The organism is Arcobacter sp. LA11, from assembly GCF_001895145.1.
Lineage (GTDB): Bacteria > Campylobacterota > Campylobacteria > Campylobacterales > Arcobacteraceae > Halarcobacter.
Genome location: NZ_BDIR01000008.1, coordinates 1 through 57671, shown reverse-complemented (window position 1 = coordinate 57671; position 57671 = coordinate 1). Strand labels below are relative to the sequence as shown.

Below are 57671 nucleotides of genomic sequence, written 5' to 3'. Positions count from 1 at the left end.
AGAGTTATATAGCTTAATAAGAAAAAATGTCAGTAGTGCAAATAGTGGTGCAACTATTTTTAATTTACCAGGAGAGGAAAATCAATAATGAATGCAAATAAAATAATGTCAATTTCACCAGTTGTTCCTGTAATTGCAATTGAAAACATAAAAGATTGTTTACCTCTTGCAAAAGCCTTAAGTGAAGGAGGTATTAATATAATGGAAATAACTCTTAGAACACCTCAAGCTTTTGATGCTATAAAACTAATAAGTGAAAAATTACCATCTATGAATATTGGAGCAGGAACTGTTTGTAATAAAGAAGATTTAATAAAAGCAAAACAATCAGGAGCTAAGTTTATTTTTTCTCCAGGAATAAGCCAAGAGCTAATTGATATTGCAAAAAAAGAAAATATAACTTTAATCCCAGGTGTCTCAACATCAAGTGAAGTAATGTTAGCTCAAAACAATAATATATATCATTGTAAACTTTTCCCTGCCACACTTAGTGGAGGAATTGAAATATTAAAAGCCTTTAATGGACCTTTTTCAAAAATGTTTTTCTGTCCAACAGGAGGAATAAATAAAAAAAACTTGAATAGCTTCTTAAATTTAAAAAATGTTTTATGCGTAGGAGGAACATGGATAGTTCCCAAAGAAATGATACAAAAAGGTAATTTTGATAAAATTACAGATTTATGTAAAGAAGCAATAAAAATAGCAAAAGGATAGATATGATTAATAAATTAGCAGGTAAAAAAGCCCCTAAAGAAACTCTTGTAAATGTAAAAGAATTAATAAATGCATATTATAAAAATAAGCCAGAAGTCAAAGAACAAACTCAGAAAGTAAGTTTTGGAACTTCAGGGCATAGAGGTAATTCTTTTAAATCAAGTTTTAATGAAAATCATATTCTAGCTATCACACAAGCACTTTGTGAATACAGAAAAAATGCAGGTATCAATGGTATTATGCATATAGGTATAGATACCCATGCACTATCAGAACCTGCACAAATCACTGCATTAAAAGTCTTTTTAGCAAATAAAATAAAATGTAAAATAGCAAATAAATACAAATTTACTCCCACTCCAGTATTATCCTTCACTATTTTAGAATCAAATAAAAATAGTGAATTTTTAAATGACGGAATAGTTATAACACCATCGCACAACCCTCCAAGTGATGGCGGATATAAATATAATATGCCAAATGGAGGACCAGCAGATACAGATGTTACTTCTATTATAGAAAATAGAGCAAATGAAATATTAAAAAATGATTTAAAAGATATAAAAGTAATAGATGAAGACAAAATAATGCAATCAGAATATTTAGAAGTTATTGATTTTATAACACCCTACGTAGAATCTTTAGAGACTATTATTGATATGAACATTATAAAAGAAGCAAAACTTAAAATAGGAGTAGACCCATTAGGTGGTTCTGGACTAGAAGTATATAAAAAAATAAATGAAATTTATGGTTTAGAACTAGATATTGTAAATCAAAAAATTGACCCAACGTTCTCTTTTATGAGTTGTGACCATGATGGAAAAATAAGGATGGATTGTTCTTCTAAATATGCAATGTCTTCACTTATTGATTTATCAAAAAAATATGATATTGCATTTGCAAATGACCCAGATTTTGATAGACATGGAATAGTTACAAAAAGTATGGGACTGATGAATCCAAATCATTATCTTGCTGTTGCTATTTGGTACTTGTTTTCAAATAGAACTTGGAAAGATGAACTCTACGTTGGTAAAACTTTAGTTTCAAGTTCAATGATTGATAAAGTAGTAAACTCTTTAAACAAAAAATTATTTGAAGTACCTGTTGGATTTAAGTGGTTTGTTGAAGGCTTACATAAAGGAACTTTAGCATTTGGAGGAGAAGAAAGTGCAGGAGCCTCATTTTTAAGAAAAGATGGCACTGCTTGGTCAACGGATAAAGATGGAGTCATTTTAAATCTTTTAGCAGCAGAAATTACTGCAAATCTAAAAAGAGACCCAGGAGAAATTTATAAAGAATTTGAAGAAGAATTTGGAAAAGCTTATTATAAAAGAGTTGACGCTCCAGCAAATTTTGAACAAAAAGCAAAACTAAAAAAATTAAGTGTAGAAGATATCACTTCAAAAACATTAGCAAAAGAAGAAATAGAAGCTATTTATACAAATGCAAGTGGAAATAAAGCAAGTATTGGAGGTCTTAAAGTTACAACAAAAAGTGGCTGGTTTGCAGCAAGACCATCGGGAACTGAAGATATCTATAAAATTTATGCAGAAAGTTTTATTAGTGAAGAGCATTTAGAGTTAATAGTAAAAGAAGCCCAAGACTTAGTAATAAAAAGTATAGAAGGATAAGACATGGAATACAACTCAAATTTTAATCCAAGGCTTTCAGACACTGAAATTTTTGAGATACTTAAAGAAGAGAAAAGAACAATAGGTTATTATGATTTACCTTTTCAAGATACAACTTCAATAAAAAAATATGCAAAAACTGTAAAACAAAAACATATTGCAATCATTGGTATTGGAGGGAGTACTCTTGGAACCTTTGCTATATATAATTTTCTAATTCGTTCAAATAATTATGATAAAAAATTACATTTTTTTGAATCAACTGATCCTATTGATATAAATAGTCGAATCGAAAAACTTGATTTAAACAACACTCTTTTTATAATTGTTAGTAAATCAGGAACAACAATTGAAACAATCAGTGTATTTAAATATCTTTACTCAAAAACAAAAATAGATAAATCAAACTGTATCACTATTACAGAAACAGATAGTAAGCTAAATACCTTTGCAAAAGCAAATGAAATGAAAAGTTTTGAAATACCTAAAAATGTAGGAGGAAGATTCTCTGTATTTTCAAATGTAGGATTAGTTCCTCTTGCTATCATTGGCGTTGATATTGATGAATTATTACTTGGTTGTAAGGATATATATAAAGAATTTTTTGAACAAGAAAATTTATACAAAGAGCTTATGACAAAAGCAAGATTTATGTCTGAACTAAAACATAAATTCAATAATAATATCGTTTTCTCATATGCAAGTGAACTTGAAGGTTTTAACAAATGGTATGTACAGTTATGGGGAGAGAGTTTAGGGAAAATCGATAATGACAATACAAACCAAGGTTTAACTCCAATTGGTCTATTAGGGCCTGTTGACCAACATAGTTTTTTACAGCTTATAGTAGAGGGGAAAAGAGATAAAACAGTTACTTTTATAAAAATAAAAAACTTTTTAGACAATTCTAAAATTCCTGATGTAAAATTAAAAGGATTAGAAGAGTTAGATTATATTAATAACCTTAAGTTCTCAGAGCTTATAAACCACCAAGCAGATGCTACAATAAAGGCTGTGCAAGATTTAAAAGATATACCATGTGATACTATAACTATTGAAAAAGTCGATGAATATAATCTAGCAAGATTAATGTTTTCTTACGAACTTTTAACTTCCATTGTAGGAAGATTTTTATATATTAATACTTATGACCAACCAGGTGTTGAAGCAGGTAAAATTATCTTAAAAAGTAAATTAAAATCTTAACAGTACATAAAAATTATTTAGCTAATAACATTCTTGAATAAAGCCCAGCTGTAGAGGTATATCCTACTTCACTAAATTTTAAATTACGATTTTTGTCATATATTAGAGTTGTAGGAAAAACTTTTATATTAAACTTACGTGAATAAAAACCATCTTTGTCATTTACTACTTTAAATGATAAATCACGTTCATCTAAATACCTTTGAATTTCTTCTTTATCACCTGATTGAACTGCAATAGTTATCACTTCATAATCTTTTGATATTTTTTCTATATTTGGTGCTTCTACTTTACAAACAGGACACCAAGTAGCCCAAAAATGAACAAGAATAGGTTTATCTTTAGGAATATTGTAAATAGTTGTATCATCAAGAAGCTTAACACTTTCAAAATCTAATTTGTCTTTATTTAAATCTAAAGACCGATAATAACTCATTGCATTAAGTGCAATTGTCAAAACTACAATAAATATAATACCTTCTTTAATATATTTTTTAATTTTTTCTTTCATTTATCACCCTATTTAATATTCATGTGTGAGTATATTATAATTTTGTGTATTTGAAGTTTAGTTTAAAAACTTTATAATAGTAATAAAATATGGTATAATTCTATATTATGAGAAAGTTATATATAGTAATCTATATTCTACTAATGAATATTAATTACCTTTATGCTTTTACTTGGGATGATTGTATTGAGAAATATAAAAAAGCCAAACAATTTAGTGAGAATACCAGATTGTCATATATCTATTTAAAATCCACTAAGAATTGTTTGATAAAATTCAAAAAAATTCTAATACAAGACCCTGACCCAGAGTTTACGATAAAAGCAATGAGTAATAATATTCTTAAGCTTGATAAATATATAAATAACTTAGTGCCTAAATATATTTTTCCTAAAAATAGTTTAGAAGAGATTCCTAAATATTTGGATATCAATTCTCACAAACCCACTTTTAACAAAGAATATAACTACTTCATAAGATTCAAAAACTGCAATGGTATTCATGCTGATAATAAAATATATACTGCAAAGCATTGTAATATTCAAAAATCTAAAAACATACAATTTGATTTAAATTATATAAAAACAGATGCTGTTTCTAAACTAAAAGTATCAAAACTAAACCTAAATAAACCTGGAACATTTAAATACTATTCTATGTCAAAAATTGGAATGTTTTACAATACACTTTTGCAAGAAAAGAACTGTAAGTTTTATAAAGCTAAAAATACTCCTACAGGACTTAATACTTCTCTAGATTTATCTGATTTAACAAAAAAAAATGAAATAAGAAGTAGTTGTTTAGCTATTCCTTCAAATAGTGGTGGTGGCGTATTTCAAGATAAGCAATTAGTAGGAATTATTTCAAAAACTGTTTTTGATAACAATAAGTTTTTATACAGTGTAGTTGAACCTATATTACCACTTCATAATACTGAGATATTAGATGCTAAAAATCAATTCTAGTTTTTTCTTTTTATCCTGCAATAAATTTCAGTTTCAGAAGGTAACTCTTTTTTAATCATTGAATAACTCAATTAAAAGCTTGTTTAACAATTACAGGCAATTTATAAACACTTTGTTAATATCATTTTATAAAAGTATTTAAAAAAGATACATAGAATAAATATATATGGAAATAAAAATGCAAGAAAAAAAACCATTAAGCCCTTTACAATTAAATGAGTTAAAAAACTTTATGAAAGAGAACTCTTCTTTTGTATATGAATATATTAATTCAGAAGTATTAAAAGATATTGGGATAATGAACAAAGATTATTTTTCAAAAGTTATTCAGAATATATTTAATGAAGAAACAGATATAGAAAAAATAAATCCAAATATATTACCTTATTTTATTTTTACATTATTATTTGATAAAGGAAAGGTTGATTATACTTCTTTAAGAGTTGAAACTATAAACTTTAAGCAAATAAATAAAGAAGCTTCAACATACTACAACTATGTACAATTCTCTTTAAAAAACGACTCTTTACATATTGAATTGATACAAAGTAAAATAGGAGGAATGCCTATTGACAAAGATATAGTAAAGTTCACAAAAATAGTTCCTATTAAAAATACTGGATTAGAAGAATTTATTAATAAAGAACTAAACTAAAACTTCATTACTTGGTAATCTTAGAATAAATTTTGCACCTATATATTCAATATCATCAAAGATAAACTCTTCATTGCTAACACTTATAAATCCACTCATGTGTTTTTCAATCATATCTCTTGACATATGTAGTCCTATACCAGTGCCGTCAGTAAAGTCTTTAGTTGTAAAATAAGCTTCAAATACTTTATTTAATATCTCGTGAGGAATCCCTCCTCCATTATCATGAATAGACAATTCAGTATATTTATCAGTTTGATTTGTTTCAATTAAGATTATTTTTTCACTAATATTTTTTTCATCAAGGACGTCAATTGCATTATTTATTATATTCATAATAATTTGAATAAATTCATTTTCTAAACCAAATGCATTTAATGGTTGAGCATTTTTAACAACCTTTATTGATCTATTTTTTATTCTTGAATCAGATATAAACAGAGCTTTGTCTAAAGATTTAGTTATAGTAAATTCTTTTATCTCTTTATCTTCTTTAAAATAATTCCTGAAATCTTCAATTGTTTGATTTAAAAAACTAGTTGATTCCATTATATGATGGATGGCTTCTTTAAAATACTCTTCATCTAAGGTATCAAATTCTTTTTTTACTTCCATCCCACTAGCTGTACTTGATATCATTGAAAGTGGTTGTCTCCACTGATGTGCAATATTTTCAAGCATCTCACCCATAGCTGCCATTTTAGATTGTTGAGCTAAAAGTTTATCTTTTTGATTTAGCTCGTTATACATTATTTTAGTTTGAGTTATATCTATAGATACTCCTAAAACTCCAATAATCTCATTCTGTATATTTTTTAAAGGCACTTTTGATTTCAATAAAAAAGATTCATCACCATTATCTCTGACATAGGTTTCTTCTATTTGAAGTTTTGATTCACCACTATTAATAACTTCAAAGTCAATTCTTCTATAATGTTTTGCCTTAATATTTTTCCATGGCAAATCAAAATCAGTTTTACCTAAAATATCATCTACAGAATCTAATTTACACTCTTGAAGAAATGTTTTATTTAATCCCATATATTCACCATCTATATTTTTCCAAAATATAGAAACAGGAACTGTATCAATTATATTTTTTAAAAGCAATTTGGAATCTTCTAATTTTATTACATTATCATGTAGTTCTTTTTTAGAATCTACTAATTCTTGTTCAATTTTTAATATCTTTTTATTTAGTATAAATATCGCAATAAGCATTAAACCAACAGTTATAATAATAAAAAGCACCGTGTTTATTATCGTTTTTGAAATTTGTTGATTAATATTATCTCTTTCCATACTATCTAATTTAGATAAATCGTTAAAAATAAACTCTTCATATTGTATTAAAAACTCAATTTTTTTAATCAATGAAAGGATTAATGTATAAAATTTTGTTTTTTCATTCAATGCAAACATTTCGCCTTTTAACATAGAAATTGATTTTTTCTCTAAATTATAAGGTTTTAATATATCATTATTTAAATCTTTTATAATTTTTTCTATCTCTTTTTTTGATATATACCAAGAATTATTAAAAACTTCTTGATGTTTAGGTTTTAGAAACTTACTATCTTCATCAAATTTTTTAATAGATTCAATCCATTCGATTTTAGATTTAGCTAAGTCTTTAGTAATTAGTAGTTGCTCTGTTTGTAACTTTACATTTAAAAAGCTATTTTTTGTATCACTAATAAGTATCATTTCTTTATTTAAAGAAGATAGATTATTTAATGAAAGGTATAAAATAGTACCACTTAGGGCAATGCCTATACCTATTACAAGGAATATATATAGTATGAGATTTCTTATTTTTATATTACTCATTTATTGATTCCTTATAAAACTGTAATTGTTTTTTAGCATCAAGTTTTTGTGTAATATCATTCCACTTACTTGCTGTAATTTCTAAGGCATCCTTTGCGGACAATTCTTTTCTAATAGCTTTATCAATATATTCTTCTAAAACATCATAATATAGATTAGAACCAGGTATTCTAATATCATTCATTACATTTTTCATTGAAAGAGATTCATTTATTGCTGTTAAATATTTTTTGGCAAAATCTTTGCTAAATCCACTTGCTGTCCAAGCTTCTATATTTTTATCTAAAATTAGATGTGAATATCTTGATGGATTTATGCCACTCCAACCTTGCACTACATATTTACTAGTAATAGCTTTTGATGTCATATGTGCAGCAAAATCAAATGCTAGTTTTTTATTTTTTGAATTTTTATTTACTACAATAATCCAATTCCCAACTATTGAGGAAGGAGCATTATATCTTTTTTCCCATTTATCTGTTTTTGAATTATAAACTTCATTTGAACCTGGAAGTTTAGCTATGCCGATTTTATCTTTTATTTGTGATTCTAAAGAGTTTTGAGACATTGTACCAATATTTGCCCAATCTATTGCCATCAAAACATTTCCTGTGATAAGACTTTGTCTTACTTCTAGTGGCGAAAAATTCATTACTTGTTTTGGTGCATATTTCATAATATCAATATACTCTTCAAGTGCTTTAACAAAACCAGGATTATCAATCTTTGCTTTCATATTATTTATATCAAAATAGTATGCTTTATCATCTGGATGTTTTGCATAAGCAGCAGCTTTAGTTAAAAACAATAGTGCAGTAGCATAATCTTTTACCCTACTTCCAGCAAAACCATATTCAACCTCTCCATCTTTATCCCAATCCCAGTTATTAAAAAAGCTTGCTATATCATTGAACTCTTTCCAAGTTTTGGGAACTTCTAATTCATATCCATACTCTTTTTTAAATCTTTTTTTATATTCATCATTTTCTATAATATCTTTTCTATAATATAAATTTATATTATCACCATCATATGGTAAAAAATATGCTTTATTATTAAGAGCTAATACATTATTTTTATATATAGGAAGAACATCATCCCAATCAATTTTTTCTTTTATATTTTGAGGAATTGAAGCAGCTGTATTTTGTAAGATTGAACCACCCCAAGATGCCAATACTACAAAGATATCATAATTTATGTTTTTATCATTTAAGGATTCTTCTATTCTTTGGGTCATACTTTCCCAACCAGAAGCAACTATTCGTACTGTAGAATTTGTTTTTTTCTCAAAAGCTTCTACTTCCATTTTTATAGGACCACTAATAGCTTCATCAAAATTAGGAGTAAATACTGTTATCGTTTGTTTTTGTTCTTTTGTAGTTTTTTCTATATCTTTATTATCACAACCTAGAAAAAAAATCATTAAAAAAGATAAAGCTAACACAAGCTTACTCATAATAATATCCTACTTAGAATTTGTTATCATTCTACTATCATCAAACTTAAAAGATTTGAGAAGATGATATTTAATTATAAAAGTTCAAAATGTTTTATAAATTTACCTTAAATATAGGCACTACATAAATATAAATGATATATTTAATTATCAATAATATTTCACTTATTTTGATTATATTATAAAATCATCTATCCTATATCAATTTTTATATGACTAATAATACCTCTAAAATAACTTCTTTATCTAAGATGATATAAGCACAAATTAGATAAAATATAACCCTTATAAAAGTTTCAAAATCAAAAGGTTTAATAATAATGAGTGAGAGTAAAGATTTTTTACGGTCTATAGTAGAAGAGGACTTAAAGTCAGGGAAATATGAAGAGGTTATTACTAGATTTCCTCCAGAGCCAAATGGTTTCCCACATATTGGACATGCTAAATCTATCTGTATAAATTTTGGTATTGCTAGTGACTATAAAGGTCATTGTAACCTTAGAATGGATGATACAAATCCAACTAAAGAAGATACAAAATACGTTGAGGCTCTAAAAGATGCTGTACAATGGCTTGGATTCAACTGGGGAGAAAATGTATATTTTACTTCTGATTACTTTCCAAAGATATATGATTACGCTATACAACTTATCAAAATGGGTAAAGCATATGTAGATAGTATCGATGAAGAGCAAATGAGAGAATTCCGTGGAACTGTTACAGAAGCAGGAAAACGAAGTGAATATGCTTCTCGTTCAATAGAAGAAAACCTTGAGCTTTTTGAAAAAATGAAAAATGGTGAATTTAAAGATGGAGAGCATGTATTAAGAGCTAAAATTGATATGAGCGCTGCTAATATGAAACTAAGAGATCCGCTATTATATAGAATCCGACATGCCCATCACTTTAGAACAGAAGATGAGTGGTCTATTTATCCTATGTATGATTTTGCTCATTGTTTATCTGATTATATTGAAGGCGTATCTCACTCTATTTGTACCTTAGAATTTGAAAACAATAGAGATATTTATGATTGGGTTTTAGATACCTTAGGATTAGAAGCTCCAAGACCTTACCAACACGAATTTGCAAGACTTGGTATCAATTATACAGTTATGAGTAAAAGAAAACTACTTGAACTTGTAGATGGGAACTATGTAAGTGGTTGGGATGACCCAAGAATGCCTACAATTGCTGGATATAAAAGAAGAGGATATACAAAAGAATCTATTCTAAACTTCTGTGACCAAATAGGTATTGCAAAAGCAAACTCTATGGTAGATGTAGCACAACTAGAGTTTTGTATCAGAGATGATTTGAATACTAAAGTACCAAGAGTATTAACTGTACTTGACCCACTAAAAGTTACAATTGTAAACTATGAAGGCACAGAAGAGATTGATGCTCCATATTATCCTCATGATGTTCCAAAAGAAGGAACAAGAGAGATACCTTTCTCAAATGAATTATATATAGAAAGAGATGATTTTAATGAAAATCCTCCAAAAGGATACTTTAGACTTACCCCTACTCAACCAGTACGTCTAAGACATGGATTTATCATTACTTGCAAAGAAGTTATCAAAGATGAAAATGGAAAAGTAGTTGAACTAAAAGTAGAATATCATCCAGATTCAAAAAGTGGTAATGATACTAGTGGTATCAAAGTAAAAAGTGCAATCCAATGGGTAAGTGCAAAAGAGGCTATCAAAGCAGAAGTAAGAGTATATGATAGATTATATGCTAGTGAAGCTCCAGAAGGATTAGAAGACTTAAACCCTAACTCTCTTACAATTATCAAAGATGCTTTAATAGAACCTGCAATTGTTACTGAAAAGATAGATGAAAGATTCCAATTTGAAAGACAAGGTTACTTCTATGCTGACCCAGTTGATTATACAGATGAAAAACCAGTATTTAATAAAATCGTAGGATTAAAAGACTCTTGGGCTAAAAAAACATCTGATAAACCAGTTGAAAAAGTAGAACAAAAGAAACAAGCTAAAAATGAACAAATAGTTGGAACTGAAGTATCTATGAATAGTGAACAACAAATACTATTTGATAAATATACAAACGAACTAGGACTAAATGCAGAAGTAGGAAATATTTTAGCAAGAGATGAAAAGCTCTCATCATTTTACAAAGAGGGATTATCTGAACTTAACAGTCCTATTAACTTAGCAAATATTATAGTAACAGAAGTAGCTAGAGAACTAAAAGAATCAAATGAATTAAAATTTGATGCTAAACAAATAGCCCAACTTGTTAAAATGATAGATGATGAAATTATTTCAAGTAAAATTGCAAAACAAGTATTTGAAGATATGGCAAAAACAGGAGAAAATCCAGCACAAATAGTTGAAAACAAAGGACTTATACAAATAAGCGATCCATCTATAATTTTACCAATTATAGATGAAATCATGGAGAAAAACCCAGACAATGTATCTAAGTTTAAAGAAGGCAATACAAAACTATTAGGCTTTTTTGTAGGACAAGTCCTTAAATCTACACAAGGAAAAGCAAATCCAAAAGTTGTAAATCAACTTGTAGCACAAAAATTGAAATAATATATTTCATCACTATTATATAAATCTAATAAGAAGTAACTATCTAGTTACTTCTTAAATCAATAATAATTCATATTTCAAAATTGTCAACTAATTGTCAAGAACTATACGCTTTTTAACTTTGCAAAGATTTTTTATAATTAGATTATAAAAAAATAATTTAAAGGAGTTATTATGAAATTCTTAAAAAATTTAATATTAATAGTGACAGCTTTATTTGTAAGTTTAGGTTTGTTATCTTATACCTTAGGATAAGACTTAAATAAGATACTTTAACTTATTACTTATTAACACAGTATGTTTTAGTTTTATATAAATTGAAACATACTGTTTTTAAATTCATATTATTTATTAAAAATAAACTCTTTAGCATATTATCTTATTATCAAACAAGTTTTATTAACTAATTAAACATTATATTTAAGTTTAAAATAGCCAATTCAAAACTGTCAAGAGACTGTCAATCAATATATACTTTTTAACTTTACAAAAATATTTTAAAATTGAAAATATAAAACTATTAAGAAGAAGCTATTATGGATTTTTTTTAACTTAATACTTGTGGTTGTTATGTTATTTTTAAGTTTAGGTCTATTATCTTCTAGTTTGTCTGGTTAAACTCTAGATTATATCAATAGCTTTTAATATTTTATATTTATTAATGTTTATTTATTATAATATATCTCCTTGCTTCCTCCACCGCGACGTATTATTTTAAATTTACATTATTAACTTAAAACAAATAAAGTAATCTGATTTATTTAAATGATACTATAAATATATTATATGAATTTTTATATTTATATTTCAAATCAAATTTATGAAGTTCTAAAATTTTACTTACAATATTTAGTCCTAATCCATGTCCTTGCTGCTGATTTGGTTCTCTTGTAAAGGGTTGAATATAATATATCAAATCATTTGAAAGTTCATCTGCAATATTTTTTATATAAACCTGATCATTTTTACTCTCTATTACAATAGGAAATTCTTTAGCATATTTCATAGCATTGTCAATCAAGTTCTTAAGTACAATCGTTAAGTAGTAAAAATCTCCATCTATATTAAAATCATCTTTTATATTTACAGTAACTTTGGATTCATCTTCAATAGAAAGTTTTGATAAAGATTCTAATATCAAACTACTAGATTTAAATTTTTTCATTTTTAAAACTGCGAAGTTTAATTTCTCTCTTTCAAGAAGTTTATTTGTAAGTTTTTCAATATCATAAAAAATTGTATTTATATCTTTTATTATTTGGCTATTATCTTTTTTTTCAATTTTTTGAACCATAAATTTTCCTTTTGCAATAGGAGTTTTTAATTCGTGGCTAATATTTCGCAAAAGTTCTTCTCTTGAGTGTATAATATCTGATTGCTTTTCCAAATATGAGTTTAGATTTTTGGTTATTTCCCTAAGCTCATTGTTCTCCCCAATATTAACTTTAATAGTTTCTTCATCATTTTTAAATAGTTGTAAAACACCTTGGTTAAGCCTATGAAGTTTCTCTTTTATCTCAGTTATAATTTTTGAAGAGATTACAAAACTAAGTAAAAATAAGACAATAAATAAAACAACTAACTCAAGTTTTATAGTATCTAAGAAATCTTCTCTTTTATTTTGAGTTTGATTTAGTTTATCTTGTAAATATTTTATCTCTTCTTCAAGTAGTTTTTGAGTATCTACATTTATTTGTTCAAAACTTACATTAAATACCGTAAAGTCACCACTTTTATTAAGTACTAGATTATATAATTTTTCTTTTATAAGTTTTTGCATAATCTCAAAGTCTCTAAAAATCAAAATTAGATTCTTTTTTTCTTTTTCTGATTCTGAATTATCTATAATTTCGTTTTTCTGTTTACTTAAATTTTCAAAAAGTTTATCTGCTTTTTTAATTCTTTCATTTACTATCTCTATCTTGTCAAAATCAGTTATAATATTAAAAACTATCCAAGAATAAGAGTTATTAAACTCTTTTAGCTTTTCCACTCTTATTAGTTGATCATACCTATGATTTTGTTGAGAGTTAATACTATTTAGGTTATAAATAGTATAAAAAAATACTCCTATGATAAATGCAACAATCAATAGGATTAAAGAGAATGATATAAAGAGTCGTTTTCTAATTGTCATAAAAAAACTTATAGCCAATACCCCAAATAGCTTTTATGTATCTAGGTTCTTTTGAATCATCATCAATCTTATATCTAATATTACTTACATGCATATCAACTGTTCTGTTTTTTGTATCATCTTTAAGTGAAGTTTGATTTACTATATCTTCTCTTGATATGATTTTATTTAAATTATTTATAAATAGTAAAAAAATCTCTTTTTCAATTTTAGTAAACTCTATTTCAATACCACTTAAAAAAACCCTTGATTCATTTATATCAATACTTAATTCATGTATTTTAAGGGAATCAGACTTATTATACTTTTTTAAAGTAGCTTCTATTCTAAGAACTAATTCTCTAGGTTCATAAGGTTTTGAAAGATAATCATCAGTACCAAGCTCAAAACCATATATTTTATTCCCAATATCATCCCTTGCAGTTGAAATAATAATAGGTATATCTTTTATCTCTTTTAGTTTCTTAAATAAATCAAAACCATCCATATTTGGTAAGCCAAGATCGAGTATAGCTATAGTGAAATCATCTGGGTTTTCTTTAAAAGACTCTAAAGCATCTGTTGGATTTGAAAAAGCACTACAGAGATAATTGTATTCTTCCAAATACTCATTTATCAATTTTTGTAGAACTAAGTCATCTTCAACAAGTAACACTTTCTTCATACTTCACCTTTTTATTTAGTCTAGCTTCTTTGCAACATATTTTAACCAAAAAAATCCAAATAATCCAGCAAATAAAGAAGCACAAAGTATACCAACCTTTGCTTGAAAAATAAGCTCAGAAAATGTCAAAAATGCTAAATCAGCTACAAAAATAGACATAGTAAAACAAATACCACCTAAAAATAATACACCAAATATTTAACTCATTGTACTTCATGCATCATATAGTTTTCTTCAACAGGATAGTTTATTGACAACTACATAAGACTTTTTAATATCAAAACTAAAGAACCTAGTGTTGCCATAAAAAGTATCACCGTTTTACTATATTTGGGATTAAAATATTTAGAAAAAATAGGTGCAATAAAAAAGCCAATAATAAACCCTGGCATCATGTAAATCCCTGATATAAATTGAGTATAAGAAAACTCACCAAAAACATAGAACATAATTAACATCAGTGTTGAAAATAGAGTATATAAAAAAGCTAAAGTTGATTTTAAGGACTCTAAAGAATGGTTTTGAAATAAAAGAGCTAGGATTTGACCTCCCACAGCTGCCATGGAACCCATAACCCCAGCTATAAAACCACCTGAATAGTTTATACCTTTATTTAAAGTAAATGTTTTTATTCTAATACTTATAAAAATAGAGATCAAAATAAATACTCCAAATACAAGTCCTAAGTATTCAAATTTAATATTCTTTAAAATAAAAATTGAAAGTAAAATACCAGCTATCATTCCTAGACTAATTTGAAATATATTTTTTGTATCTATATGTTCTCTACCTTTATATGCCATCATAACTGTCAAAGCTAAAGAAGCAAAAGCTATAGGTACGGGAATAAGTGTATAACTAATCATTGCTAAAAAAGGTACAATTATAATACCAACCGTAACACCAGTTGCCATTTGTAAAATAGAGCTAAGTACTAAAATAAAATTAATAAGTATATATGTTTCTATAGTAAGTTCCATAATTTATCCTATAAAATATATGAAATGTTTGTAAAAAATTACGTCAAATGTAATATGAAAAAAGTGATAAAAATATCAGTAAAAAAAGTAAGTGGCTAGAGCCAGACAATAAGAAGCTTTGTTGTAGTTTGAATATATTTAAATATTTTCATAATTTGCTCCTCGATGATTTTAGAAAGAAGAAGTTTAAAGCTTTTTAGCTTTGAATAGTATTAAACTATTTAATACTATTCTTTTAGAATCTATTTTTTTAAGTCTTTAATAACTTGATAAGCTTGGTTTATTTCCTGCGTTTTAGCAGTCGCTTCTTCGATATAAGATTCATCTTTTTCCTGTGAACTAATAATATCAGGATGATACTCACGAATCAATTTTCGATATGTCTTTTTAACAGTATTCATATCATCATCTTCTTTTACACCTAAGATTTTATAAGCCTCTGATGCACTCATAGTTTGTTGATTATTTTTCATTTTGTTTTCAAAATTCTTTACAATAGCATCATACACCTCAGGAGAAATATTTAATTCTTTTGCAATTTCAAGTAAAACTTTCTCTTCATCAGAACTAATACCCTTATCTATAAATGCAAGTTGAATTAAAAAACTTATAAACTGCCTACGTTTAAGTATACTTCTACCAAGTAGATTATTTAAAGATTTAGCTATCTCTTTCACGTCATCGATTTTCTCTTTTTCCTCATTGAAAATCTCTTTCATGATAGCTCTTGTTTTATCTTTCTCATCAAACAGTTTAGAAATGTCATCAAACATCATACCAATAAGCTGAGCTTCTAATTCATCTACTCTTCCATCAGCTTTAGCAACCTTAGCAACAAGAGCAATAAAATGTCCTAAATGACTCTGCCTAAACAACTCTTTTGAAGCTGATAACTTATTTAGTTTTCTTCTTGCATAAAATTTATATAATCTAAATACTACAAACAAAGAAGCAATAATTGATAGTGTTACAAAAAAGTTAACAATAAAAGCATAATAAAATATCGTTAGTAGTATTGCTATAAATATCCATTTTTTTAATTTCATTTTTTAATCCATTTTTTTAGTTGGAAAATTATATCTTCTTAAACTTATATTGTATATATATACTAAATTAAACTTTAACAACTATGTCCATATCTTCTTAACTTACTTATAATTTCATTTTTTACACTATTTCTTTTTAATTCATATTTCTTACCATTCATTTTAGAGGCTGAATAAGATAAATTATTTCCATTTGAATGAAAACAGCAATTATTCATTTTTTTTCTTCCACCTACGTTAATAATTTCTAATAAAGAACATAGTTGTTCTTTTGTAAATTCATTAGTAAAACTTCTATTTTCACCAAAATCAAATTCAAATTTTATTTCTATTTTACTCATATAATTCCTTTAAAATAATAATTGAAACAATATCTAGTTAATATCAATATATTTCATTTTATTTAATATTTAAAAAGATTATATCTAATAATTATTAAAAATATTTTTTAAGTTTAAATCTGAAGTTCAAAGAAGAATCAATATAAATATTTTATAAAGAAAGGCAAAAAAAAAGCTTCTAGATAAAAGAACTAATGTTCAAATATCTAAAAGCTTTTAATGGCTCCGGCACCTGGATTCGAACCAGGGACCAAATGATTAACAGTCATCTACTCTACCACTGAGCTATGCCGGAATGTATAAAAATAAATTGATTTAAAATTGAAGTTAAATGGCTCCGGCACCTGGATTCGAACCAGGGACCAAATGATTAACAGTCATCTACTCTACCACTGAGCTATGCCGGAATCTGACTTCATTTTTAAATGGAGTGGAATTATATTTAAAAATTCTTTTTTTGTCAAGATATTTTTAGTCTTTTTTACAAAAATTTATAAAAATTTACACCACTACTATCAATAATAGAAATAAGACCTTTTTCAACTAAGTTTTTAAGTAAATCTTTACTTTTCTCATCGAATAAATTATCAATATCATCACTTGTCAAAGGTCTTCTTTTCAACATAGATACTATTTCATCTTCAGAAAAACTATTTGTCTGTTTTGGGCGATTTTTATAAGCAATATTTACATTTATACCCTCAAATTTATTCGCTACATTTTCAAGTTGTTCAAAAGAAACTGGCTTTACATCATATGCAGGAGGTCTATCTATTGTCCCTATATCTACCCTACTTGGATTTATCTTCTTAACTGCTTCATATAAAAGATTTATCTCTTCTTTTTTATCATTCAAATCTTTTACAAAAAGAATTTCTAAGACAAATTGATTTTTTGTAATTTTTGAGAAACTTATCATAGATTCTACTATCTTTTTTACATCTATATTATTATGAATTCTATCAAGCTTTTTAAAACATTTTTCACTTACACAATCAAGTGATAACTTCACTGTATCAAATTTTAGTAAAGTTACAAAAATCTTTTCATCATATATTGTACTTCCATTAGAAAGAATAAGGGTTTTTGCATTTTGTTTTATCTTATTTATTTCATCAACTAATTTATCAAGATATGGATATAAAGTAGGCTCACCATTTGCAGTTATAGTTATTACATCAATACTTGGATGTTTTGCAAAAGATTCTTTAATTGCATTCACAACTCCTAATACACTAGGATAAGAAGTCATAGAATCAACTGTTTTAGCTTTTTCAAGCTCACAATATAAACAATCAAAATTACACTGCTTAGAAGAAGGAGAAAGGTCAACACCTAAAGATATGCCAAACCTTCGTGAAGGGATTGGACCAAAAATAATAGAATTTGAATATGACATGATTTACTTTTTAGAAAATAAGTAGGTAAAAACCTACTTATTATGAGATTTAAGATTTATTTTTTTGAAACTCTTTGACATTCTGATACAAAGTGTTTTGCATTTTCAACCGGAACATCTGGTAAAATACCATGTCCTAAGTTAAATATATGACCAACCCCCTGCATAGTTTCTTGGATTTTTTCTACACATTTAGTAGTCTCTTCTTTTGAGTATAATCTACAAGGTTCCATATTTCCTTGAAGAACATATTTATCTCCAAGTTTTGCTTTAGCCATAGACATAGGAGTTCCCCAATCTACACCAAATACATCAAAGTTTCCATATACACCACCCATGTTAATAAAAGCAGAAACACCTTTAGGGAACATGATAACTGGGATATCAGGGTATCTTTCTTTAATATACTCAGCAATTTCTACCATATATTTCCATGAGAACTCATCATATCTTCCTGGCTCAATAGCAGCTGCCCATGAATCAAAGATTTGAACAACATCAGCACCAGCTTCAATTTGTTTAATCATATAAAATTTAACTACTTCAGTTACTTTTCTAAGAATCTTATGAAGTAATTCAGGATTTGAATACATCATCTTCTTACAAATATTATATGTTTTAGTTCCTTGGCCTTCAATCATATATGTTGCAAGTGTCCAAGGAGCCCCTGTAAATCCAATAAGAGCTTTATCTTCTGGTAATTTTTGTTTTAATAGTTTAATTGTTTCATATACATAAGTGAGTTTATCAGCTGCTGCTTCACCACCAAGTAAATCATCAACATCTTCTTCTGTTACGATAGGATCTTTAAAAATTGGTCCTTCACCTTTGATAAAATCTAAGTGCATTCCCATTTCATTTGGAATTACTAAAATATCAGAAAATAAAATTGCTGCATCAACACCAACTATATCAAGTGGTTGAATAGTAACTTCGCAAGCTTTTTCTGGGTCATGACAAAGATTTAAAAAGTTTCCTGCTTGCGCTCTTACTTCCATATATTCTGGTAAGTATCTTCCAGCTTGTCTCATCATCCACACTGGAGTATAAGGAGTCTCTTTTCTTAAACACGCATCTACAAATATTTTTGACATTTTCTATTAACCTTTAATCTCTTTTTTTTCTTCTTTTTTACCAACTTTTCCTAAAAAGAAAAGTCCTATTGCAAGTACCATAATAGACATTGCAAAATATAACATTTCTAAAGCACCATTATATTCTGTATGTAAAACTCTTTGAAAGAATCCTACTACTAAAACCATAACAATAACTTTTGCAATTTTATCTTTTAATTGGTCTAAAGAACTAATAGCTAGGATATTTTGTCCTGTCTCTTTATTCTCAGCAGCTTCGATTTTTGAAATAAAAAGTTCATATATTCCAAATGCAAAAATTAACATAACAATTGCAATTAGGTATAAATCTACTGCACCAATTATTTGACTAACAATAACTTGATGAAAATCTTCTGGATGTAAACCATTTGCGTATACATTTACTGTATATGCAAGTACTCCATAGATATCTACTGAAGCAACGATAAATAAAATCACTGCTCCAATAAGACCAAATACAACAGCAAAGATTATAAATAATCTTGCCTTCCACATTGTATTTTCAAAAAGTCTTTCGATCATTAGATATCATTTTCCATTTCTATCCATTTAAGAGCAATTCTAACAGAGTTTGTAGCTGCTCCTACTCTTACTTGATCTGCAACATTAAAGAAATGAACTACATTTTCATCATAGATATCTTTTCTAATTCTCCCTACAAAAGTAGTATCAGTATCAGTAGAGATAATAGGCATTGGGTATGCACTATTTTCTAAATCATCGATTACTTCAACATTTTCAAACTTTTCTAATGCTTCTCTAACCTCAGCAACATCAACATCAATACCATCTTCAAAAGTAACAGTAATAGACTCAGAATGAGATCTTAAAACTGGAACTCTAACACAAGTTGCAGCTACTGCAATATTTTTGTGTAAGATTTTTTGAGTTTCATTAACCATTTTCATCTCTTCTTTTGTGAAATAGTTAGGTTGTTTAACATCAATTTGAGGAATAACATTATTTACAATTTGATGTGCGAAAGCTTCAATTTTAGAATCATCTAATTTAAAAGTTAACATATCTTGCATTTGTTTAACAAGTTCTTCCATACCAGCTTTTCCAGCTCCTGAAACTGCTTGGTAAGTTGAAACATCAACTCTTTTGATTCCATACAATTCATCAAGTGGTTTTAAAGATAATACCATTTGAATTGTAGAACAATTTGGATTTGCAATAATTCCAGTCTCTTTCCATAAAGCAATATCTTCTGGATTTACTTCAGGAACTACTAATGGTACATTTGGATCCATTCTAAAGTGGCTAGTATTATCAATAACTACGGCTCCACCTTCAACTGCATATTTTGCAAATTTTTCAGAAATAGAACCACCTGCACTAAAAAATGCAATATCAACTTCATTTTCTTCAAAAACAGTTTCTGCTAATTCTAAAACTGTATGTTCTTTTCCTGCAAATTCTATTTTTTCACCAGCACTTCTTGCACTTGCAAGAGGTACTAAGTTATTAATTGGAAAGTCATATGCTTCCATTACTCTAAAAAGTTCTTCGCCAACTGCACCAGTTGCACCTACAACTGCAACATTAAATTTTGCCTGATTCTCAGGATTACATCTCATTTTTCTAATTATCCTCTTTATTTTCTATATCATTAATTAAAGATGGTGTTTCTGAAGAAGCAGACTCTTCTGAGTTATCATTAGCTTCAACAGTTTTATTTTCTAATCTTTCTCCATCTTCGTTATATCTTATTATATTTCCATTTTCGTCAAGTTCTATCTCTTCATCTTCTTTTGGACATTTTGCAATAGATACAACTTTATCACCCTTATCTACATTTACAATAATTACACCAGAAGTATTTCTTCCAGCTTTTCTAATTGTTTGCATATCAACTCTAATCATCTTACCAATAGAAGTAAGTGCCATTAAGTCTTGTGTTTCATCCACTAAAACTTCACCAACTACATTACCAGTTTTATTAGATAACTTCATTGATATAACACCAGAACCAGCTCTGTTTGTTAATCTATATTCAGAAACTGTTGTTCTTTTTCCAATACCTTTTTCAGAAATTGGTAATAATTCTTGTTCGTCACTTGATATAACATCAGCATCAACTACAAAGTCCGTTTCATGTTTAAACTTAATACCTCTAACACCCCTAGTACTTCTACCTTGTTCTCTTGTTTTATCTATATCAAATCTAATACATTGACCAAGACTTGTAAATATCATCAAGTATTGAGACTCTACATCTGTAATCTTAGCTGTAACAATCTCATCCATCTCATCAAGAACAATAGCTCTTACACCATTTGATCTGATATTTGAGAACTCAGATAATGATGTTCTTTTTACAATACCATTTCTAGTAAAGAAGGCTAAAGATTTAGACTCATCAAAATCAGAAGTTGGAATAATTTCCATAATTTTTTCATCAGGTCTTAAATTAATTAAATTAACAACCGCTTTACCTTTTGCAGTTCTAGAACCTTCTGGTATTCTATATACTTTCAACCAGTACAGTTGTCCCATATTGGTAACAAACATCAAGGTATCATGGGTATTAGATACAAAGAATCTTTCAATAAAGTCATCATCGTGTGTTGTTACGGCTATTTTACCTTTTCCTCCACGTCTTTGTTTTTCATATGATTTAATTGGAACTCTTTTTACATATCCATTATGAGTAATAGTAACTACCATTGGCTCATTTGGAATTAAATCTTCCATATCAATTTCATCGTATGAATCTTCAATTTCTGTTAATCTAGGAGTCGCATACTTTTCTTTTATTTCAAGTAATTCTTCTTTTATAATTTCATTTAATCTATCTTCAGACTTTAAAATCTCTTCAAGTTCAGCAATAAGTGCTAATAACTCTTGATATTCAGCTTCTAATTTATCTCTTTGAAGACCTGTTAATCTTCCTAATCTCATATCTAAAATAGCTTGAGATTGGATAGTACTTAATCCAAATCTTTGTTGTAAACTCTCTTTAGCTTCAGCATCATTTGAAGACGCTCTAATAATCTTAACAACTTCATCAATATTATCAAGGGCAATTTTTAGACCTTCTAAGATATGTGCTCTTGCTTTTGCTTTTTCTAAATCAAATATTGTTCTTCTAATAATTACAGTTTTTCTATGTGATAGGAAAACATTTAAAATCTCTGGTAACTTAAATACTTTTGGCTCTTTATTATATACTGCTAAAAGAATGATTCCAAATGTAGTTTCCATTGGAGTTGACTTATAAAGATTGTTTAATACAATCTCAGACATTGCATCTTTTTTAAGTTCAATTACAACTCTAATACCTTCTCTATCTGACTCATCTCTAACTTCTGAAATTCCTTCAATAGCTTTATCTTTTGCTAAATTAGCAATTTGTTCAATAAGTCTTGACTTATTAACTTGGTATGGAAGTTCATCTAAAACAATAACTTCTTTTTTACCTTTAGTTTCAATATGATGTTTAGCTCTAATCTTAACTCTACCACGACCTGTGTTATACGCATCAATTATTCCACGTCTACCAAAGATTGTTCCACCAGTTGGGAAATCTGGACCTTGGATAAATTGCATTAACTCATCAGCAGTTGCTTCAGGATTATCAATTGTATGTAAAATAGCATCTAATAACTCACCTAAGTTATGTGGTGGGATTTTTGTTGCCATACCAACTGCAATACCTTCTGAACCATTCATAAGTAATGTAGGAACTCTAGTTGGAAGAACCGCTGGTTCTTTTAAAGTATCATCATAGTTTGGAGTAAAGTTTACTGTATCTTTATCAATATCTCTTAAAATATCTTCAGAAATTTTAGTAAATCTTGACTCTGTATATCTCATCGCTGCTGCATTATCACCATCAACAGAACCAAAGTTTCCTTGTCCATCAATTAAAGGTTCTCTCATAGAGAAGTCCTGTGCCATTCTAACTAATGCATCATAAACAGAAGTATCACCATGTGGATGGTACTTACCAATAACATCACCAACAATTCTTGCTGACTTCTTATATGGAGCACGTGCACTCATATTTAAATCATGCATTGCATAAAGAATTCTTCTGTGTACAGGTTTTAAACCATCTTTTGCATCAGGTAGTGCCCTACCAATAATTACACTCATAGAATAATCTAAGTATGAAGCTTTAATACTGTCTTCAATATTTATATCAATAATATCTTGATTTTCGAAAAGGTTTTCCATTAAAAAATGCCTTTATATATAAAATTTAGATATTTTATCTAAAAAAGGCTTAGTATAAGGCTTATGATTAAGATTTTAAGCAAAAAAAAAGGGATGAAAGTCAAAAAACTTTCACCCCTTTTACAAAACAATTATAAATCTTATAAATTGTTCTCTTTTTTATGTTTAATAATTAGATTATAAACTTCATCTTTAAGCTTTAGCTTCTCTTTTTTCTTTACTTCAACTTCAAATTGATCAGCATGGTTTTTTTCCATTTCAATAATCTCTTCATCTAAGTCATTATGTTTGTCAAACACTTTTACAAAGTGTCCATCATTTTGTTTTAAGTCTGTGATAATATCTCTATATTCGTGAAACATTGGCTTTTCCTCTTAGTAAAATTTATATTAAAATTATAACAATTACTCACTTAATATTTTGTAATAATATGACTCAAGAGATAACTATTCTTTATATTTAAATTATGTACGATAATCTGCATTTATCTTTACATATTCATAACCTAAGTCACAACCATATGCAGTAAATTTACCTTCACCTATTCCTATATCACATATAACTTTATATTTATCATTTTCAAGCACCTTTGAAGCTTTAGCTTCTTGTACTTCATCAAAACAAATTTCACCTTTGTTAAATACAATAACATCATTATAAGAGATAACTAAACTACTTTCATCACAAGTAATTCTACTAGCACCTATAGTTGAAGCTATACGACCAAAATTTGGATCTTCTCCATAAAGTGCAGTTTTTACTAATAGTGAGTTTGAAAGAGCTTTTGCAGCTATTTCTGCCTCATCATTTGTTTTAGCTCCAATTACTTCAAAAGCAACCGCTTTTTTTGCACCTTCACCATCTGCAACCATTAACATGGCCATATCATGCATTACTAAACGTAAAGCTTCTTTGAAAGCCTCTTTATCATATGAATTTGATTTTTTATTTGCTAATAATAAAATTGTATCATTTGTAGATGTATCACCATCTACTGATATTGCATTAAAAGTTGTATGAGAACTTAATTTTAATAATTCTAACATATCCTCTTTAGGAATATTTGCATCAGTACATATAAAACAAAGCATCGTTGCAAGATTTGGATTTATCATTCCTGCACCTTTTGCAACTGAACCAATTTTAAAAGAACTTCCATCCTCTAATTTAACTTCATACATAGAAGTTTTTGCATATGCATCTGTTGTCATTATTGCATGAGATAAATTTTCACCACTCTTTGAATTTAAATCAAAAGAGTTAGCTGCATCAATTATCTTTTGTATTGGTAAAGGATTCCCAATAACCCCTGTGCTACTCATAATAGGATTTATAGTTTCAAAGTTTAATGAAGAAAAAATTGTATTAATATCATCAATACCTTTTTGTCCTGTCATTGCATTTGCATTTTTTGAATTAATAAGTACAAAATTTGTTTGAAAATTTTTATCATATATTTGATAATGTTTAAGTGGTGCTGCTTGAAATTTGTTTAAAGTAAATACAGCTTCAACATCACATAATACATCACTATAAATAAATCCTAAGTCTTTATTTCCATTTGGTTTTAATCCTGCATGAATACCATCACAGTAAAACCCATCTATTTGGTCTATAAAACCTTTTATAGGTAAAATTGTAAACATTAAAAATATCCTTAAAATTGCCTCTCTATTAAGAGGTCTTTTCTTTTATAAATCTTCAGGTTTCTCTTGTAAAGCAATTATTCTTTTTGCTTTTGAGATACCTCTTTGGTTTCCTACTAGTAATAATTTACATCCAGGAGTAATAACCGCAGTTCCTTTAGGCATCTGAATAAATCTTCCCTTTTTTTCAGTAATACCAATGACAGATACTTTCATTCTATCTCTTAAATGTAAATCTTTAATTTCCCTATTAACTGTCCATGAATCTTCATCAACAAAAGCTTCTTCCATATCAATAGGAGTATCTGGTTTATACAAAAATTCATCTAGTACATTTTCCATATCTGGTCTTATTGCCATTGCTGAAACTCTTTTTGCCATTAAAGATGGTGTTGCAACAACCTTATCTGCACCAAGTTTTTTAAGCCTAATCTTTTCATTTTGTGTTTCTGCATTTGAAATAATCAAAAAAGGACTTCTTCCAAGTTCTTTTTCATACAGTCTTACTGATGCAATTAAAGTAATATTGTCTGAAATATTTTTTGATAATGAAATTGCACCCTTTGCAGAAGATAGATGTGACTTTAAAAATGCTAATTCTTTGTAAGGTTCTTCTTTTACAAAATATGGATAATTATACTCTTTTGCGATATCTTCAATATCTTCACTTGGGTCAACTACAACAAAAGGAATATGATTATCGTTAAATTGTTTAGCTAATTGCGCTGTATATTCATTATGATAAAAAATTACAAAATGTTGTCTAAGTCTTGCTATCTTATAAAGCATATTTCTTTCCTTATAAAGTTCAAATAATTTACCTTTAATAACTGCATCAATAAGTACTGCAGTTGAAAGAGTAAACAATGCGAACCCAAATATAATAAGTGTTACTGTAAAAAATCTTCCAGCTGGTGATATAGGAGCAATCTCTCCAAAACCAACAGTAGTAAAAGTAATACCTGTTTGATAAATTGCATCTAAAATTGGGAAGTCATCGATTAATATATAACCCATTGTTCCAACAATCATAATAACTTGTACGAGAACTAATGGTAACCTAAATGGTTTAAGTTGAGAGTATATGATTGGATTTAAATCATATTCTGGTTTGGCTGTACGTATCTCCCAGCCTAGAGCTTTCTTTACTCTTCTAAAGATGCTCATGAAAGCACTTTTCTAAGCGCCTTCTATGAGTGTTTTTTAAGAGTTCTTAACTCTTTTGCAGAAATTCTGATTTTTTTAGTAGTACCATCTTCTAAAGTAACTCTAACTGTTCTTAAATTTGGTAAAAATCTTCTTTTAGTTCTGTTTTTTGCGTGACTTACGTTGTGTCCTGACATTGGACCTTTTCCTGATATTGCACATCTTCTTGACATTTTCGTTTCCTTAACTTTTTTTAGTGAAAAATATTCGCGTATTATATCTTATATTTCTTAAGTTAAATTTAAATTTTTGACAAATAATTCTTTATTTTTATTTTAGCAAAAGCTTAGCAATAAACAAATAATATTTTTTATTATTTATATAACATAAGGCGATTTATGAGATTTATTATACTATTTTTTATATATGCTTATTCTTTTAGTATCGAAGTTCAAAAACCAAAAGTTTATAATGGAGATGAAAATATTGCAGAATGGGTTATGAGTGAAAAACTTGATGGAATAAGAGGATATTGGACTGGCAAGAAATTCTTAACAAGAAAAGGTAAAAGAATCTATGCACCAAAATGGTTTATAAAAGGCCTTCCTAATTTTGAACTTGACGGTGAACTATGGACTAAAAGAGATGATTTTGAGAATATACAAAATATAATAATGGATAAAACTCCAAGTAAAGATTGGGAAAAAATCACTTACAATATATTTGAAGTTCCAAATACAAAAGGAAATTTCTTTGAAAGACTCGACAAAGTAAAATCTTGGTTTAAAAAATATCCTAATACTCATATAAATATAATTGAACAAGTTAAAATAAAAGACAAAGAACATTTACATAATTTCTTAAATGAGATCATTTCAAAAAAAGGCGAAGGAATAATAGTTAAAGACCCTAAAGAACCCTATCATACGGGAAGAAGTTCTCATGTTCTAAAGGTAAAAAAAGCACAAGACATGGAAGGGAAAGTTATAGGAATAAATATATCAAAAAAAACTTCTGTACTGAAAAGTTTAGTTATAAAACTTAAAAATGGGATAATATTTAATTTAGGAACTGGATTTACAAAAGAACAAAGAAAGGATCCACCTAAAATAGGAGAAGTTATTACATTTAAATATTTTGGATTAACCAAAAAAGGCAAACCAAAATTTGCTTCTTTTTTACATATTAGAAAAGACTAAATAGACTCTATAATATTTTGAACTTTTAAAAGCTGATTATCTAAAGTATATTGTTTTGCAATTTTTCTATTCTGTTTTTTAATTAATTTCATATCAGCTTTATTTTGTAAAAGAGCATCTATTTTAAACTGCATACTACCATCTTGTGGAGTCTCCATAGTTGAAAAAATATCAATTACTTCGCACGCTGCATTATTAGCAGTTGTAAACACAGCACACTTACAATACATTGCTTTTAATATATTTGTTGCAAAGTTTTGATTATATGAAGGAAGAACAAATACATCTGAAGCTAAAAAAAGTTCATTTATATCTTCATAATCTTCTATTAGTAAAAGTTTATCATCTACATCAAACTTTGAAAGTTTAAATCTTAAATTATAAATTTGTTTTTTATCAGCAGCAATTACAGCTATCATATTTTTAAAGTTTAATTTCATAACCATATTTATGAATTCAACCACACCTGAAGACTTTAGATTTCTTCCTGTAAAAAACACAATTTTCTTTTTTGAATCAATTCCTAGTTTTTCACAAACTTCTTCTCTTACATCTTTAGGTTTTCTGTATTTTATATCTATTGCAGGGTATACAATTTCTACTTTTTTTTCAGAAATATCGACTTTTTGTAAAAGCTCTTTCTTTGCAATCTTAGCACTTACAATTACTTTTTTAGCATTTTGAATATTTTCTATAGTTTCTTTATCAAAAACTTGTCCAGTATGAAAAAAAACATCAGCAAACTCTTTTTTCTTTAAAGAGAGTTTATTTAACATTGAAGGTTTTTCAAGTTCTACAATATCTTCTTGCTCTAATAATTTTGATATTAATTTTGTTCTGTTTTTATAGTTTATTGTTTTTTGCATGAGAAATTGAAATACCTCTAACTTAGTTCATTATCAATGATTTGACAAATAGTATGTCCAAAAAGTATATGCATCTCTTGAATTCTTGGAGTATTATCTGATGGTACTATTAAGTTTACATCACAGTAATCATTCATAGCTCCACCATCACGTCCTGTAAGCCCAATAATTTTACATCCTATTTCTTGCCCTACTTTAAAAGCATTGATAACATTTTTAGAATTTCCAGAAGTTGAAATTCCAATAAGAACATCTCCTTCTTGTGCTAAGGATTCAACTTGTCTATCAAAAACTCTATCATACCCATAGTCATTTCCAATAGCTGTAAGTGCAGAAGTATCTGTTGTAAGAGCAAGTCCTGGAAGACCACGTCTTTCAGTTTTATATCTTCCTGTTAGTTCAGCGGCAATATGCTGAGCATCTGCTGCGCTACCACCATTTCCAAATAAAATTACTTTCTTTCCATTTTTAAGTGCTTCTACTGTTATTTGAGAAGCTTCTTTTAAAGGTTCATTCATAGTTTCAATAACTTTTTGAATCGTCTCTAAATGGCTTAAAAATTCACTTTCAATTACATTCTTCACTATTTAACCTTTTGTATTTTTTTAATTGTACTTGTAGTACTCTTTCCATCTACAAATTCAACTAGTTTTGTCTCTTGAGCAATATCTGAACCAACTACTTCTTTTCCTTCATAGTCTGCACCTTTTACTAAAACATCAGGTTGAACTTTTGAGATAAGTTCATAAGGTGTATCTTCATCAAATATCACCACATAATCCACACACTCTAATGCAGATAGAATATAAGCTCTATCATCTTCACAGTTTATAGGTCTATCTTCACCTTTTAAGCGTTTTACACTAGCATCTGAATTCAGACCTAAAATAAGTACATCACCAAATGACTTTGCGACATTTAAATAGCTAACATGTCCTTTATGTAAAATATCAAAACAACCATTTGTAAATACTACTTTTTTATTTTGTTCTTTTAATCTTTTTGCAATCTTTTCAATTTGTTCTCTTGATTTTATATGAAGTTCAATTGAGCTCTTGTGTAAACTTGCTTGATACTCTTCAATTTCATCCATTGTAACCGTTGCTGAACCTAGTTTCCCTACAACAACTCCTGCTGCAAGATTTGCAAACTCTACAGATGTATAAATATCATAGCCTAAACTTAATGCAAAACCTAAAGATGCTAAAACAGTATCACCAGCTCCTGTAACATCATAAACTTCTCTTGCAACAGTAGGTTTAACTGTCACTTTATCATCATCTAATATAGCAATTCCGTTTTCACTAAGTGTTACAACTGATACAGCTAATGACGCATCATCTTTTAGCTTTACTAAAACGTCTTTTAATCTATCATCATTTTCAATAACTATATTTGAAGCTAATTCAGCCTCTTTTTTATTTGGAGTTAATAAATAAGCACCTTTATATCGTGAATAATCAGTCCCCTTAGGGTCAACTAAAACTTTTTTGTCATACTTATTTGCATAAGAAATCACTTTTTCGATTAGATCTTCAGTAAGTACACCTTTGTCATAATCAGATAACAAAATAGTATCATATACATTTATTTTCTCTTGAAGTTTTGCATAAAGTTTTTTTACACTCTCAGGAGAAATATTATTCTTACTCTCTTTATCGTATCTAACTACTTGAGAATGAGAAGCCATAAGTCTAGTTTTTCTAGATGTTTTTCGTCCCTTTTGTTCAATTAAAAAAGACTTAGCACCTTGCTCATCTAACATATGTTTAAGGTCATGTCCAACTTCATCATCACCAATAACTGACATAACAGAAACATCTGCTCCAAGAGAGACAAGATTATTTATAACATTTCCTGCTCCACCTAAAACTTTAGTCTCTTTTTTTATATCTACAACTTGAACAGGAGCTTCAGGCGAAATTCTCTCACAAGAACCCCAAAGATACTCATCTATCATCAAATCACCAATAACTAATATACTTGGTTTATTATCAACTCTAATCATCTATTTTTTCACTTCTGTTTCAAATAATCTTTTAATTTCTGGAATATAAGCTTTTATTCCTTCTTCCATTGAGAATTTTGGTTCATATCCTAAATTTTCTTTTGTAGTCTCAATATTTGCTTGTGTAAAAAACTGATAAGAACCTACAAAAGGATTTGGTATATACTCTTTACCATTATCAATTTCAAGTTCTTTTTGTAAGATATTTACAATATCTTCAAAAGACCTTGCTTTTCCTGTACCTACATTATAAACACCAGATTTTTTTGGAGATGTTGCTAATATATTTGCTTGAATAATATCTTCTATATAAATAAAATCTCTTAAAATCTTATCACTTCCTTCAAAAAGTTTAGGAGTGAGCCCTTTTAAAATTTGATGTCCAAATTGAACTACCATAGAAGCAGTACTATTTTTGAAAAACTCTCTAGAACCATATACATTAAAATACTTAAGCCCCACAATAGAGATATCAACACCTTGTTTTAAATATTTATAAGTGATATTATCCATCATCACTTTTGAAAAGCCATATGCATTATTTGGTTGTTCATATCCTACTTCAAACCTATCACTATTTCCATATGTTGCAGCAGAAGATGCATATATCATATTTGCTTTATGTTTAATTGCAATTTTTAATAGATTTTCATAAGCATTTACATTTGTCTGAATCATTAAATCTTGTTCTTGCACTGTTGTATCAGAGATTGCAGCTTGGTGAAAAATATAATCAAAAGTATAAGAAGTCTCTAAATTTTTTAAAAGTTCATTATCATTTATATTTCCACTTATTACAGTTCCAGAAAAACCAAGTAAGTTTTTAAAATGTCCAAAACTTTTTAAGTTTCCATTTGAAAATGTTTCACCACTTCTAAAAGAATCAAGTGCAATAATATTTGCATCTGGATAGTTTTCTTGAAAATAAAAGCAAAGGCTTGATCCAATAAAGCCTGCTGCTCCAGTTATTAAAATATTTTTATTGTTAAAATCTATATCATTGTATTTCATAAAGTATTGCCTTTGTGTTCATAAAGACAATATTTTATCTAAAAAAGGATAATGGTTAGATAATATATTTAATTGTTTGGTTTATGATTAAATTCTGGCACAATTTCTTTTAAAATTGATATTTTATTATCTTCAACTAGTAATCTATCTATTTGATTATTTAACTCATCTACATCAAATTTCGTAGAACTTGCAACGGTAATAGATTCATAATCAGTCTTTTTATCACTATCATTTATTAGTAGTTCTTCATAAAGTTTTTCACCAGGTCTTAAACCACAGAATTCTATCTCAATATTTTCTTGTCCAGAAAGTTCAATCATTTTTTTAGCTAGATCAACAATCTTAATTGGCTCTCCCATATCAAGAATAAATATTTCACCGCCTTCTCCTATCGAAGCTGCTTGTAGAACTAATTCACATGCTTCAGGAATCAGCATGAAATATCTAGTAATATCTGGATGCGTTACAGTAATATTTTTACCTGCTTCTATTTGAGATTTAAATTTTGGAATTACAGAACCAGAACTTCCTAAAACATTACCAAATCGAACAGCAACAATCTCAGTTTTTTCTGATTTAACATTTTGTGCATATAATTCACAAATTCTTTTCGTAGTTCCCATAACATTAGTTGGACGAACAGCTTTATCTGTAGAAATTAATACAAACTTCTCTACACCATATTTAATAGATAAATCAATACAATTTTTAGTACCAACAATATTATTTGAAATTCCTTCTAAAATATTTCCTTCTACTAAAGGTACATGTTTATATGCAGCTGCATGTATAACAATTTCAGGTTTATATTTTTTAAACGTATTTTCAATAAATCCAAAGTTTCTAACTGTTTGCATTACTGAAACTATATTTTCTGAATTTAATTCTTCAGTAACTTGATACAGATTATATTCACTATGATCAAGAAGTATTAATTGTTTTGCACCAAAGATTTTACACTGCCGTGATATCTCCGAGCCTATACTACCACCTGCACCTGTGATAAGTACAATTTTATTTTTTATGAAGTTTTCTATTTGATTTGTATCTAAATCTTTTGGATGTCTTGCAAGTAAATCTTCAACCGTAATATTTTTTAATTCTTTTTTATTATTATTGGATAATATATTTATAATCTTTATATCTTGAATATTTAATTCATTTAAAGTTTCAAATATTTCAACTAATTTTTTTTGTTCATATTCCTTTGCAATAATTACAGACTCTATTCCTCTTTGCTTGATTACAGTCTTTAATTCTTCAAAGGAAAAAACCTTTAAATTTGAAATAAATGTTCCTTTTAAACTTTTATTTTCATCAATAATTGCTAAAGGAGAATACTCAACATTCTTTTTATCTTGAAGTATTGAACTTATTGTTTTACTTGCACCTATAATTATAGTTTTTTTATATTTTGTATTTTTATTACTTTCTATGATTATTCTTTTAGATAGTCTTAATAGAGTAATACAAACCAATGATAGTAGAAAATCTATAATTATAATACTTCTTGCAAAAGGTGAAACTTCTTCCTTTAAAACTAAAAAAATAATAAAAAAAACAGAGTAAACTAGAACGTGTGCAACTATAATTTTTTTTACTTCATATAAAGAAAAAAATCTCCAAGCAGTTCTGTATAGCTTAAAATATATAAATGACGATATCTTTAAAAATATAAGAATAAAAAATATCAAAGAAAAATTATCAAAAAAATAAATTGGAACATCAAAGTTAAATCTTAAATTATAAGCAAATTGTAATGTTACATAAGATATAAATATATCAAATATTAAAAAAAATAAAATTCTTTTTAATGGCGTTGGTTTAAAATTCAACGACATTCCTTTCTAATTATATTACATATCTTTTTCACATCTTCTTGGCTCATAATTGTACTACTTGCCACACATAAACCTTTTTCAAAAAGCTTTTCACTAGTTCCATCTAAAAATGATTTTGAATTTTTAAATAATGGTTGTAAATGCATAGGCTTCCATAAAGGTCTTGATTCTACATTTATATCTTCTAATACATTAATAATCTTTTCATATGAAGTATTCTCAAAAACTAAAGCAGTAAGCCATCTATTTCCCCTACTATTTATAAGTTCTGGCATAAAAGTAATTTCATCTATGTCATTTAAAAACTCTTTATACCAAGAAAAAATTTCTCTTTTTTTTGCAATTCTATCTTCAATTACTTCCATTTGTGCGACACCTATTGCTGCTATCACATTTGACATACGATAATTATATCCATATTCTTCATGCTGATAAAATATCTCTTGTTCTCTTGCTTGAGTTGAATAAAACATAGCTTTTTTAATATACTCTTCATTATTAGAAACTAACATCCCACCCCCAGATGTTGTTAAAATCTTATTCCCATTAAAAGAGTAAACTCCAAAATCACCAAAGGTACCAGTATGTTTATCATTAAAAATTGCACCTAATGATTCAGCCGCATCTTCAATAAGATAGATACCATTTTCTTTACATATTTTGGCAATTTTCTCAATATCAGCACTCATACCATAAAGATGAGTTAAAATAAATGCTTTAGGTTTTTCTTCACAAGAGTCTAAATATTTCTGTAATATTTCAGAAGATACATTCCATGAAGCTTCATCACTATCCAGGAATATAGGATTTGCTCCTTGATAAATTATTGCATTAATTGAACCAATAAAAGTAAAAGTTGATGCTAATACATCATCACCTTCCTTAATATCTAATATCCTAAGAGCAAGATGTAAACCAGCTGTTCCTGAAGTGACTGCAAGTGCAGCTTTTGCACCAGTATAATTTCTAATTGACTCTTCAAACTTATTAACATACTCACCTAAAGGAGCAATATAATTACTTTCAAAAACTTTTTCTATATACTTTAATTCATTACCACTCATATGTGGTGAACTTAAAAATAATCTTTTATTCATTTATATCCTCAATAACTTTACACGGGTTTCCAAATGCTTTTTTATTATTATTTATATTTTTAACAACGACTGAGCCGGCACCTATTATACAATTTTTTCCAATAATAACACCTTGTATTATACTAGAACCAATACCTATATGTGTAAAATCGTTAACAATAACATTTCCAGCTAATGCTACATTTGGAGAAATATGTGAAAAATTACCAATTTTACATTCATGTTCAACTACGCATGAACTATTTAATATTACTGCATCTCCAACTAATGCTTTTGCATTTACAACCACATTTGGCATAATAACAGTGCCTTTACCTATTTTTGCACTATTTGAAACTATAGAAGAAGGATGGACAAGTGTTTCAATTTCAAACTTATAACTTTTCAATTTATCAAATAAAACTTTTCTAACTCTATTGGATCCAATTCCAAGTGATATAGGGATATTAGTATTCTCTTTAATATCATTAAATGATAAATACTCATTGTCTCCGTCATCAATAAAAATAATTTGTTCATATCCATTAGCCATAGCAATATCAGCAACAACTAATCCATGTCCACTTGCACCATAAATGTAAATTGATTTCATATCACTAATTTCCCGTAAATTTTTCCATTGTAGAACTTGTACTTGAACTTATATCACTTCTTTTAACAACTTTTAAAAATGTCATCCATAATATTTTCATATCTAATAAAAAAGATTGATTGTCTACATACCAAACATCATATTCAAACTTTTGTTTCCATGAAATTGCATTTCTTCCATTTACCTGGGCCCAACCAGTGATACCAGGTTTAACATCGTGTCTTCTTTTTTGTTCATCATTATAAAAGTCTAGATATTCAATTAATAAAGGCCTAGGTCCAACAAAACTCATCTCTCCTTTTAATACATTAAACAATTGAGGAAGTTCATCCAAACTTGTACTTCTAATTAACTTACCAATACCAATTAGTCTTTGATCATCAGGTAATAAATTACCTTCTTTATCTTTTTCATTAGTCATAGTTCTAAATTTGAAAATACCGAATATCTTTCTTTTATAACCTGGCCTTTTCTGATAAAATATGACTGGACTACCCATCTTTAAAAATATAAGAAGACTAACAACAATATATAAAGGTGAAAATAGAATTATTAATACTAAGGCCAAAAGTCTATCAAATATATTTTTAATCATTTACAACCCCTTTAATTACTCTTATATATTTTTCTGTAAGCTTTTCTCTATCGAAATTTTCTTTTACAAAATCAAACCCATTATTACCAAACTCTGATAAATTTTCATGAGTCATAGTTATAAATTTATTTACTGTAAATTCTAACTCTTTTAGATTTTCTGGTTCTGAATACAAACCACAATTAGATTTTTCAATTAAATTTCTTGTAATTCCATCAATCGTAACTAAAATGGGCTTTTTACAACTCATATAATCAAATACTTTATTTGGATATACAGTCTTAAAAGTATCTGTTTTTTTCAGAATTGCCATACATATATCACTTGCATTAATATAATCTACAACCTCATGTTTTGGAACAGAATCTATAAATTCTAAATTATTTAAATTATACTCTAATGCTTTTTCTTGTAAAAACTTCTTTTGCATACCATCACCAATTAAAACAAAATGCACAGAGTCATTACCTTTAAATAAATTCGCAACTTCTATGACTTGAATTAAATCATTTGCTACTCCATGTGCACCTAAATATGTAAAAATTTTCTTATTTCCCCAATTAAACTTTTCTCTAATTAATTGAGACTTATTTTCTTTATCCATAATTGAAAAATCAGCGCCATTTGTTATAATCTCAATTTTTCCTATAAACTCGGGAAACCTCTGTTCAATATTTTCTTTAAATGCCGGAGTTAAAACTACAATACGCTTACTATATTTATAAAGTCTATATTCAAGCCAATACAATATATTTAATAAAAACTTGTTATTTAAAACTCCTGTAGCAACTGCGGATTCTGGCCATAAGTCTCTAACTTCAAAAATAAAAGGTACTCTTCTTACTTTTGAAACAATTATTGCAGAAATACCAACAAATATAGATGGTGAAGTAACAATATAAACATCTGGCTTTTCAACTAAAAAAGATTTTATTAATGAAGAAAAAGTATAAGATAGATATCCTATAACTCTACCTATAAAATTACTATTATATCCCGAATAAGTCCAAGTTCTATATAATGTAATATCTTTTTCTACTAACTCAGTATTAAACCAAGTATTTGGTAATATTTTCTTACCAGTTGCATAATGTATATTACCAGCTATTACATCTATAACAAAATTAGATTTTTTTTTAAAAAAAGAAGTAAACTCATTCCATCTTGAGCCACCAGGATCATTCTTACCCAAAAAATATTGGTGAAAAAGTACAATTTTCATTTATTTAAATTCCATTACTGTTTTTATTTCTATATCCTTATCTGTATCAATATAAAATATTATTCTATTACCTTCAAAATAAGAATTATAGTATTCTGATATATATGATGTTTCAACTTTTAATTCTACATTCGAAAAAACTATATATCCATTAATTTTTAAAGTATATTTATCAATTATTTCTACATGATATTTTGTATTCCATATCTGTTTTATACTTGTCATTGATTTTATATTTTTAATAGAATCAATGACTGTAATTGTATTCTTCTCAAGGCTTACTTCTCTTTCTTGTATTATTCCAAACTTTTCTTTATATGCATAATTTTTTCCTAAAAAATTATTAGAATCACTATTTATACACTCAGCTTTTGTCCAATTTGACCATCCAAAATTAAGAACTTGCGTCATTTGGTTTGAACCATTAATCAAAATTGTATTATGACCAATTGTTCCGATAAAATTGTTTTTGAAAGTTTTTTCTGTATTGTATGAGAAAGAGCCAGTATCACAAAATAGATTTTGACCTTTATACCAAATGTCTAGATGAAACATATCATTACTTGCAGGTCTATGTCTATATGAATGACAACGTATAAAAGAGAATACATCTTTGTTTTTTAATATATAATAACCACCATCTTTAAATGATATCTCTTTTGTTAGATCCTCTATATTTTCATTTAAATTAATATTAAAAAAATTTGCAATTGAATAACTATCACTAAATAGTTTTTTCTTATTATTTAATAAAATTGCAAAATTTAAATTTGGTTTGAAATCCTTATAATCATTAGAAGATAAAGGAAATAAATTTGCTCCATCATTTGAACCATAGTTAGGTAGTTTTCCACTATCCTGAATAAAAGAGTTTAAAAAAAAGATCATTTTAAAATGTCTATCCAAAATCGCTTTTGGTAACACATAATTCTTTTTCTTAGCAACTAATATTACAAAAGATAATACATCTAGAGCTAGCCTTTGATAAGTAAAAGAGTGTTGAATATATGAACCATCCTTATAAACTTGGTATTCAGTCTCTTTTAATAAATATTTTAATCCTTTTTTTTGAAGCTTTTTCGATTCTTTATATTGTGGAAATAATAAACCTCCAATAAATAAACCTGCTGCCTCACTAATTGAATGATTATTCTTAACTGATTTTGCAGCATAATCAATATTTGCATTAATTCTCAAAAGTGAAATATATATGTTTTCTACAATTAGCTTTTTATTTACTTCACTAATAAAATCATCAAAATACTCTAAAACAACAATCCAATTTAAAATTCTAAACGTAATTTCTTGACCACATTTATAATTTACACCATAAGGAAAAGAATTATTATTTATCCAATCAATTATTTGATAAACACAAGATTCAGCATATTTCTTATCTTTAGTAATTGAGTATGCATTAATAAAAAAATAGATTTGTGGAAATCTAGAAGCTTCCCAGATTAACTTTATATCACCATATTTACCGAAATCAGGAAGTTTATTCCAAAAAATATTAGAATTTGATGAAACTTTTGTTTTAGGGTTTTTATGCCAATTAATTTTTAAACCATCAGAATAATCTAAATATTCATTTGAAAAAGAGTATATTTTGTTATCTATAGCATTATTAGCTTTTTCTATAAAGCTTGAATCTGAAATATATTCTTTATTAACTAAAGATATATTTTCATATATATGTAAACCTCTAGATACATTATTTACTTTTTTTAATATTTTATTATTTATATAATCAAAATAATTTATTTTTTTTAATATTTCATATTTTAATCTAAAGAAAAACCAGCTATATCCCATATAGGATATATACTGATAAATAGATTTAAGTTTATCTAACAAGAGCATCTAACTCTTCTAAAAGTTCTGAAATATTAACACTTCTATTCTCTTCTAAAGACCTTACATGAGCAAATGTAGCTAAAGTTGTATTAACAAGAGAATTAAATGATATTAAAGACTGGTTTGCTGACTTTATATTATCAATAAAACTTAACATTTCATTTTTATGTCCCTTATCTTGAGAAAACTTTTTAAAATCAGAACTACCATAAGCTAAGTTTTTCTTATAATTATCTAATAAATATACTTTTCCTTCACAGAAAAGAGACATCTGCTCTTTTGGAAAAGACTTATTACCATTTGCAAGATAGCTTAGTGTACCAATAGAGCCATCTTCAAAAATTAAATTCATAATAACATTATCATTTTTAATAGCTAACTCTTTATTACTATTTAATGCACTACTATAAATACTAGTTACATTACTTTTTGCAAGGTAACTCATTGTATCAATAAAGTGACAGCCTTCTCCAATAATTCTTCCACCACCAATACTTGGATCATTAACCCATAAGTCTTTCGGTAATTTCCCTGCATTAATTGTCATATTAATAGCTAAAGAAGAACTTCTTCCTTGTGTCTTATTAAAAATATCTATAGCAAATGGTGAAAACCTTCTATTGAATCCTACCATTAAATAAGGTAATCTATTTTCGTTTTCTAACTTCTTACAAGTTTTAACAACCTCTGCTAATTGTTCCATATTGATTGCTAAGGGTTTCTCTACAAAAACATTTTTACCTGCTTCTAAAGACTGTATAATTAATTCTGCATGACTATTATGTCTTGTAGTAATAAATATCGTATTTATCTTCTCATCGTTTAAAAGTTCGGAATAATCTGTTGTTGAGTATTCAAAGCCAAACTTTTTTGCTGATATTGAACTAGATAAACCCTTTGCACTAGAAATTCCAATTAATTTTGCATCTGAATCTTTTAATATTGGTAAAACAACTAGTTTTGTAAAATTACCTGATCCAATTACACCAATATTAACACTATCAAGCATATCACTTGATGAACTATTTATATCAATTTTTTTCTTTATAACAATAGAGTCTAATGTTTCATATTCTAAAACTACTCCTAAAGCTTCTCTGTTATTTAGAATTTCATTGTATGCTTTAGGTGCCTCTAAAAATTTATAATTATGAGTAATTAAGTAGTCGAAATTTAAACTCCCAGTTGATAACAGTTGAAGAATAGCTTGAAAATTTCTATTCTGAGTCCATCTTACATAACCAACAGGATAATCAATACCTTCAACTTCATATTTGCTATCATATCTTCCAGGACCATATGAACTAGATATATAAAAAGACAACTCTTTTTCATAAAAAGGAGGTCTTGGAATATCCATACCAATAGCTCCAACAGCAACAATTCTACCTTTTTTTCTACATATATTTGCAGCTTGTTCAATTGGGCCATTTGATTTTGTTGCGGCTGTAATTATTACCCCATCTGCTCCAATTTCATCTGTATAATTAGAGATAAATGCCTCAGGATCTTCACCTTTTGCTGGATTTAACGCTTGAAAACCATTTGACCTTGCTAAATCTACTTTTGATTGATCAATATCAATACCAATTGCATCACAACCATTTGCCTTTAAAAACTCTAATGTAAGTTGTCCAATTAAACCTAATCCAGTAACTACTACTTTTTCACCTAATGTTGGTTGGAAAAGTCTAATTCCTTGTAAAGCAATAGATGCAATAACTGTAAATGAAGCTTGTTCAAAAGATACATTACCAGGTATTTTAGCAACCAAGTTTTTACCAACTGCAACAATCTCACTGTGTGCCCCATTTGAAACAACCCTGTCTCCAACTTTAAACTCTGTAATATTTTTTCCTACTTCAATTACCGTACCTGCATTACAATAACCTAAAGGCATAGGTTCTCCTAACTTTGCAAAAACAGTTTCCATTGTAGGAATCAGCCCATCAGTTTTAATTTTATCTAATACCATTTTTACTTTATCAGGTTGTTGTTTGGCTTTTTGAATATAAGAACTTTTCCCAAATTCTAAAAGCATTCTCTCCGTACCCGGAGAAATTAAACTCTTTTCTGTCTTTATTAATACTTCATTTGAACCACAATTTGGAAGAGGAATTTCCTCTAATAATATTTCACCATTTTTTAAATCTTGTAATAATTGTTTCATATATATACTATCCTATATTAATATTTTTGTAAGGAACTTTTAACGTCACTTTACCTGCTTTTGTTCTAATTGGTTCATCTAATTTTTTATACTCAAAATCGACAAAAATATTTGAACTATCAAATAACTTTTCACAATCTAACTCTTTTTCAAAAACGTAATAAACAACTGCTTTTCCTTCTTCTTTTTGAGCAATTTGCAAATGACTAACATAATTAAATAACTCATGATGCCTACCAAAGATAAGAGCAGTAAGAGGTATATTATTCCCATTTTTATCTACAATAAAATCACCTACTCTAGCATCTGACACTGTAAATGATTCTAATATACTAGAATCATCTAAATAATTTATATCATCAATTATATCTTCAGTATTGTATCTTATAAAAGGTGATGTAATATTATAATAACTAGTCCCAACTAAATTATATTTATCATTAATTTTGACTGCTTCTGTATACCCATAAGTCTGAAAAGGATAATATCTACCTCTTTCCTCTTTTTCACCAGCTAATATAACTCTTTCTGTATGACCATACCAAGAAATTGTTTTTACTTTTAAAACAGATTCAATTTTATCTCTAAATAAACTTAGAGGATACTCTGAACCTAGAAGTACTCCTTTTATATTCTTTCTTACTAAAGCTAAAAGTTCTTCATGCTTTTCTAGATAATTTACAAAATCATAAATTGCACTTGGATAACCATGAAAATACTTTAGTTCCTTAGTTTGGAACACTTTTAATATCTTTTCATAGTAATCTGGATATTTATACATATCAATTGCATAACTATGTCTAACAAAATCATATTCAATACCATCAGTTACATTACTTCTTCCACCAAATACCATTTTAAGTTCACTATAATTAAATCCAATTCTTGACCAAATATCATGCATATGCGCCCATTCATTACCCATTGAATCTGGAGTAATGTATAAAGACAATGGTGTTCCACTTGTACCACCAGTATTTACTATGTATCTATTTTTTTGAGGACAACTTCTAACTTCCAAATCATAATCTCTTAAAATAGATTTACTAATGATAGGTATCCTATTAATATCATCAAATTTATTTAACATACTACTTGAAAAGCCTTGTGACTTATAATAATCTTTATAAAACTTTATATTAGCCTCCGAATACTCTACAATACTTTTCATTTTATTAAAAATATATTGATCTTTCTGTTTTCCATTTAATAAAGAAAATTTTTTAATTTCGTTTGTTCTATCCTGATAAATACTACCTATTCCTGGTCGTAGAGAATAAGGAATTAAATTTACAGTTTTTCCTATACTATAAGGTACTTTTGTTAAATTGTTTTTAATCAATGTTGCTATATTCATATAAATTGTTCCCTTTGATTATATTCTTTAAAAATTAAAACTACATTTACCCAAACTATTGATAAAAAAGGATTTGTTAAATTTGACTGTAATAAAGAAGCAATAAATAAAACAACTAATATTGTAAAAGAATATGCTTCAAATTCTTTTTTTACATTTGAGAAAATTTTGATAATTATATAATAATAATAATAAATTAATAAACCAAAATAACTAAATTGTTCTAATATTTCATTATGAAAAGTCCCATAGTTCATTTCTTGTCTATATGCAATTTGAGATGGGAATATAATATTTATAAAACTAAAGTTTTTAATATATTCGTACCAATGTTTAAATCTTACTTTTAGAGAGGGATCAGAAGGAGTTAAATCAAATAAAGATATAAGTATTGTTAAAGTTATTGTCAAATAAAAAACTATATACAGAAATAACCTTAATTGAATTTTTAAAATTCTATATATATAAATAAAAATTATAATTCCTAAAGAAAGAACTGCAAACATTCTTGATTCCATATTAAATATGATTAAATATGATAAAAGAATCATGATAATTGATAGAGTTTTATATATTTTATTCTCAACATTATAAAATGATAATATAATTATTAAAATATAGATAAAGGGATAATAATCATAATAATTATAGACTGCTATTTTAGTTGTAATAAAATAAATAGATGACAATGTTTTAAATAAGATTATATCAGTAAAAAACTTTACTAATATAATGAATAAAGCAGTTAAATAAAAACCTTTATAAACACTTTTATAATCTACTTTACTATAGTATTTACTCAATACATAATATATTGAAAGTGGCATCATCATTAATATAGATGTTATAAGAGCCCTATTAAAAGTGCCAAACAAATAATTAATATATAAATAAATAAGTATTAAAATTGATAAAATTAAATAATCAGTATTAAATAGTTTATTAAAATTAACTAATACTAATATTGATAAAAAAGTTAAACTAAATGGGATTGAAATATTTTTTAATTGATTAAAGGCATGGGCATCAAACCTTATTCCACTACTAAAATCCAAACTTAAGAACAGCGGTACTAAAATTAAAAAGAAATATACATACTTATATTTAGTTAATAGCATTCTTTTTCTTTCTAATTGTATAGAAGAATATATAATTAGTTGTCATTGAATTTATTATAGTACGAATAATTCCACCATATATAATACCTAAAATACCATAATCAAAATAAAAATAATAAGACAATAGTAAACCAAATGAAGTTAAAACTAAAGATACAAAGAATGGAAGTTTAATTACACCTAATCCAACTAAAGCACCACCAGTAATTGAGTATGTAGACCAACATACATATTTAATTAGTAAAAATGGTAAAATTGATAATACGACATCATAACCATTACCATAATAATATTCAACAAGTAAATATGCAGCTATATACAAAGAAATTGCAATGACTATACTAATAGGAACCATTAGAAGTTGATATTTTATTAATGTCTTCTTTAGCCATTCATAATTATTTTCATTGTAACTAAAATATGGTGTTACTATTGTTTGTACCGTACCATTTATAACTGTTGCGGATAAAAAGAAAATTAAACAAATTGAAAAGAAACCTACAGTCTCTTCATCTACTAAAAGGTAATCAAGTAAATAAATATCCACATTCTGTGAGAAAACACCTAATAAAGTTGACAAAAATGCAAAAAAAGCATAATTATTATATTTTTCACTATTTTTCACTATTTTTCTTTTAATCTTAAAATATTTAATACTCTTTAAATAAATTAGAGTTCCTACAATATATGAACCTATTGTAGAATATACTAATCCAGATAAACCATAAAAGTATGTAAATATAAATATTAGTATTATAAAGATAATTCTTATAATAGCTTGAAGCTTTGCAACTTTTTTTATTTTTTTTAAAGCCTGAAAATAAGCAAAGAATATATATCCAAATGACGCAAATAATATTACAACCGAATATTTCTCTAACCAAAATCTTACTTTCTCACTGTTAGTCAAATAACCAAAATATAATAATAAATTTAGTAAAACAATCGATAATATACTAAATAATGTAACTTTTTTTAAAGAAAGAAATAAAAGAGCTCTTTTTTCATAAATTGGCCTTCTTTCAGATGCAATTTTCAATAATGAAGTATTATAACCGAACGTACCAATCACAATAAAAAATGCTGCATAAGATTGGACTGTTTTAATAACACCTATATCAGCAGGAGGTAGTATTTTACCTAGAAATATAACAAGCCCAAATCCTAAAAATTGAACTAAAAAATTTGAAAAAATTAAATGAAAAAAACCTTTTCTATTTATTTTTCTAATAAAATCTTTTAACACTTTTTACCTAATATCTCTTCATATACTTTTATTATATTATCTACTACAACTTTGATATCATGATATTTTTCAACATATTTCCTACTTACTTCTCCTATATTATGCCTTTTTTGTGAGTCTGTAATTAAATCTTTTAAAACATCATATATAGTGTCAGGATTAGCATTTACTATTGGTAAGTCTTCTGGATAGTTATCCACTAAATCCTCTCTAATATATGTTAATGTTGGTTTACCTGCACACATAGCTTCTATAGCAGTTACACCGTGAGAACCACATCTTAATTCATCAACATAAATATCACAATCAACAATCTCTCTATACAATTCTTCTTGAGTCAATTGTCTTTTTAAAACAAACTCAAAGTCGTATCCATCATTTTTAAGCTTCTCAACTGCTTCAACAATATATTTAGTACCTTTTACTAAAGGTTCAGTTGGTATGTGCAAAATTTTTGGTCTTGATTTATTTGCATCAGGTATACGACATTCAATATCATCTAAATTAACAGGTTGTCTATATATAAAAACCTTTTCAAAATAAGGCTCCATGTATTTAGAAAACTCAGGAGTACATAGTGTATATTTTAAATACTTATTCCAAGACTTATGTCTTAAAAAAATTCTAAAATCTCTTTTTACACTTTCAAATCCGAAAGGAACATAAAAATAAGGATTCAGTTTTCTTGAGTGTCTTGTATTTCTAACATCACCACCACCAAATGTAATTAGCATTGGGATATTATTCTTATGGAAAAGTTTTCCTTCATATAAATGATGTAATTCTCTAAAAAAGATATTTGAACCATGATAATGAACTAACTTAGTATCTTTAGAACTTTTCTTAATAAAACGTATAATTTTTTTAAAAATTGTAAATTTACTATCACTTGGATGATATATTGATTCATCAAAAGGTAAATTCCTCTTTAAATCATGAACATCTTTATTATAATATACAACGTTTTTACTATTAATGCCTCTAGTTCTCAGTTCTTTTGCAATTTTGTATGGCCATCCTGCTAAACTTCCAAATTGCAATATATACTTATCTTCCAAATATATTCCTTTTATTTTATTTTCTGACTTTTTCTCAACGATGGTAATTCTACATATTTATGTAAAATCCATGAAATAAATACAACAATTGCAATAGTTACAGCTAATGAAATAAAGATATTTATACCAACCTTAAAAGTAAAAAAGCTCAATAATACAAACCCCACTGTTGAATGAACAACATAAAGTGGATAACTAATGTCTGCCCAAAAACCTGCAAAGATATTTCTTGCAGAAAGTCTATATCTATAGAAAAATAAGAATATTATTAATGCAAAAATATATTCTATTACTTTTCATTAACTATAACTAACCTTCAATCTTAAGACAATGCTTTTTTTAATCGTTCCCTACTAGGAAAATTTATTAATACACCCATACCTTTTTTTTGATAAACAACCATACTTCCCACGGCACATGCTGAAGCATTTCCATTCTTTACAACATCAGTAATATGTTCTAAACTACCACAACCTCCATTTGCAATTACTGGCACTTGAACGCTACTTGTAATACTTCTTATTAAATTTACATCATAGCCATCCCATGTTCCATCATTATCAATTGAAGTTATTAATAGTTCTCCTGTACCTGCACTTTCAAGTTGTTTAGCCCATTGAACAATATCGTTTTTTTGTTTTTTCTTTCCATGATGAGAATATATATTATCACCACCAAAAAAAGTCTTTTTTATATCTATTGAACCAACAACACTTTGTACACCAAAGTAATTAGATATCTCTTCTATTAATTTAAGGTTTTTATATGCATTTGAATTAATAACTACTTTTTCAAATCCAATTTCAAAAACTCTTTTTGCATCATCTAAGCTACTTATATTTCCTCCATAAGATAAAGGCATGAAACATTCATTAGCAATATTCTGTAAAATTTTAAAATTAATTTTTCTATTCTCTTTAGAAGCAAATATATCTAAAAACATTAATTCATCAACTTCTAATTCATTAAATATTCTAACTGTATTAACTGCATCACCAATATAGTTATACTCTTTAAATTTCACAGTTTTAACAAGGCTTTTATCTTTTAAAAGTAAACATGGTATTACTCTAGTTCTTAACATTATTATATCCTTGCAAAGTTTTCAAATAATTTCATTCCAAACTTATGACTTTTTTCCGGATGAAATTGTGCACCATAGATATTATCTTTTTGTATTGCACTATCAAACTCTAATCCATAGTGTGTTTTTAACATAGAGTTTTTTTCTTCTTCAACTTTTACAAAATAAGAGTGTACAAAATAAAATCTAACCTCATCAAAGTCTTCAAAATCTTCTGATAATTTGCTTTCATTAGATTTTTCTACAATATTCCATCCCATATGTGGAACTCTATACTCTTTATTTATATTATTTTTAAATGATAAAGTTTTAGCAGATATCCAACCTAATCCAGACAATGATCCTTCTTCACTTGAATTAGTTAATAGTTGCATACCTAAGCAGATACCTAAAATAGGTATCTGCTCTTTTAATGCTTTTTCATCTAAAATTTCTTTTAATCCATTCTGATTTATTTTTTCCATAGCTGCATCAAATGCACCAACACCAGGGAGAAGAAGCTTAGAGGCATTTTTAATTTTATTAACATCGCTCTCTATTTCAGATTCTATTCCTAAATATTTAAACATATTTTTGATAGAACCTAAATTTCCTAATCCATAATCAACAATTGTTATCATTCATTGTCTTCTTTCATTGGAAAACAATATTTTAAATAAAAACTCATAGGTACTAAATTAGCCTTAGCTAAAACTTTAAATAATGGTCTTAGTAACTCAAATCTTTTTTTATAAGTTGGATATTCTTTCCATGATTTTGGTGGTCTACTCATTACTTTATCATACTCTTCATCAGATAGTTGTAATCTTTTCTTAAAATATTTAACTAAATCTTTTTCTATCAATGGTGGTTTGCTATACTCTTCCCAAGCTTCCTCTCTAGAAATTTTCCCAATTCTTGCAAGAGCAGATAGTGTATTGTTTCGCATGTCAGTATTAAATTTCTGTGGAGTATATACAGAATGTCTAAATGCAGTTAATCTATTTTCTAAATGATGGCCTCCATAATATTTCCAATTATACTCTTTCATCAAAAATTCTTTTGCATCTTCTTTATTATAATTAATATACCAAAAAGGTCTAATTTTTTTAATTCCTGCAAAAGCAGTCCAAAATAGAAATCTAGAAAATGTCATTAAAGGATATGTTTTCATTGGCACTCTACCAAACATTTTATGAATTGATTTAATATATTTACCATCAGTATAGTTTCTTCCTACAGGAGTAATTCCCTCAGTCATAAAGGAATGTCCTTCTATTACATACTTAACTTTATACTTCCATGCTGCTCTATACATAGTTTCTGCTAATGCTAAATCTGTTGGAGCTTCAATTTCTGAAATATCAGCATAAAAAAATGATCTTGCGATATCATTTGACTCTTCATTATCTAAAACATGAGTATATAAATCAATATCTAAAGCATTTAAAACTTTTTTAATATTTTCTGTTGCAATTGAACTATTCCATGTATTATCATAATGAACAGCTAATGGTCTTAATCCCCATTTTTTTGCTAGATAAAGCATATAAGAGGAATCTGTACCCCCACTTACACCAATAATACAATCATACTGTTTGTTTTTACCATTTTTCTTAATTTCTTCAATAATCTCTTTGAATTTTTCTTCACCTTTAGGTGTTGCAGTTCCATACTCTTTTAGTAAATCATCAATTTGATGACAATAATTACATACACCATTTTCATCAAACTTTATATAAGCTACTCTTTCATCATAAATACATCTTGAACAAACTTGTAAATCAGTTTTCAAAAATTACTCCTAGTTTTTTATTTTTATATCTCTTTATTATTTTCGAAGTCTATTAGGCAAACTCTAAAAAAAGTTTTAAATTAAATATAACTTCAAACACATTTCTAAAACAATTAATAGAATTTATATTTGAATTATAAATTCCATATTTTTGCTAAATCTTTTCCAATTAAGTTAGACAGTTTATTAACATCACCAATCAATTCATCATACAAATAGTTGTATGAATCTTCGTCAATGGTAATACTATTATCGGTAAAATTTGTTTTCATAAACTCTATTTTATCATTATACTCTATTCCCAAGAATTCAGATAATTGAGACAAACTTTCTCTTGGAGAACTAATTAACTCTTCAAAAACAACAATATGAATATTATTTAAATCAAAATTATCCAAATATGCTTTCATTTGACTAAAATATTCTGAACGGCCAATATAATTATAAGGTTTTATATTAACCCACTTATCTATGTAGTGCTTAGTTCTTTCTTTTTCATTTTTAATAACATAATTAAAATCTAAAACTTCAATCCCATTTTTAACAGTAAACATATAATTAGAAAAAACTCTACTTATTGGATTTCTCAAAAGTATAACTAATTTAACGTCAGGGAATTCACTTTTAATTCTTTTAGCAGTTTTTTCTCCACCATACAAGTATGAAGAAGACTTTTCTCCAATTACTTTTTTATTAGCGTCAGAAAAATACTTATTGCAATAATATTCTAAACCTTTTTCATATTCATCTTCTTTAAAAAAAAAATTTGGTTCTACATTTACAGGAATAAAAACATCCTCATACTCGTTTAAATATTTTACTAATGAACTTGTACCACATCTAGCAGCACCAATAATCATAAAATCTAAACTTACTTTTTCAAAATCTATCATTTTATTCTCCATAAGATTTTATTTTATCTGAAATAAAATTAACATCCACATCATCATAACAAGGTAGTGTAATAGTGTTATTTTCTAAATACATGGCATTACTTTGTACACTATTATACTTATTTTTATAATAAGATGTACCACTTAAACAATATGTACCTATCGTACCTTCAATTCCATTTTCTCTTAAATACTTCACTAAATCATCCCTATTTACATTTTCAGGGACAATAAAAACTAAAGACTGTACATTGTGAACTACATTACTATTAATAACTTGAATTTTGAATCCAATTTCTGATAATTTATTAACATATTCATCTCTAATTTTATTTCTTGAATCAACAATAGAGTCAATTTTTTGAAATTGTTTAATTCCCATTACTGCTTGCAATTCTGGAAGTCTATAGTTATACCCATAATCAACAAAATCAAACTTTCCATTCTCAACTTTAGCCCCATGATTTAATTTTACTTCAAAAAACTCAACAAAAGATTCATTATTAAAAGTAACTGCTCCACCTTCTCCAGTAGTCAACAATTTCCTAGGATGAAAACTAAAACAAGTAATATCTGCTATGTTACCACACTTTATACCATTTTCAGAACTTCCAATTGAACATGCAGCATCCTCAATTAGAGGTAAATTATACTTTTCACAAAGATCTTTAATTTCCGTAACTCCGCCTGGATTTCCTAAAGCATCTACATAAATTACAGCTTTTGTTTTTGAAGTTATTTTATTCTCAAGTTCAAACGGAAGCATATTATAAGTTTTTAATGAAACATCTGCAAAAACAGGTATAGCACCTAAATCTTCAACAACATTAGCAGTTGCTGGAAATGAAAAGTCTGACACAATTACTTCATCACCATTTTTTATATCTAATGCTTTAAGAGCCATAGTTAATGCCGTTGTTGCTGAAGTAGTTAAATATGCATGTTTTGCACCCGTATATTTTTTTATTTCATTTCTAAAAACTTCAACATATTTACCTTTTGTAAACCAACCACTATCAAATATATCTTTAAATTCATTTTGTACTTCATCAAAACTAATATAAGGCTTTATTAATTTTATCATTTAATGTTTTCCTTATACCATTGAATTGTTTTTTCTAAACCTTCGTCAAATGGTGTTAATTGATAATCAATCATAGATTTAATTTTTTCATTACTTGCATTATGACACTCTACATCAGCACCACGTGCAGGTTTCTGTAAAACTTCTCCCTTATATTCCATAATATTAACTATTTTATGAATTACATCTTTCATAGAAATTTGACCATCAGTTGAAATATTTATACTGTCAGCCTTCTTCATTAATGGATAAAGTTTAATAATAGCATCAACTGTATCAAGAACATAAATAAAATCTCTACTTTGTAATCCAGTTCCGTGAATCTCTGGATTAATATTATTGATAATTCTAAATGCAGTAATAGGTATAATACCCGCTAGATAACCTTTATAATTTTGCCTTGGTCCATAATTGTTAAAAGGCCTTACGATAAAGACATCTAGATCAAACATATTTACCCAGCTATGAACTGCTATATCTGCAGCTGCTTTTCCTGCAGCATATGTTGTAGTTGGTTTAATTGGATGTTCTTCATCCATTGGCTCATAAACAGCAGATCCATAAACTTCAGATGTAGAAAAATGTACTAATGTTTTAAAATGACCTTTTCTTTGATGTTCTAAAATATTTAAAACACCGTTTACATTTGTATCAAAAGCATTTTTAGGATTAACAAAAGAGTAGTTTAGTGCCTTTGTAGCACAGTTAAATACAATATCAATATTATGTCTTTCAAAGACATAATCTAAAGATGAGCTTATTTCAATATCGTCTTTATATAAAATTGCACCTTTTGAAATTGCATCTTTTAAATTATCTTCACTACCAACAAAAAGATTATCAACTACAATTACTTCTTTAGCACCTTCATTAATTAGTCTATCAACTAAATGACTTCCAATAAAACCTGCTCCACCTGTAACAAGAATACTACTATTTTTTATTTCTGATCTCATATTATTTTGCTTCCATTATCTGCTTTTGAATTTCATTTGCTACTTCCATTGCAAGTAATCCATCATCTTCATTAGGTACATTTACTGATTCACCATTACATAATTTAACAAAATCAACAAGTTCAAGAAGTAAACCCTCTTGTGGTCTAACGTCAATAGTTTCTTCTTTTGAAGAAATAGATACATTTTCTAAATACTGTTCAATGGTTTGTTTATTAACAAATACTTCTTTACTTAAAAGATTACAATCAATATACATATCATCACAAGTAGCACTAATATGTCTAATTCTTTTCTCCGTAATTCTACTAGCGACCACATTTGAAAAAGAACCATTCTCATGTGTAATGATTGCTCTTGCATATTCAATCATATTATCATTTATATATCCATGTGCTTCAATTTTCTTAGGCTTTCCATTAATATGTAATGCTAAATCTAAATCATGAATCATTAAATCAATTACAACATCAACATCAGTAATTCTACTACTAACTTTATTTGTCCTTGAAAAATCTATATTAATAATGTGGCTACTATTTCTAATTACCTTTTCAAGTGCAACTACAGCAGAATTATATCTTTCAATAAATCCAACTTGAATGTTTAAATTATTTTCTTTTGCAAGTTTTACTATTTCAATACTTGACTCAAGTGTATCTGTTAAAGGTTTTTCAACAAAAATATTTTTAACATATTTTGATACTTGCTTAATATAATCAGCATGTGTGAAAGTTGGTGTTACAATTACAACACCATCAATAGTTTGAAGATCTTTTTCTAAATTCTCTGATACAGGAACATTATACTGCGTTGATAGTTGTTCACATAAATCTTTATCAAAGTCATATATAAACCCTATTTCAACTTGCTTCAACATTGCAAGATTTCTGAGATGGTTTTGTCCCATCTTTCCAACACCTAATAAACCAATTTTTACAACATTACTCATTTGGATTACCTTCTAATTTATTTCCCATTTTATCTACAAAACTATAATGTTTAGCTGGATTTCCCATTACTAAACTATAAGGTGCTACATCTTTTGTTACTACACTTCCTGCTGCAACCATTGCATATTCACCAATTGTTATACCACAAATAACTGTAGCATTAGCACCAATACTTGCACCTTTTTTAATTAAAGTTGGAGTAATTTTCCATTCAGGGTCAAATGCTCTTGGAACTTTGTCATTTGTAAAGCATGCATTTGGACCTACAAAAACATCATCCTCAATTGTCACTCCTTGATAAACTGATACACTATTTTGTATTTTACAATTATTACCAATGCTAACCTGAGTATCAATATATGTATCTTTAGATATTATACAGTTATCACCAATTGAAGATTTTTCTCTAATTTGTGAATTAATCCAAATTTTAGTATTTTCTCCAATTAAAGCCATTTCAGAAACATTTGCAGTTTCATGTATAAAAATGTTATTCATTTATCACCTCAATAATATAATCTTGTTCTTCTTTTGTTAAAAATGCAGACATTGGTAAAGCCATAATATCAAGTGAAATTTTTTCTGTTACAGGGAAATCACCTTCTTTATAACCTAAATACTCAAAAACCTCTTGTAAATGCAATGGAATTGGGTAATAAACACCTATTGGGACACCTTTGTCAGAACATTTTTGTAACATCTCTTCTCTGTTCTCTACTCTAATACAATATTGTGCCCAAACTGATAAGTTATTGTTATCGACAAAAGGTATAATTACATTTTTAAGATTGTCATTATAATATTTAGCTATCTCTTGTCTTCTCTCTATCTCTTCATCATAATATTTTAATTTTACATTCAATACACCAGCCTGAATTGCATCAAGTCTACCATTAATTCCAACTTCACTATGTACATATCTTTTTGTTTGACCATGATTTAAAATAACTCTCATTTTTTCTGCAATCTGATCGTCGTTTGTGAAAACTGCTCCACCATCCCCATAACAACCTAAAGGTTTCGCCGGGAAAAAGGAAGTTGTTCCTATAGTTGAAGCATTGCAAGAATTTAATCCATTGTTTTTAGCACCAAAACTTTGTGCTCCATCTTCAATTACAACCAAATTATTTTTTTCAGCAATTTCGTTTATTTTATGCATATCAGACATTTGTCCAAAGATAGATACTGGCATAATTGCTTTTGTTTTTAATGTAATTTTTTCTTCAATTAAACTTGTATCTATATTATAAGTTTTTTCATCTATATCAACAAATACAGGTTTTGCTTTTAAAAATGCGATTGTTTCTGCTGTTGCAATAAAAGTAAAAGGAGTTGTAATAATTTCATCACCTGGTTTAATACCAATTGACATTAGAGCCAAAACTAATGCATCAGTACCACTACTACAAGCAATTGCATTTTTCGAACCAGTAAACTCAGACAAGTTCTTCTCAAGTTCACTTAATTTTGGTCCCATTATATAACCTGAAGTATCTAGTACTTCTTTAATTTCTTTATCAATTTCATCTTTATATTTTTTATATTGGCTTTGTAAATCTATAAAATTAATTTTCATACATATCTCCTATTTTAATATTCCACAAAAATCTATAACTTTTTTATCTAAGTTTTTTAATCCTTTAAACTCTTTATGAGCAACTAAATAAACTATAATATCAGCCTTTTCACTAGCTTCATCATATGCAACTATCTCAAAATCATCATGATCTTTAATATTTGGTTCAACTGCAAGAACATTGAAATTTTCATCTTTTAAAGTTTTAGTTATGTATAATGCTGGAGACTCTCTTAAATCATCTATATCAGGTTTAAAGGCTAATCCCATACATGCTACAGTAGCTTTTTTTCCATTTTCATTTTCAAAAGTCAAGGCTGCATTTTTAATTTTTTCAATTGACCACTCAGTTTTATATGTATTTATTTCTCTCGCAGTTTTTATGATTTTGGCATCATCTCCCCCGGCATGAACAATAAACCATGGATCTACTGCAATACAATGACCACCTACTCCTGCACCAGGTTGTAATACATTAACTCTAGGATGTCTATTAGCTAAAGAGATTAATTCCCAAACATCTATATTAAACTTATCGCATAAAATTGATAATTCATTTGCAAATGCAATATTTGTATCTCTAAAAGAGTTCTCTGTTAATTTAGCCATTTCTGCGGTTCTAGCATCAGTAGAAAGTACTTCTCCCTGAACAAATGTTTGATAGAACTCTACAGTTTTTTTAGTTGCCTCTTCTGTAATTCCACCAACAATTCTATCATTTTCGACTAATTCTCTCATTATATATCCAGGAAGTACTCTCTCAGGACAATGAGAAATAAATAAAGACGAAGTATCAATACCTTCTTCTTTTAATGTAGATTCAACTAATTCTGTTGTACCTACAGGAGAAGTAGACTCTAAAATTACAATATTGCCGTCTTTTACATATGATGATATTGCTTTTGTTGCACTAACTACATAATCAACATTAGGTACAAACCCATCATGAAAAGGAGTAGGAACCGCTATTATAAAAATATCAGCATAATCAGGTTGTAACGATGCTTTAAGCATTCCACTATTAACTGCTGCTCTTACAAAAGTATCTAAGTCTGGTTCTACTATATGAATATTTCCTTCATTAATAGTCTCTACAGTTGATTCAACTACATCAACTCCATGAATTTCATAACCTCTATTTGCTAATAAAGCTGCAGTGGGTAAACCGATATATCCTAATCCTACTACACAAACTTTTTTATTCATTTATTTTTCCCTTAATAAAATTAACTATTTTTTCGCATGATTTACCATCTCCATATGGATTATGTGCCATACTCATTTTTTTATATTCTTCATCATTCTTTAAAAGTAATTGAGCTTCTGAAACTATTCTATCTTTATCAGTACCAACAAGTTTTACTGTTCCAGATAATACAGCTTCAGGTCTTTCAGTTGTATTTCGCATTACTAAAACAGGTTTTCCTAAAGATGGAGCTTCCTCTTGAACACCCCCTGAGTCAGTAATAATAAAATATGATTTATTCATCAAATATATAAAACTTTCATACTGTAAAGGCTCTATTAAATAAACATTAGGAGTGTCTGATAAAATCTCTTTTACTGGTTTCTGAACATTAGGATTTAAGTGAACTGGATAAACAATATCAACATGGGAATTGCTATTTGCAATTATTTTTAAAGATTCACATATGTTAATAAATCCTTCTCCAAAATTTTCTCTTCTATGTCCAGTAACTAATATAAGCTTTTTATCTTCTACTAATTTATATTCATTATTTAAACTACTAATAATTTTATTTTTCAATTCTTCATTTGTTTCTATTTTTTCTAATGCTAAAAATAGAGCATCAATAACAGTATTTCCCGTTACTTGTATACTGTTTTTATCTTTATTTTCTTTTAAAAGATTATCTTTTGATGTTTCCGTTGGAGCAAAATGATAATTTGCCAATACCCCAGTAATTTGCCTATTTGCTTCCTCTGGCCAAGGTGAATATATATTTCCAGTTCTAAGTCCTGCTTCAACATGTGCAACTTTTATTTTTTCGTAAAATGCAGCTAAACTACTAGCACTTGTAGTTGTTGTATCACCATGAACTAAAACAATATCTGGTTTATACTCTTGAAAAACATTTTTTAAGCCTATTAACACATTTGATGTAATATCATATAAATCTTGTCCAGGTTTCATTAAATTTAAATCAAAATCTGGAGATATATCAAAGATATCTAAAACTTGGTCAAGCATCTCTCTATGTTGTGCAGTTACACAAACTTTAGACTCCAAAGTTTGTTCTGCTTCGAAAGCTTTTACAAGAGGAGCCATCTTAATGGCTTCAGGTCTTGTACCAAAAACTAGTAAAACTTTTTTCAACTTTTTCTCCATATACTACTCTATTTGATATATTTTTTTTTAATAAATTTTACAATTTGCTGAGTAGCATCTTCAACAGATGTGTTATCAGTATCAATTATAATCTCAGCATGTTGCGGTTCTTCATAAATATCATTTACCCCTGTGAAGTTCTGATACTCACCTTTTAAGGCTTTTTCATACTTCCCTTGAGTATCTCTTTGCTTACATGTTTCAATATCAGCTTTTATATAAACAACTATATTATTTTGAACCATTTTTCTAATTGCTTTTCTTGATTCTTTATACGGTGATACAAATGAAGCAACTGTTGAAACAGAATTATTTTGTAAAGTCTTAATAAGATGTCCTATTCTATGCATATGTCTATTTCTATCTTCTCTTGTAAACCCTACATTAGGTATTAAGTCTCTAACATCTTTTGAATCAAGTCTCTCTATTGGTATATCAATCTTTTTCAACTCTATAAAAACAGAATCTGCAATTGTTGTCTTACCAGATAAAGGAAGTCCTGTAAACCATAAATTAAAAGGTTCAATTTTTTGTCTTCCCCATTTAATTTTAAACCATGCTCTTTCATGTGCCCAATAAAACCCTACTTTTAAAACTGTTTCTAAAAGTCCTGCAGCAATAGCTAAATCAAGTCTTCCAAAGAATACATAAACAATTAAAATAGTTGTTGTTGTTGCCATAAATCTCCAACTAATACCTTTTACGATAGATCTTGTATTTGTATCTCTATACACTTAAATTCCTTTTTTTAGTCATATAGTTTTTTATTGATTTTCTAATCTCATGAAGCTCTTCATTATCACCTTGTAATCTATCAAAATATTTTTCAATATTATCATTTTCATCTATTTGAGATATTTTTAAAATTATATTTAAAAATACACTAAAAGGAACATCATCTCCTCTTTTTAAAAAATGTATTGCTCGTTGTAATGATACAAAGGGATTAATATTAACATTAACAAGTTTATTAACGCTTGTATGTAAATATTTAATAAACTCCTCTCTTATATCTGACTCTATAATCTTTATATCAAAAAAATTTCTATCTAATACACATTTAAATCCTATCTTAGTTGAATGAAAATCAAAGACATCTACAACAAATGACAAGTTTTTATTTAAAAATCTTTCTCTGTAAACAATTTGAATAATCTCGTTATCATAAATATATGAAGACGAATTATTTTCATACATAAAATATTTTTTATCAATAGATTGATTTATCTCATTAAATTTATCTTTTGTCAAAAAGAAAATATCAATATCTCTAAAAGTATCAGATTTAATACATGAACCAGCTAAATAAAACTCTATTTTTTCATCTGTTAATTCAGAAGTTGTTGTATTTTTAAAAAATCTTTCTAATGTACTAACTACATTTTGTAATCTAATATCTAATTTAAGAATTAAATCATATGATATAAAACTATATTGATTCCAGAAAGTATACTTCATCCTAAAATTTCTTTACATTCCCACTCAGGGAAATTTTTTCTAATATACGAATTCAGCTCAATTTCTGCTTTTGTATATTCTCTTATTTTTTCCTCTT

At 27.4% G+C, this 57671-nt stretch carries 54 protein-coding genes and 2 tRNA genes (1 of these 56 running past the window's edge); 8 read left to right on the top strand and 48 right to left on the bottom strand.

What is annotated here, in order from left to right:
- The 4 genes in view from edd to BT997_RS10095 are tightly spaced (at most 3 nt apart) and all read left to right on the top strand, a layout consistent with a single transcriptional unit that may run on beyond the window.
- Nucleotides 1-88 carry the 3' portion of a phosphogluconate dehydratase gene (edd, locus tag BT997_RS10110; protein ID WP_072681777.1) on the top strand. 1733 nt of this gene lie to the left of the window's left edge, so the window shows 88 of its 1821 coding nt (coding positions 1734-1821); its start codon lies off the left edge, out of view; the stop codon is at nt 86-88.
- Nucleotides 88-714: a bifunctional 4-hydroxy-2-oxoglutarate aldolase/2-dehydro-3-deoxy-phosphogluconate aldolase gene (gene eda / locus BT997_RS10105; RefSeq protein ID WP_072681776.1), complete on the top strand. Its 627-nt coding sequence runs from the start codon at nt 88-90 to the stop codon at nt 712-714. The genes edd and eda overlap by 1 nt, the downstream gene beginning before the upstream one ends.
- Nucleotides 715-716: 2 nt before the next feature.
- Nucleotides 717-2351: a phosphoglucomutase (alpha-D-glucose-1,6-bisphosphate-dependent) gene (gene pgm, locus BT997_RS10100; RefSeq protein ID WP_072681775.1), complete on the top strand. Its 1635-nt coding sequence runs from the start codon at nt 717-719 to the stop codon at nt 2349-2351.
- A 3-nt stretch (nt 2352-2354) separates the two neighbouring features.
- Entirely contained in the window at nt 2355-3557 is a 1203-nt protein-coding gene (locus tag BT997_RS10095; protein ID WP_072681774.1) for a glucose-6-phosphate isomerase, read from the top strand.
- 13 nt (nt 3558-3570) lie between these two features.
- Here the strand turns inward: BT997_RS10095 and BT997_RS10090 are convergent, their stop codons facing one another.
- Complete coding sequence (locus BT997_RS10090; RefSeq protein WP_072681773.1) at nt 3571-4068, bottom strand: protein disulfide oxidoreductase; 498 nt, start codon at nt 4066-4068, stop codon at nt 3571-3573.
- A gap of 266 nt (nt 4069-4334) precedes the next feature.
- Here BT997_RS10090 and BT997_RS10085 point away from each other — a divergent pair, with 266 nt between their 5' ends.
- Nucleotides 4335-5033, top strand: coding sequence for a hypothetical protein (locus BT997_RS10085; RefSeq protein WP_072681772.1), 699 nt, complete (start codon nt 4335-4337; stop codon nt 5031-5033).
- A 178-nt stretch (nt 5034-5211) separates the two neighbouring features.
- A complete protein-coding gene (locus BT997_RS10080) occupies nt 5212-5688 on the top strand; it encodes a hypothetical protein (RefSeq protein WP_072681771.1) in 477 nt (158 codons plus the stop codon).
- On the opposite strand, the gene BT997_RS10075 is transcribed toward BT997_RS10080, so the two are convergent.
- On the bottom strand, nt 5680-7518 hold the full coding sequence (locus BT997_RS10075; RefSeq protein ID WP_072681770.1) for a PAS domain-containing sensor histidine kinase: 1839 nt from the start codon (nt 7516-7518) through the stop codon (nt 5680-5682). The genes BT997_RS10080 and BT997_RS10075 overlap by 9 nt on opposite strands.
- Nucleotides 7511-8977 (bottom strand): ABC transporter substrate-binding protein, encoded by a 1467-nt coding sequence (locus BT997_RS10070; protein ID WP_072681769.1) that lies wholly within the window; start codon nt 8975-8977, stop codon nt 7511-7513. Before BT997_RS10070 ends, BT997_RS10075 begins: the two co-directional genes overlap by 8 nt.
- A 320-nt stretch (nt 8978-9297) precedes the next feature.
- Here BT997_RS10070 and BT997_RS10065 point away from each other — a divergent pair, with 320 nt between their 5' ends.
- The gene (locus BT997_RS10065) at nt 9298-11550 is read left to right on the top strand and encodes a glutamine--tRNA ligase/YqeY domain fusion protein (protein WP_072681768.1); all 2253 of its coding nucleotides are present in this window, start codon (nt 9298-9300) and stop codon (nt 11548-11550) included.
- Between the two features lie 757 nt (nt 11551-12307).
- Here the strand turns inward: BT997_RS10065 and BT997_RS10060 are convergent.
- The 17 genes from BT997_RS10060 to rpmB form a co-directional block, all read right to left on the bottom strand.
- Entirely contained in the window at nt 12308-13687 is a 1380-nt protein-coding gene (locus BT997_RS10060) for an ATP-binding protein (protein ID WP_072681767.1), read from the bottom strand.
- Entirely contained in the window at nt 13677-14351 is a 675-nt protein-coding gene (locus tag BT997_RS10055) for a response regulator transcription factor (RefSeq protein ID WP_072681766.1), read from the bottom strand. Before BT997_RS10055 ends, BT997_RS10060 begins: the two co-directional genes overlap by 11 nt.
- Nucleotides 14352-14366: 15 nt before the next feature.
- Nucleotides 14367-14549 (bottom strand): Na+/H+ antiporter NhaA, encoded by a 183-nt coding sequence (locus BT997_RS10050; protein WP_258239471.1) that lies wholly within the window; start codon nt 14547-14549, stop codon nt 14367-14369.
- Between the two features lie 59 nt (nt 14550-14608).
- Nucleotides 14609-15331, bottom strand: coding sequence for a TSUP family transporter (locus BT997_RS10045; RefSeq protein WP_072681765.1), 723 nt, complete (start codon nt 15329-15331; stop codon nt 14609-14611).
- A 242-nt stretch (nt 15332-15573) separates the two neighbouring features.
- Nucleotides 15574-16377, bottom strand: a complete 804-nt coding sequence (locus BT997_RS10040) for a DnaJ domain-containing protein (protein WP_072681764.1) — start codon at nt 16375-16377, stop codon at nt 15574-15576.
- A gap of 74 nt (nt 16378-16451) precedes the next feature.
- Nucleotides 16452-16718, bottom strand: a complete 267-nt coding sequence (locus tag BT997_RS10035; protein WP_072681763.1) for a hypothetical protein — start codon at nt 16716-16718, stop codon at nt 16452-16454.
- A 220-nt stretch (nt 16719-16938) separates the two neighbouring features.
- A tRNA-Asn gene (locus BT997_RS10030) sits at nt 16939-17013 on the bottom strand.
- Between the two features lie 37 nt (nt 17014-17050).
- A tRNA-Asn gene (locus tag BT997_RS10025) sits at nt 17051-17125 on the bottom strand.
- Nucleotides 17126-17199: 74 nt separating this feature from the next.
- Nucleotides 17200-18117 (bottom strand): radical SAM protein, encoded by a 918-nt coding sequence (locus BT997_RS10020; protein ID WP_072681762.1) that lies wholly within the window; start codon nt 18115-18117, stop codon nt 17200-17202.
- Nucleotides 18118-18173: 56 nt separating this feature from the next.
- Nucleotides 18174-19211, bottom strand: a complete 1038-nt coding sequence (gene hemE, locus BT997_RS10015) for a uroporphyrinogen decarboxylase (RefSeq protein WP_072681761.1) — start codon at nt 19209-19211, stop codon at nt 18174-18176.
- Nucleotides 19212-19217: 6 nt separating this feature from the next.
- Nucleotides 19218-19754: a YqhA family protein gene (locus tag BT997_RS10010; protein ID WP_174247228.1), complete on the bottom strand. Its 537-nt coding sequence runs from the start codon at nt 19752-19754 to the stop codon at nt 19218-19220.
- Nucleotides 19754-20812 (bottom strand): aspartate-semialdehyde dehydrogenase, encoded by a 1059-nt coding sequence (locus BT997_RS10005; RefSeq protein WP_072681760.1) that lies wholly within the window; start codon nt 20810-20812, stop codon nt 19754-19756. Before BT997_RS10005 ends, BT997_RS10010 begins: the two co-directional genes overlap by 1 nt.
- A gap of 4 nt (nt 20813-20816) precedes the next feature.
- Nucleotides 20817-23414, bottom strand: a complete 2598-nt coding sequence (gene gyrA, locus BT997_RS10000; RefSeq protein ID WP_072681759.1) for a DNA gyrase subunit A — start codon at nt 23412-23414, stop codon at nt 20817-20819.
- A gap of 140 nt (nt 23415-23554) precedes the next feature.
- Complete coding sequence (locus tag BT997_RS09995) at nt 23555-23776, bottom strand: YdcH family protein (protein ID WP_072681758.1); 222 nt, start codon at nt 23774-23776, stop codon at nt 23555-23557.
- 102 nt (nt 23777-23878) lie between these two features.
- Nucleotides 23879-25060 (bottom strand): bifunctional glutamate N-acetyltransferase/amino-acid acetyltransferase ArgJ, encoded by a 1182-nt coding sequence (gene argJ, locus BT997_RS09990; RefSeq protein ID WP_072681757.1) that lies wholly within the window; start codon nt 25058-25060, stop codon nt 23879-23881.
- A 45-nt stretch (nt 25061-25105) separates the two neighbouring features.
- Nucleotides 25106-26227 (bottom strand): TrkA family potassium uptake protein, encoded by a 1122-nt coding sequence (locus tag BT997_RS09985; protein WP_072681756.1) that lies wholly within the window; start codon nt 26225-26227, stop codon nt 25106-25108.
- Between the two features lie 23 nt (nt 26228-26250).
- Complete coding sequence (gene rpmB / locus BT997_RS09980; RefSeq protein WP_072681755.1) at nt 26251-26439, bottom strand: 50S ribosomal protein L28; 189 nt, start codon at nt 26437-26439, stop codon at nt 26251-26253.
- 165 nt (nt 26440-26604) lie between these two features.
- On the opposite strand from rpmB, the gene BT997_RS09975 reads away from it, so the two are divergent.
- Nucleotides 26605-27405: a DNA ligase gene (locus BT997_RS09975; protein ID WP_072681754.1), complete on the top strand. Its 801-nt coding sequence runs from the start codon at nt 26605-26607 to the stop codon at nt 27403-27405.
- Here the strand turns inward: BT997_RS09975 and BT997_RS09970 are convergent.
- The 28 genes from BT997_RS09970 to BT997_RS09835 form a co-directional block, all read right to left on the bottom strand.
- Nucleotides 27402-28271, bottom strand: a complete 870-nt coding sequence (locus BT997_RS09970) for a glycosyltransferase family 4 protein (RefSeq protein WP_072681753.1) — start codon at nt 28269-28271, stop codon at nt 27402-27404. The genes BT997_RS09975 and BT997_RS09970 overlap by 4 nt on opposite strands.
- A gap of 17 nt (nt 28272-28288) precedes the next feature.
- Nucleotides 28289-28855 (bottom strand): D-sedoheptulose 7-phosphate isomerase, encoded by a 567-nt coding sequence (gene gmhA, locus BT997_RS09965; RefSeq protein WP_072681752.1) that lies wholly within the window; start codon nt 28853-28855, stop codon nt 28289-28291.
- The gene (gene rfaE1, locus BT997_RS09960) at nt 28855-30279 is read right to left on the bottom strand and encodes a D-glycero-beta-D-manno-heptose-7-phosphate kinase (protein ID WP_072681751.1); all 1425 of its coding nucleotides are present in this window, start codon (nt 30277-30279) and stop codon (nt 28855-28857) included. Before rfaE1 ends, gmhA begins: the two co-directional genes overlap by 1 nt.
- Nucleotides 30280-31290: an ADP-glyceromanno-heptose 6-epimerase gene (rfaD, locus tag BT997_RS09955; protein WP_072681750.1), complete on the bottom strand. Its 1011-nt coding sequence runs from the start codon at nt 31288-31290 to the stop codon at nt 30280-30282.
- Nucleotides 31291-31358: 68 nt separating this feature from the next.
- Nucleotides 31359-33134 carry a nucleoside-diphosphate sugar epimerase/dehydratase gene (locus BT997_RS09950; RefSeq protein WP_072681749.1) on the bottom strand — a complete coding sequence of 592 codons (1776 nt, stop codon included), beginning with the start codon at nt 33132-33134 and terminating at the stop codon, nt 31359-31361.
- Nucleotides 33125-34231, bottom strand: a complete 1107-nt coding sequence (pglE, locus tag BT997_RS09945; protein ID WP_072681748.1) for a UDP-N-acetylbacillosamine transaminase — start codon at nt 34229-34231, stop codon at nt 33125-33127. Before pglE ends, BT997_RS09950 begins: the two co-directional genes overlap by 10 nt.
- On the bottom strand, nt 34224-34823 hold the full coding sequence (locus BT997_RS09940; RefSeq protein ID WP_072681747.1) for an acetyltransferase: 600 nt from the start codon (nt 34821-34823) through the stop codon (nt 34224-34226). Before BT997_RS09940 ends, pglE begins: the two co-directional genes overlap by 8 nt.
- 4 nt (nt 34824-34827) lie before the next feature.
- Nucleotides 34828-35418, bottom strand: a complete 591-nt coding sequence (pglC, locus tag BT997_RS09935) for an undecaprenyl phosphate N,N'-diacetylbacillosamine 1-phosphate transferase (protein ID WP_072681746.1) — start codon at nt 35416-35418, stop codon at nt 34828-34830.
- Complete coding sequence (locus tag BT997_RS09930) at nt 35411-36640, bottom strand: glycosyltransferase family 4 protein (RefSeq protein WP_072681743.1); 1230 nt, start codon at nt 36638-36640, stop codon at nt 35411-35413. The genes pglC and BT997_RS09930 overlap by 8 nt, the downstream gene beginning before the upstream one ends.
- Nucleotides 36641-38503 carry a heparinase II/III family protein gene (locus tag BT997_RS09925; RefSeq protein WP_072681741.1) on the bottom strand — a complete coding sequence of 621 codons (1863 nt, stop codon included), beginning with the start codon at nt 38501-38503 and terminating at the stop codon, nt 36641-36643.
- Nucleotides 38487-40667, bottom strand: coding sequence for a bi-domain-containing oxidoreductase (locus BT997_RS09920; protein ID WP_072681740.1), 2181 nt, complete (start codon nt 40665-40667; stop codon nt 38487-38489). The genes BT997_RS09925 and BT997_RS09920 overlap by 17 nt, the downstream gene beginning before the upstream one ends.
- A gap of 7 nt (nt 40668-40674) precedes the next feature.
- The gene (locus tag BT997_RS09915) at nt 40675-42024 is read right to left on the bottom strand and encodes a hypothetical protein (RefSeq protein WP_072681737.1); all 1350 of its coding nucleotides are present in this window, start codon (nt 42022-42024) and stop codon (nt 40675-40677) included.
- On the bottom strand, nt 42021-42434 hold the full coding sequence (locus BT997_RS15445) for a hypothetical protein (RefSeq protein ID WP_143145185.1): 414 nt from the start codon (nt 42432-42434) through the stop codon (nt 42021-42023). Before BT997_RS15445 ends, BT997_RS09915 begins: the two co-directional genes overlap by 4 nt.
- Nucleotides 42435-43128: 694 nt before the next feature.
- Nucleotides 43129-44388: a lipopolysaccharide biosynthesis protein gene (locus BT997_RS09905; RefSeq protein WP_072681731.1), complete on the bottom strand. Its 1260-nt coding sequence runs from the start codon at nt 44386-44388 to the stop codon at nt 43129-43131.
- A complete protein-coding gene (locus tag BT997_RS09900; RefSeq protein WP_072681729.1) occupies nt 44382-45446 on the bottom strand; it encodes a glycosyltransferase in 1065 nt (354 codons plus the stop codon). Before BT997_RS09900 ends, BT997_RS09905 begins: the two co-directional genes overlap by 7 nt.
- 322 nt (nt 45447-45768) lie before the next feature.
- The gene (locus tag BT997_RS09895) at nt 45769-46530 is read right to left on the bottom strand and encodes an AglZ/HisF2 family acetamidino modification protein (RefSeq protein ID WP_072681726.1); all 762 of its coding nucleotides are present in this window, start codon (nt 46528-46530) and stop codon (nt 45769-45771) included.
- 2 nt (nt 46531-46532) lie between these two features.
- Nucleotides 46533-47150 carry an imidazole glycerol phosphate synthase subunit HisH gene (hisH, locus tag BT997_RS09890; protein ID WP_072681721.1) on the bottom strand — a complete coding sequence of 206 codons (618 nt, stop codon included), beginning with the start codon at nt 47148-47150 and terminating at the stop codon, nt 46533-46535.
- Nucleotides 47147-48304: an N-acetyl sugar amidotransferase gene (locus BT997_RS09885; RefSeq protein ID WP_072681719.1), complete on the bottom strand. Its 1158-nt coding sequence runs from the start codon at nt 48302-48304 to the stop codon at nt 47147-47149. Before BT997_RS09885 ends, hisH begins: the two co-directional genes overlap by 4 nt.
- A 134-nt stretch (nt 48305-48438) precedes the next feature.
- The gene (locus BT997_RS09880; RefSeq protein ID WP_072681717.1) at nt 48439-49197 is read right to left on the bottom strand and encodes a sulfotransferase; all 759 of its coding nucleotides are present in this window, start codon (nt 49195-49197) and stop codon (nt 48439-48441) included.
- A gap of 1 nt (nt 49198) precedes the next feature.
- Nucleotides 49199-50281, bottom strand: a complete 1083-nt coding sequence (locus BT997_RS09875) for a DegT/DnrJ/EryC1/StrS aminotransferase family protein (protein ID WP_072681715.1) — start codon at nt 50279-50281, stop codon at nt 49199-49201.
- Nucleotides 50278-51237, bottom strand: a complete 960-nt coding sequence (locus BT997_RS09870; protein WP_072681713.1) for a dTDP-glucose 4,6-dehydratase — start codon at nt 51235-51237, stop codon at nt 50278-50280. Before BT997_RS09870 ends, BT997_RS09875 begins: the two co-directional genes overlap by 4 nt.
- A gap of 1 nt (nt 51238) precedes the next feature.
- Nucleotides 51239-52189, bottom strand: a complete 951-nt coding sequence (locus BT997_RS09865) for a Gfo/Idh/MocA family protein (protein ID WP_072681712.1) — start codon at nt 52187-52189, stop codon at nt 51239-51241.
- The gene (locus tag BT997_RS09860; RefSeq protein ID WP_072681710.1) at nt 52182-52688 is read right to left on the bottom strand and encodes an acyltransferase; all 507 of its coding nucleotides are present in this window, start codon (nt 52686-52688) and stop codon (nt 52182-52184) included. Before BT997_RS09860 ends, BT997_RS09865 begins: the two co-directional genes overlap by 8 nt.
- Nucleotides 52681-53766, bottom strand: coding sequence for a DegT/DnrJ/EryC1/StrS aminotransferase family protein (locus BT997_RS09855; RefSeq protein WP_072681708.1), 1086 nt, complete (start codon nt 53764-53766; stop codon nt 52681-52683). The genes BT997_RS09860 and BT997_RS09855 overlap by 8 nt, the downstream gene beginning before the upstream one ends.
- Before the next feature lie 9 nt (nt 53767-53775).
- Nucleotides 53776-54972, bottom strand: coding sequence for a UDP-N-acetyl-D-mannosamine dehydrogenase (gene wecC / locus BT997_RS09850; RefSeq protein ID WP_072681706.1), 1197 nt, complete (start codon nt 54970-54972; stop codon nt 53776-53778).
- Nucleotides 54965-56104, bottom strand: coding sequence for a non-hydrolyzing UDP-N-acetylglucosamine 2-epimerase (wecB, locus tag BT997_RS09845; RefSeq protein WP_072681704.1), 1140 nt, complete (start codon nt 56102-56104; stop codon nt 54965-54967). Before wecB ends, wecC begins: the two co-directional genes overlap by 8 nt.
- 20 nt (nt 56105-56124) lie before the next feature.
- Nucleotides 56125-56850 carry an adenylyl-sulfate kinase gene (gene cysC, locus BT997_RS09840; protein ID WP_072681702.1) on the bottom strand — a complete coding sequence of 242 codons (726 nt, stop codon included), beginning with the start codon at nt 56848-56850 and terminating at the stop codon, nt 56125-56127.
- Entirely contained in the window at nt 56843-57574 is a 732-nt protein-coding gene (locus BT997_RS09835; protein WP_072681700.1) for a hypothetical protein, read from the bottom strand. Before BT997_RS09835 ends, cysC begins: the two co-directional genes overlap by 8 nt.
- Between the last annotated feature and the right edge of the window lie 97 nt (nt 57575-57671).

Coding starts and splice junctions, on each gene's coding strand:
- eda (WP_072681776.1), top strand. CDS start 88: ATGAATGCAAATAAAATAATGTCAATTTCACCAGTTGTTCCTGTAATT.
- pgm (WP_072681775.1), top strand. CDS start 717: ATGATTAATAAATTAGCAGGTAAAAAAGCCCCTAAAGAAACTCTTGTA.
- BT997_RS10095 (WP_072681774.1), top strand. CDS start 2,355: ATGGAATACAACTCAAATTTTAATCCAAGGCTTTCAGACACTGAAATT.
- BT997_RS10090 (WP_072681773.1), bottom strand. CDS start 4,068: ATGAAAGAAAAAATTAAAAAATATATTAAAGAAGGTATTATATTTATT.
- BT997_RS10080 (WP_072681771.1), top strand. CDS start 5,212: ATGCAAGAAAAAAAACCATTAAGCCCTTTACAATTAAATGAGTTAAAA.
- BT997_RS10075 (WP_072681770.1), bottom strand. CDS start 7,518: ATGAGTAATATAAAAATAAGAAATCTCATACTATATATATTCCTTGTA.
- BT997_RS10070 (WP_072681769.1), bottom strand. CDS start 8,977: ATGAGTAAGCTTGTGTTAGCTTTATCTTTTTTAATGATTTTTTTTCTA.
- BT997_RS10065 (WP_072681768.1), top strand. CDS start 9,298: ATGAGTGAGAGTAAAGATTTTTTACGGTCTATAGTAGAAGAGGACTTA.
- BT997_RS10060 (WP_072681767.1), bottom strand. CDS start 13,687: ATGACAATTAGAAAACGACTCTTTATATCATTCTCTTTAATCCTATTG.
- BT997_RS10055 (WP_072681766.1), bottom strand. CDS start 14,351: ATGAAGAAAGTGTTACTTGTTGAAGATGACTTAGTTCTACAAAAATTG.
- BT997_RS10045 (WP_072681765.1), bottom strand. CDS start 15,331: ATGGAACTTACTATAGAAACATATATACTTATTAATTTTATTTTAGTA.
- BT997_RS10040 (WP_072681764.1), bottom strand. CDS start 16,377: ATGAAATTAAAAAAATGGATATTTATAGCAATACTACTAACGATATTT.
- BT997_RS10035 (WP_072681763.1), bottom strand. CDS start 16,718: ATGAGTAAAATAGAAATAAAATTTGAATTTGATTTTGGTGAAAATAGA.
- BT997_RS10020 (WP_072681762.1), bottom strand. CDS start 18,117: ATGTCATATTCAAATTCTATTATTTTTGGTCCAATCCCTTCACGAAGG.
- hemE (WP_072681761.1), bottom strand. CDS start 19,211: ATGTCAAAAATATTTGTAGATGCGTGTTTAAGAAAAGAGACTCCTTAT.
- BT997_RS10010 (WP_174247228.1), bottom strand. CDS start 19,754: ATGATCGAAAGACTTTTTGAAAATACAATGTGGAAGGCAAGATTATTT.
- BT997_RS10005 (WP_072681760.1), bottom strand. CDS start 20,812: ATGAGATGTAATCCTGAGAATCAGGCAAAATTTAATGTTGCAGTTGTA.
- gyrA (WP_072681759.1), bottom strand. CDS start 23,414: ATGGAAAACCTTTTCGAAAATCAAGATATTATTGATATAAATATTGAA.
- BT997_RS09995 (WP_072681758.1), bottom strand. CDS start 23,776: ATGTTTCACGAATATAGAGATATTATCACAGACTTAAAACAAAATGAT.
- argJ (WP_072681757.1), bottom strand. CDS start 25,060: ATGTTTACAATTTTACCTATAAAAGGTTTTATAGACCAAATAGATGGG.
- BT997_RS09985 (WP_072681756.1), bottom strand. CDS start 26,227: ATGAGCATCTTTAGAAGAGTAAAGAAAGCTCTAGGCTGGGAGATACGT.
- rpmB (WP_072681755.1), bottom strand. CDS start 26,439: ATGTCAAGAAGATGTGCAATATCAGGAAAAGGTCCAATGTCAGGACAC.
- BT997_RS09975 (WP_072681754.1), top strand. CDS start 26,605: ATGAGATTTATTATACTATTTTTTATATATGCTTATTCTTTTAGTATC.
- BT997_RS09970 (WP_072681753.1), bottom strand. CDS start 28,271: ATGCAAAAAACAATAAACTATAAAAACAGAACAAAATTAATATCAAAA.
- rfaE1 (WP_072681751.1), bottom strand. CDS start 30,279: ATGATTAGAGTTGATAATAAACCAAGTATATTAGTTATTGGTGATTTG.
- rfaD (WP_072681750.1), bottom strand. CDS start 31,290: ATGAAATACAATGATATAGATTTTAACAATAAAAATATTTTAATAACT.
- BT997_RS09950 (WP_072681749.1), bottom strand. CDS start 33,134: ATGTCGTTGAATTTTAAACCAACGCCATTAAAAAGAATTTTATTTTTT.
- pglE (WP_072681748.1), bottom strand. CDS start 34,231: ATGAATAAAAGATTATTTTTAAGTTCACCACATATGAGTGGTAATGAA.
- BT997_RS09940 (WP_072681747.1), bottom strand. CDS start 34,823: ATGAAATCAATTTACATTTATGGTGCAAGTGGACATGGATTAGTTGTT.
- pglC (WP_072681746.1), bottom strand. CDS start 35,418: ATGATTAAAAATATATTTGATAGACTTTTGGCCTTAGTATTAATAATT.
- BT997_RS09930 (WP_072681743.1), bottom strand. CDS start 36,640: ATGAAAATTGTACTTTTTCACCAATATTTTTTGGGTAAGAATGATCCT.
- BT997_RS09925 (WP_072681741.1), bottom strand. CDS start 38,503: ATGCTCTTGTTAGATAAACTTAAATCTATTTATCAGTATATATCCTAT.
- BT997_RS09920 (WP_072681740.1), bottom strand. CDS start 40,667: ATGAAACAATTATTACAAGATTTAAAAAATGGTGAAATATTATTAGAG.
- BT997_RS09915 (WP_072681737.1), bottom strand. CDS start 42,024: ATGAATATAGCAACATTGATTAAAAACAATTTAACAAAAGTACCTTAT.
- BT997_RS09895 (WP_072681726.1), bottom strand. CDS start 46,530: ATGTTAAGAACTAGAGTAATACCATGTTTACTTTTAAAAGATAAAAGC.
- hisH (WP_072681721.1), bottom strand. CDS start 47,150: ATGATAACAATTGTTGATTATGGATTAGGAAATTTAGGTTCTATCAAA.
- BT997_RS09880 (WP_072681717.1), bottom strand. CDS start 49,197: ATGATAGATTTTGAAAAAGTAAGTTTAGATTTTATGATTATTGGTGCT.
- BT997_RS09875 (WP_072681715.1), bottom strand. CDS start 50,281: ATGATAAAATTAATAAAGCCTTATATTAGTTTTGATGAAGTACAAAAT.
- BT997_RS09870 (WP_072681713.1), bottom strand. CDS start 51,237: ATGAGATCAGAAATAAAAAATAGTAGTATTCTTGTTACAGGTGGAGCA.
- BT997_RS09865 (WP_072681712.1), bottom strand. CDS start 52,189: ATGAGTAATGTTGTAAAAATTGGTTTATTAGGTGTTGGAAAGATGGGA.
- BT997_RS09860 (WP_072681710.1), bottom strand. CDS start 52,688: ATGAATAACATTTTTATACATGAAACTGCAAATGTTTCTGAAATGGCT.
- BT997_RS09855 (WP_072681708.1), bottom strand. CDS start 53,766: ATGAAAATTAATTTTATAGATTTACAAAGCCAATATAAAAAATATAAA.
- wecC (WP_072681706.1), bottom strand. CDS start 54,972: ATGAATAAAAAAGTTTGTGTAGTAGGATTAGGATATATCGGTTTACCC.
- BT997_RS09835 (WP_072681700.1), bottom strand. CDS start 57,574: ATGAAGTATACTTTCTGGAATCAATATAGTTTTATATCATATGATTTA.